General features: G+C 69.9%; 52 protein-coding genes (1 of these 52 only partly in view). 10 read left to right on the forward strand and 42 right to left on the reverse strand.

Going from position 1 to position 56826, the window contains the following annotated elements:
* From JN22_RS32340 to urtA, 6 genes are all read right to left on the reverse strand, one after another.
* The coding region (locus tag JN22_RS32340) for a transporter substrate-binding protein (RefSeq protein WP_179166336.1) at positions 1-1589 on the reverse strand (1589 nt) is incomplete at its 3' end.
* 49 nt (positions 1590-1638) lie between these two features.
* Positions 1639-2328, reverse strand: coding sequence for an urea ABC transporter ATP-binding subunit UrtE (gene urtE, locus JN22_RS32345; RefSeq protein ID WP_085558028.1), 690 nt, complete (start codon positions 2326-2328; stop codon positions 1639-1641).
* Positions 2329-2345: 17 nt separating this feature from the next.
* A complete protein-coding gene (gene urtD / locus JN22_RS32350; protein WP_085558029.1) occupies positions 2346-3092 on the reverse strand; it encodes an urea ABC transporter ATP-binding protein UrtD in 747 nt (248 codons plus the stop codon).
* Positions 3093-3105: 13 nt separating this feature from the next.
* Entirely contained in the window at positions 3106-4272 is a 1167-nt protein-coding gene (gene urtC / locus JN22_RS32355) for an urea ABC transporter permease subunit UrtC (RefSeq protein ID WP_085558030.1), read from the reverse strand.
* 10 nt (positions 4273-4282) lie between these two features.
* The gene (urtB, locus tag JN22_RS32360) at positions 4283-5209 is read right to left on the reverse strand and encodes an urea ABC transporter permease subunit UrtB (RefSeq protein ID WP_085558031.1); all 927 of its coding nucleotides are present in this window, start codon (positions 5207-5209) and stop codon (positions 4283-4285) included.
* Positions 5210-5489: 280 nt separating this feature from the next.
* Complete coding sequence (gene urtA / locus JN22_RS32365; RefSeq protein ID WP_085558032.1) at positions 5490-6749, reverse strand: urea ABC transporter substrate-binding protein; 1260 nt, start codon at positions 6747-6749, stop codon at positions 5490-5492.
* Positions 6750-7110: 361 nt separating this feature from the next.
* On the opposite strand from urtA, the gene JN22_RS32370 reads away from it, so the two are divergent.
* Complete coding sequence (locus JN22_RS32370) at positions 7111-10551, forward strand: hybrid sensor histidine kinase/response regulator (protein ID WP_085558033.1); 3441 nt, start codon at positions 7111-7113, stop codon at positions 10549-10551.
* Entirely contained in the window at positions 10538-11458 is a 921-nt protein-coding gene (locus JN22_RS32375; RefSeq protein ID WP_143269005.1) for a response regulator transcription factor, read from the forward strand. Before JN22_RS32370 ends, JN22_RS32375 begins: the two co-directional genes overlap by 14 nt.
* A gap of 12 nt (positions 11459-11470) precedes the next feature.
* Here the strand turns inward: JN22_RS32375 and JN22_RS32380 are convergent, their stop codons facing one another.
* From JN22_RS32380 to JN22_RS32440, 13 genes are all read right to left on the reverse strand, one after another.
* Positions 11471-12643: an MFS transporter gene (locus JN22_RS32380; protein ID WP_223678018.1), complete on the reverse strand. Its 1173-nt coding sequence runs from the start codon at positions 12641-12643 to the stop codon at positions 11471-11473.
* Entirely contained in the window at positions 12640-13989 is a 1350-nt protein-coding gene (locus JN22_RS32385) for a protease (protein WP_085558414.1), read from the reverse strand. Before JN22_RS32385 ends, JN22_RS32380 begins: the two co-directional genes overlap by 4 nt.
* Positions 13990-14107: 118 nt before the next feature.
* Positions 14108-15577 carry a mechanosensitive ion channel domain-containing protein gene (locus JN22_RS32390; RefSeq protein ID WP_085558035.1) on the reverse strand — a complete coding sequence of 490 codons (1470 nt, stop codon included), beginning with the start codon at positions 15575-15577 and terminating at the stop codon, positions 14108-14110.
* Between the two features lie 15 nt (positions 15578-15592).
* Positions 15593-17530, reverse strand: a complete 1938-nt coding sequence (locus JN22_RS32395; protein ID WP_085558036.1) for a HAMP domain-containing methyl-accepting chemotaxis protein — start codon at positions 17528-17530, stop codon at positions 15593-15595.
* A gap of 63 nt (positions 17531-17593) precedes the next feature.
* Positions 17594-18856, reverse strand: coding sequence for a CheW domain-containing protein (locus JN22_RS32400; RefSeq protein WP_085558037.1), 1263 nt, complete (start codon positions 18854-18856; stop codon positions 17594-17596).
* Positions 18857-19000: 144 nt separating this feature from the next.
* Positions 19001-19867, reverse strand: a complete 867-nt coding sequence (locus tag JN22_RS32405; RefSeq protein WP_085558038.1) for a sugar phosphate isomerase/epimerase family protein — start codon at positions 19865-19867, stop codon at positions 19001-19003.
* A 2-nt stretch (positions 19868-19869) separates the two neighbouring features.
* Positions 19870-21033: a dihydrodipicolinate synthase family protein gene (locus JN22_RS32410; protein ID WP_085558039.1), complete on the reverse strand. Its 1164-nt coding sequence runs from the start codon at positions 21031-21033 to the stop codon at positions 19870-19872.
* Between the two features lie 179 nt (positions 21034-21212).
* The gene (locus JN22_RS32415) at positions 21213-22364 is read right to left on the reverse strand and encodes a Gfo/Idh/MocA family protein (RefSeq protein WP_085558040.1); all 1152 of its coding nucleotides are present in this window, start codon (positions 22362-22364) and stop codon (positions 21213-21215) included.
* 24 nt (positions 22365-22388) lie between these two features.
* Positions 22389-23753: an enolase-like domain-containing protein gene (locus tag JN22_RS32420; protein WP_085558041.1), complete on the reverse strand. Its 1365-nt coding sequence runs from the start codon at positions 23751-23753 to the stop codon at positions 22389-22391.
* Positions 23754-23919: 166 nt separating this feature from the next.
* The gene (locus tag JN22_RS32425; RefSeq protein ID WP_223678019.1) at positions 23920-24822 is read right to left on the reverse strand and encodes an ABC transporter ATP-binding protein; all 903 of its coding nucleotides are present in this window, start codon (positions 24820-24822) and stop codon (positions 23920-23922) included.
* 4 nt (positions 24823-24826) lie between these two features.
* Complete coding sequence (locus JN22_RS32430) at positions 24827-25846, reverse strand: ABC transporter substrate-binding protein (protein WP_085558042.1); 1020 nt, start codon at positions 25844-25846, stop codon at positions 24827-24829.
* Positions 25847-25928: 82 nt separating this feature from the next.
* Entirely contained in the window at positions 25929-26732 is an 804-nt protein-coding gene (locus tag JN22_RS32435) for an ABC transporter permease (RefSeq protein WP_085558043.1), read from the reverse strand.
* Positions 26733-26873: 141 nt separating this feature from the next.
* A complete protein-coding gene (locus JN22_RS32440) occupies positions 26874-27581 on the reverse strand; it encodes a TetR family transcriptional regulator (protein ID WP_085558044.1) in 708 nt (235 codons plus the stop codon).
* 128 nt (positions 27582-27709) lie between these two features.
* Between JN22_RS32440 and gcvA the strand changes: the two genes are divergently transcribed.
* Together gcvA and JN22_RS32450 are read left to right on the forward strand one after the other, a co-directional pair.
* Positions 27710-28621 (forward strand): transcriptional regulator GcvA, encoded by a 912-nt coding sequence (gcvA, locus tag JN22_RS32445; protein WP_085558045.1) that lies wholly within the window; start codon positions 27710-27712, stop codon positions 28619-28621.
* A gap of 100 nt (positions 28622-28721) precedes the next feature.
* Positions 28722-29513: a crotonase/enoyl-CoA hydratase family protein gene (locus JN22_RS32450; protein ID WP_085558046.1), complete on the forward strand. Its 792-nt coding sequence runs from the start codon at positions 28722-28724 to the stop codon at positions 29511-29513.
* Positions 29514-29533: 20 nt separating this feature from the next.
* On the opposite strand, the gene JN22_RS32455 is transcribed toward JN22_RS32450, so the two are convergent.
* Positions 29534-30223 (reverse strand): alpha/beta fold hydrolase, encoded by a 690-nt coding sequence (locus tag JN22_RS32455; RefSeq protein WP_085558047.1) that lies wholly within the window; start codon positions 30221-30223, stop codon positions 29534-29536.
* A 121-nt stretch (positions 30224-30344) separates the two neighbouring features.
* Positions 30345-31058, reverse strand: coding sequence for an SDR family oxidoreductase (gene bdcA / locus JN22_RS32460; RefSeq protein ID WP_085558048.1), 714 nt, complete (start codon positions 31056-31058; stop codon positions 30345-30347).
* A 73-nt stretch (positions 31059-31131) separates the two neighbouring features.
* Here bdcA and JN22_RS32465 point away from each other — a divergent pair, with 73 nt between their 5' ends.
* Complete coding sequence (locus JN22_RS32465) at positions 31132-31740, forward strand: TetR/AcrR family transcriptional regulator (RefSeq protein ID WP_085558049.1); 609 nt, start codon at positions 31132-31134, stop codon at positions 31738-31740.
* Between the two features lie 54 nt (positions 31741-31794).
* A complete protein-coding gene (locus JN22_RS32470; RefSeq protein ID WP_085558050.1) occupies positions 31795-32580 on the forward strand; it encodes an SDR family oxidoreductase in 786 nt (261 codons plus the stop codon).
* 18 nt (positions 32581-32598) lie between these two features.
* Here the strand turns inward: JN22_RS32470 and JN22_RS32475 are convergent, their stop codons facing one another.
* The 6 genes from JN22_RS32475 to JN22_RS32500 form a co-directional block, all read right to left on the reverse strand.
* Complete coding sequence (locus JN22_RS32475) at positions 32599-32778, reverse strand: hypothetical protein (protein WP_085558051.1); 180 nt, start codon at positions 32776-32778, stop codon at positions 32599-32601.
* A gap of 73 nt (positions 32779-32851) precedes the next feature.
* The gene (locus JN22_RS32480) at positions 32852-34006 is read right to left on the reverse strand and encodes an iron-containing alcohol dehydrogenase (protein WP_085558052.1); all 1155 of its coding nucleotides are present in this window, start codon (positions 34004-34006) and stop codon (positions 32852-32854) included.
* Positions 34007-34033: 27 nt separating this feature from the next.
* Positions 34034-34480, reverse strand: a complete 447-nt coding sequence (locus JN22_RS32485; RefSeq protein ID WP_085558053.1) for an acyl-CoA thioesterase — start codon at positions 34478-34480, stop codon at positions 34034-34036.
* A 37-nt stretch (positions 34481-34517) separates the two neighbouring features.
* Positions 34518-35720: an acetyl-CoA C-acyltransferase gene (locus JN22_RS32490; protein WP_085558054.1), complete on the reverse strand. Its 1203-nt coding sequence runs from the start codon at positions 35718-35720 to the stop codon at positions 34518-34520.
* A gap of 17 nt (positions 35721-35737) precedes the next feature.
* On the reverse strand, positions 35738-36673 hold the full coding sequence (locus JN22_RS32495) for an SDR family NAD(P)-dependent oxidoreductase (protein WP_085558055.1): 936 nt from the start codon (positions 36671-36673) through the stop codon (positions 35738-35740).
* On the reverse strand, positions 36670-37152 hold the full coding sequence (locus tag JN22_RS32500) for a MaoC family dehydratase (RefSeq protein ID WP_085558056.1): 483 nt from the start codon (positions 37150-37152) through the stop codon (positions 36670-36672). Before JN22_RS32500 ends, JN22_RS32495 begins: the two co-directional genes overlap by 4 nt.
* Positions 37153-37384: 232 nt before the next feature.
* Between JN22_RS32500 and JN22_RS32505 the strand changes: the two genes are divergently transcribed.
* Positions 37385-38026: a TetR/AcrR family transcriptional regulator gene (locus JN22_RS32505; RefSeq protein WP_085558057.1), complete on the forward strand. Its 642-nt coding sequence runs from the start codon at positions 37385-37387 to the stop codon at positions 38024-38026.
* Positions 38027-38080: 54 nt separating this feature from the next.
* Here JN22_RS32505 and JN22_RS32510 read toward each other — a convergent pair whose 3' ends face one another.
* A complete protein-coding gene (locus JN22_RS32510) occupies positions 38081-39715 on the reverse strand; it encodes an AMP-binding protein (protein WP_085558058.1) in 1635 nt (544 codons plus the stop codon).
* A gap of 171 nt (positions 39716-39886) precedes the next feature.
* Here JN22_RS32510 and JN22_RS32515 point away from each other — a divergent pair, with 171 nt between their 5' ends.
* Positions 39887-40624, forward strand: a complete 738-nt coding sequence (locus tag JN22_RS32515) for an enoyl-CoA hydratase/isomerase family protein (protein ID WP_085558059.1) — start codon at positions 39887-39889, stop codon at positions 40622-40624.
* Between the two features lie 44 nt (positions 40625-40668).
* The gene (locus JN22_RS32520) at positions 40669-41883 is read left to right on the forward strand and encodes an ABC transporter substrate-binding protein (RefSeq protein ID WP_085558060.1); all 1215 of its coding nucleotides are present in this window, start codon (positions 40669-40671) and stop codon (positions 41881-41883) included.
* An 18-nt stretch (positions 41884-41901) separates the two neighbouring features.
* Here the strand turns inward: JN22_RS32520 and JN22_RS32525 are convergent, their stop codons facing one another.
* The 14 genes from JN22_RS32525 to JN22_RS32590 form a co-directional block, all read right to left on the reverse strand.
* Positions 41902-42780, reverse strand: coding sequence for a DMT family transporter (locus JN22_RS32525; RefSeq protein ID WP_085558061.1), 879 nt, complete (start codon positions 42778-42780; stop codon positions 41902-41904).
* Positions 42777-43235 carry a PaaI family thioesterase gene (locus JN22_RS32530; protein ID WP_085558062.1) on the reverse strand — a complete coding sequence of 153 codons (459 nt, stop codon included), beginning with the start codon at positions 43233-43235 and terminating at the stop codon, positions 42777-42779. The genes JN22_RS32525 and JN22_RS32530 overlap by 4 nt, the downstream gene beginning before the upstream one ends.
* Before the next feature lie 285 nt (positions 43236-43520).
* Positions 43521-44375 carry an alpha/beta hydrolase gene (locus tag JN22_RS32535; RefSeq protein WP_085558063.1) on the reverse strand — a complete coding sequence of 285 codons (855 nt, stop codon included), beginning with the start codon at positions 44373-44375 and terminating at the stop codon, positions 43521-43523.
* A gap of 32 nt (positions 44376-44407) precedes the next feature.
* Positions 44408-44905 carry a MarR family winged helix-turn-helix transcriptional regulator gene (locus tag JN22_RS32540; RefSeq protein ID WP_085558064.1) on the reverse strand — a complete coding sequence of 166 codons (498 nt, stop codon included), beginning with the start codon at positions 44903-44905 and terminating at the stop codon, positions 44408-44410.
* Between the two features lie 97 nt (positions 44906-45002).
* Positions 45003-45854, reverse strand: a complete 852-nt coding sequence (gene kynA / locus JN22_RS32545) for a tryptophan 2,3-dioxygenase (protein WP_085558065.1) — start codon at positions 45852-45854, stop codon at positions 45003-45005.
* On the reverse strand, positions 45851-47059 hold the full coding sequence (gene kynU / locus JN22_RS32550; RefSeq protein WP_085558066.1) for a kynureninase: 1209 nt from the start codon (positions 47057-47059) through the stop codon (positions 45851-45853). Before kynU ends, kynA begins: the two co-directional genes overlap by 4 nt.
* A complete protein-coding gene (locus JN22_RS32555) occupies positions 47056-48681 on the reverse strand; it encodes a benzoate-CoA ligase family protein (protein ID WP_085558067.1) in 1626 nt (541 codons plus the stop codon). The genes kynU and JN22_RS32555 overlap by 4 nt, the downstream gene beginning before the upstream one ends.
* A gap of 154 nt (positions 48682-48835) precedes the next feature.
* Entirely contained in the window at positions 48836-49231 is a 396-nt protein-coding gene (locus tag JN22_RS32560; RefSeq protein WP_085558068.1) for a RidA family protein, read from the reverse strand.
* Positions 49222-49674 (reverse strand): acyl-CoA thioesterase, encoded by a 453-nt coding sequence (locus JN22_RS32565; protein ID WP_085558069.1) that lies wholly within the window; start codon positions 49672-49674, stop codon positions 49222-49224. The genes JN22_RS32560 and JN22_RS32565 overlap by 10 nt, the downstream gene beginning before the upstream one ends.
* Before the next feature lie 2 nt (positions 49675-49676).
* Complete coding sequence (locus tag JN22_RS32570; protein WP_085558070.1) at positions 49677-50870, reverse strand: acyl-CoA dehydrogenase family protein; 1194 nt, start codon at positions 50868-50870, stop codon at positions 49677-49679.
* Positions 50871-50874: 4 nt separating this feature from the next.
* Positions 50875-51699: an enoyl-CoA hydratase family protein gene (locus JN22_RS32575; RefSeq protein ID WP_223678020.1), complete on the reverse strand. Its 825-nt coding sequence runs from the start codon at positions 51697-51699 to the stop codon at positions 50875-50877.
* A gap of 5 nt (positions 51700-51704) precedes the next feature.
* Positions 51705-52508, reverse strand: a complete 804-nt coding sequence (locus JN22_RS32580; protein WP_085558072.1) for an SDR family NAD(P)-dependent oxidoreductase — start codon at positions 52506-52508, stop codon at positions 51705-51707.
* On the reverse strand, positions 52505-54856 hold the full coding sequence (locus tag JN22_RS32585) for a bifunctional salicylyl-CoA 5-hydroxylase/oxidoreductase (RefSeq protein WP_085558073.1): 2352 nt from the start codon (positions 54854-54856) through the stop codon (positions 52505-52507). Before JN22_RS32585 ends, JN22_RS32580 begins: the two co-directional genes overlap by 4 nt.
* 185 nt (positions 54857-55041) lie before the next feature.
* Positions 55042-56250: a nitrate/nitrite transporter gene (locus JN22_RS32590; protein ID WP_085558074.1), complete on the reverse strand. Its 1209-nt coding sequence runs from the start codon at positions 56248-56250 to the stop codon at positions 55042-55044.
* A 426-nt stretch (positions 56251-56676) separates the two neighbouring features.
* Here JN22_RS32590 and JN22_RS32595 point away from each other — a divergent pair, with 426 nt between their 5' ends.
* Positions 56677-56826 carry the start of a bifunctional protein-serine/threonine kinase/phosphatase gene (locus tag JN22_RS32595; protein WP_085558075.1) on the forward strand. The gene runs 1548 nt beyond the window's last position, so the window shows 150 of its 1698 coding nt (coding positions 1-150); the start codon lies at positions 56677-56679; its stop codon lies off the right edge, out of view.

Here is a 56826-nt window from a genome sequence, read left to right on the forward strand (position 1 = left end):
TTGTGCCCCTCCAGCATCGGCAGCACCGCCTTGCGCGAGGCGGATGTCCAGCAACCGAAAATCGCCGCCACCTTGTCCTCGGCCAGCAGTTTGCGCGTCTTCTCGGCGAAAGTCGGCCAGTCGCTGGCGCCGTCCTCCTGACTGATGCGGATCTCGCGACCGAGCACGCCGCCCATCTCGTTGATCTGCTGGATCGCCAGCATCTCCGCCTGGATCGAGCCGCCCTCGCTGAGCGCCATGGTGCCGGTCGCCGAATGCAGGATGCCGATGGTCACGCTGTCGTCGGTGACGGCGAGGCCGGTGGTGTTGACCGTCGCCGTCGCCGGGCCGCTGACGCTGCGCTTCCGGCCGGCAGAGGCACCCGTCCGCCCGGCGGCGGCGGAGCGGCGGCGCAGGGCCGCTTGCAGGCTGACCTCGGCCAGGAAATTGTTGACCTCCTGGCTGAGCTGGTCGGCGCGCTGCGACACCTGACCGGCGGCGTCAAGCACCTGCCCGGCGGCCGTGCCGGTGTCGGACGCCGCCTCGGTCACGCCGGTGATGCTGCGGGCGACCTCCTCGGTGCCGCGCGCGGCCTGCTGGACGTTGCGGGCGATCTCGGCGGTGGCGGCGCCCTGCTGCTCGACCGCGGCGGCGATGGTCGCGGCGATCTCGTTGATGTCGGCGATGGTGCCGGCGATGCCGCGGATGGCGCTCACCGCCTCGGCCGTCGCCGACTGGATGGCGCCGACCTGGGTGGAGATGTCCTCGGTCGCCTTGGCCGTCTGGTTGGCCAGGGTCTTCACCTCGCTCGCCACGACCGCGAAGCCCTTGCCGGCCTCGCCCGCACGGGCTGCCTCGATGGTGGCGTTCAGCGCCAGCAGGTTGGTCTGGCCGGCGATGCCGTGGATCATCGTCACCACCTGCCCGATGCGGTTGGCGCTCTCGGCCAGCCCCTGGACGACAGCGTCGGTGCGCCTCGTGTCATCCACCGCCTTGCCGGCGATGCCGGCCGAGGCGGCGACCTGCCGACCGATCTCCTGGATCGAGACCGACAGCTCCTCGGTCGCCGTCGCCACCGTCTGGACGTTGACCGACGCCTGGCCCGACGCCGCCGCCATCGCCGCCGACAGCCGGTTGCTGCGGTCGGCGGTGCCGGTCATCGTCGTCGCCGTCTCGGTCATCTCGCCGGCCGCCGTGGAGACGGTCTGCACCAGATGCCCGACCTTGTTCTCGAAGGCGCGGGTCAGGGTCTCCAGCCGGACCGCACGCTCCTCCGTCGCCTTACGCTCGGCCTCGCGCTCCGCGTCGCCGGCGGCGCGGGCCGAGGCGTCGGCGGCGAGCTGGTCGAACGCGGCGCGCAGATCGCCGAGATCGTCGCCCGTCCGCTCCCGGCCGGCCAGCGCCGCCGCGTCGGCGGCCAGCCGGTCGAGCGGCCCGCCGACCCGGCGCGCCAGCGCGCCGTGGAGCGTGGCGACCGACAGCAGCGCGGTGGCGGCGATGCCGGCGAGCGCCGCGCCGGTCGAGCCGGTCGTCAGGACGAGGGCGGCCGACAGCGCGGCGAGAGCGGCGACGGCGGCGCCGGAGACGGTGGCGATCTTGGCAGGGTTCATCAGGGTTCCCCGGACTGTGATGACGTTCGGCGGCACGGCGGCGTGGTTCTCACACCGACAGCAGGCGGGCGACCTTGGCCTCGTCCACCTGGTCGCGCGTGTCCTCGTGGACGATCTCGCCGTTCTCGATGACCAGCACCCGGTCGGCGATGTCGAGCGCGAAGCTCAGCACCTGCTCCGACACGACGATGCTGAGCCCCCTCTCGTCGCGGATGCGGCGCAGGGTCCGCCCCATCTCGCGGATGATCGAGGGCTGGATGCCCTCGGTCGGCTCGTCGAGCAGCAGCACCTTCGGCTTGCTGGCCAGAGCCCGCGCGATGGCGAGCTGCTGCTGCTGGCCGCCCGACAAATTGCCGCCGCGCCGGCCCTTCATCTCCAGCAACACCGGAAAGAGTTCATACAGATCGCCCGGCACGCTGCGCCCGCCATGGACGGTCAGGCCGGTCTCGATGTTCTCCTGCACGGTCATCGCCGGGAAGATCATGCGGCCCTGGGGGACGTAGGCGACGCCGTGGGCCACCCGCTCGTAGCTCTTGAGGTTGGTGATCTCGGTGTCGCCGACGCGGACGGCGCCCGAGCGCGTCGGCACGATCCCCATCAGCGACTTCATGAGCGTGGTCTTGCCCATGCCATTGCGCCCCATGATGGCGACGATCTCGTTGGGCGCGACGGTGAAGTCCAGGCCGTGCAGAACCTCGCTCTGGCCGTAGGACACGCGCAGTTGGTTGACGGACAGCATCTTCAATCCCCTTGCTCTCAATGGCCCAGATAGACTTCGACGACCTTCGGGTCGTTCTTCACCCGCTCCATCGAGCCTTCCGACAGGATCTTCCCCTGATGGAGCACGGTGACGCGGTGGGCGATGTCCTCGACGAACTTCATGTCGTGCTCGATCACCAGCACCGAGCGGTTCTGGATGATCCTGTTGAGAAGCTCGGCGGTCTTCTTGCGCTCGTTGACGCTCATGCCGGCGACCGGCTCGTCGAGCATCAGCAGCTCGGGGTCCTGGATCAGCAGCATGCCGATCTCCAGCCACTGCTTCTGCCCGTGGCTGAGATACTCGGCGCGCTGGTCGAGATGGTCGGACAGGAAGATCATCTCGGCGATCTCGGCCACCCGCTCGCGCACCTCCGCGTCGCGCTTGAAGGCGAGCGCTCCGAACACCGTGCGGCCGCGGGGGAAGGAGATTTCCAGATTCTCGAACACCGTCAGGTCGTCGTAGATCGACGGGTTCTGGAACTTGCGCCCGACCCCGGCCTTGACGATCTGGTGCTCCTTCATCGCGGTCAGTTCCTTGTTGCGGAACCTGATCGAGCCGCCGGACGCCCTGGTCCGCCCGCAGATGAGGTCGAGCACCGTCGTCTTGCCGGCGCCGTTCGGGCCGATGATGACGTGGATCTCGTTGGCGTCGACGTAGAAGGACAGGTCGTTGACCGCCTTGAACCCGTCGAAGGACACCGTCAGCCCTTCGACCGCCAGCAGGTAATCCGTCGGATTGGCCATGGGGGTGCGCTCCTCAGTCGGCGGCGGTGTGGGGCGGGATGATGGTGGCGGGAGCGGAAGCGGCGACGCCGTCGGGACGGCCGCGCGACAGCAGGCGCTTCAGATGCGGGGCGAGATGCTGCTGGTAGAGCCCGGCCAGCCCGTTGGGGAAGACCATGACCACGCCGATGAACAGCGCGCCCATGGCGAACAGCCACAGCTCCGGGAAGCTTTCCGACAGCAGCGTCTTGGCCCAGTTGACCAGCAGCGTGCCGTAGACCGCCCCCAGCAGCGACAGCCGGCCGCCGACCGCGCAATAGATGACCATCTCGATCGACGGCACGATGCCGACGAAGGACGGCGACATGAAACCGACCTGGAGCGTGAACATCGCGCCACCCACCGCCGACAGCGCGGCGGCGAAGCAGAAGACGAAGATCTTGAAGTTCGCCACGTCGTAGCCGGAGAAGCGGACCCGGTCCTCCTTGTCGCGCAGCGCCACCAGGATGCGGCCCAGCTTGGAATGGCGGACATAGAGGCAGAGCAGGATGCAGCCGATCAGCAGCGCGGCGTTGACGAAGTAGAGCACCAGCTTCGCCTCGTCGGTGCGGATGTCCCAGCCCTTCAGCGTGCGCAGGTCGGTGATGCCGTTGATGCCGCCGGTGTAGCCCTGCTGGCCGACGATCAGGATCGTCAGGATGGCGGCGAAGGCCTGGGTGATGATGGCGAAATAGACGCCGCCGACCCGCCGCTTGAACATCGCCAGCCCGACGACGAAGGCGAGCAGCGCCGGCACCGCCACCACCGCGACGATCGAGAAGGTCAGGCTGTGGAAGGGCTCCCAGAACCATGGCAGCGCGGTGAGCTGGTTCCAGTCCATGAAGTCGGGGATGCCGGGGGTCGACTGGATCTTGGTCGCTTCCGGGCTCGACGCCTCCAGCTTCAGGAACATCGCCATGCAGTAGCCGCCGAGCCCGAAGAAGATGCCCTGGCCCAGGCTGAGGATGCCGGCGCTGCCCCAGCACAGCACCAGCCCGAGCGCGACGAAGGCGTAGGTCAGGTACTTGCCGACCATGTTCAGCCGGAAGATGTCGAGGCCGAGCGGCAGCACGACGACGATCAGCAGGGCGAGCAGCAGGACCCCGGTCATTTCCCCGGTTACGCGGAACGGGGATCCGCTCTGGATGGCTGTCTTCTTCATGGTTTGCCCCTCACCGGCGGACTTTGAGGACGAACAGGCCCTGCGGGCGCAGCATCAGGATGGCGACGACGGTCAGCAGGGTCAGGACCTTGGCCGTCGAGCCGCTGAGGAAGAACTCCATCGTCGATTGCGCCTGCGAGATGGTGAAGGCCGAGGCGATGGTACCGATCAGGCTCTGGGCACCGCCGAACACGACGACCAGGAAGGTGTCGACGATGTAGAGCTGGCCCGAGGTTGGGCCGGTCGAGCCGACCATGGTGAAGGCGCTGCCCGCCACCCCGGCGATGCCGCAGCCGAGCCCGAAGGTGTAGCGGTCGACCTTCTCGGTGTTGATGCCGACGGCGCCGGCCATCGTGCGGTTCTGCATCACCGCGCGCACGCCCTGGCCCCAGCGCGAGCGGAACATGACGACGTAGATCACCACCGTGATGGCGATGGTCAGCCCCATGACGAACAGGCCGTTGATCGGCACCTCGATGCTGTCGGTGACGGCGACCGAACCCATCAGCCAGTCGGGCAGGACGACGCCGACCTCGCGCGCGCCGAAGACCGAGCGGAAGATCTGCTGGAGGATCAGACTGAGCCCCCAGGTCGCCAGCAGCGTGTCGAGCGGCCGCTTGTAGAGGAAGCGGATCATGCCCCACTCCACCAGCATGCCGAGCAGCCCGCTGGCGACGAAGGCGAGGACCATCGCGACGAAGAAGTAGAAGGGGAACAGGGCCGGCGCGTGCTGCGACACAAGCGTCGAGCACAGGTAGGTCACGTAGGCGCCGAGGATCATGAATTCCCCGTGCGCCATGTTGATGACGCCCATCTGCCCGAAGATGATGGCGAGGCCCAGCGCCATCAGCACGAAGACGGAGAACAGAATGAGCCCGGCGAATCCCTGCATCGCAAAGATGGAGCCGAGTTCGGCCAGGCTGTAGCCCTCGAACATGATGGGAACTCCTGTGCAGTGTTCCTGCGGCGCTCCCCCCCGGCCCTCCCCCGCTCTCGCGGGGGAGGGCCGGGGGGGAGCGCTGAGAAGCCCCTCTCCCCTTGCGGGAGAGGGGTTGGGGTGAGGGGGAGCCGGCTTCAAGCCGGCCGGAAACGCCCTCTTTTTTCCGCCTTTTGGCGGAATCCCCCTCATCCCAACCCTTCTCCCACAAGGGGAGAAGGGCTTCTCAGTGTCTACGGAAAGGTTAGAGTGGGGGGCTAACGCCGCCCCCCCAGCCCCCTTACTGGTAGCCCTTGGGGAACGGATCCGGCTCGATCAGGTCGGCGGTCTCGAACACCACGTCGAACTGGCCGTCCATGCGGGCGCGGCCGACACGGGTCTTGCTCCACAGATGATGGTTGGCGTGGACGCGGACATAGCCCTCCGGCGCGCCGGTGAACTCGATGCCGTCCGAGGCCGCGGCGATCTTGTCGACGTCGAAGCTCTGCGCCTTCTCCGCCGTCAGCTTCCACAGCCACGGCCCCAGGTAGCCGGCCTGGGTCACGTCGCCGATGACGCTCTCGCCGCCCCACATCTTCTTGAAGGCGGCGACGAACTTCTCGTTGTTGAGGTTCTTCAGCGACTGGAAATACTTCATGCAGGCGTAGGCGCCGGCGATGTTCTCGCCGCCGATGCCGAGCATCTCGTCCTCGGTGACCGAGATGGTCATCAGGGTCTGCTTTTCCAGGTTGATGCCCGCCGCCTTGAGCTGCTTGTAGAAGGCGACGTTCGAGCCGCCCACCACCGAGGCGTAGATGACGTCCGGCTTGGTCAGCTTGATCTTGTTGATGACCGAGTTGAACTGGGTGTGGCCGAGCGGGAAGTATTCCTCGCCGACGACCTTCTGCCCGTTCTTCTCGATGTGCTTGCGGGCGATCTTGTTGGAGGTGCGCGGCCAGATATAGTCGGAGCCGATGAGGAAGAAGCTCTTGGCGCCCTTCTCCTTCGACACCCAGTCGAGGCCGGCGAGGATCTGCTGGGTCGCCTCCTGGCCGGTGTAGATGACGTTCTTCGACTGCTCCAGACCCTCGTAGAAGGTCGGGTAGTAGAGCATGCCGTTGTACTGCTCGAACACCGGCAGCACCGCCTTGCGCGAGGCGGACGTCCAGCAGCCGAACACGGCGGCGACCTTGTCCTCGACCAGCAGCTTGCGGGCCTTCTCGGCGAAGGTCGGCCAGTCGCTGGCGCCGTCCTCCTGGATGACCTCGATCTTGCGGCCGAGCACGCCGCCCATCTCGTTGATCTGCGCGATCGCCAGCTTCTCCGCCTGCACCGAGCCGGTCTCGGAGATCGCCATGGTGCCGGTGGTGGAGTGCAGGATGCCGACCTTCACCGTGCTGTCGGTCACCGCCAGCTTGGTGGTGTTGACCGCGTCGGTCGCCAGCGCCTGGGCGGCGGCGTTGCGCGTCAGCAGGGTGACGGCGGGCAGCGCCGCCATGCCGAGGAGGAGTTTGCGCCGGAACGGCGAACGCAGGCCGCCATTGGTCTTATCCGAGGACATGGAACCTCCTGATGTGGGCGATTTGTCTTTTTGAAAGGCGGGGGATCGGCGGAAGCGGCGCCGTATCAACGGGGCCGATGGTCGGGCCAGTGGTGCATCGCAGCAATACGTGGATTTGCGTATAGGGGTACGTCCCCGCAAATCGTTATAGGATGGTCCAAATCACCGCTGCCACCAATCCACGAACCACCAAGAGGCGAGCGGAGACGGCCGGTCATCGCGTGATGAGCATCGGCCTTTTTACTCGATCGTTTTTTGTGGATTTTCGCCCACCACCGCCGCTGTACAGAAAGACGTCCGCCTGACATCCTCAAGAGAGACCCGCTTACAGTTTGTTGATCGAACAAACCGAAGAGGTGCCATGGCGAACCAGCAACGGGTGGTCGCGGTCCGCAGAACCTACAACCGCTGGGTCGCCAACCAGACCCTGGAGGATTACGCCCTGCGCTTCACCGCGCGGAAGGCGCGGCGCTGGTCGCCGTTGCGGGTCGCCAACACGGCGCTGGGCTCGATCTCCTTCCTGGCGCTGGAGGCGATCGGCGGGGCGATCACGCTGAATTACGGCTTCACCAACGCCACGCTGGCCATCCTCGCCACCGCCCTCCTGATCTTCACCACCGCCCTGCCGATCAGCGTCTACGCCAGCCGCTACGGGGTGGACATGGATTTGCTGACGCGCGGCGCCGGCTTCGGCTACATCGGCTCGACCATCACCTCGCTGATCTACGCCTCCTTCACCTTCATCTTCTTCGCCATCGAGGCGGCGATCATGGCGACCGCGCTGGAGATGGTGTTCGGCCTGCCGCTCGCCGCCGGCTACGTCGTCAGCTCGCTGGTCGTCATCCCGCTGGTCGCCTTCGGGTTCACGGTCATCAGCCGCATCCAGCTGTGGACCCAGCCGGTCTGGCTGGCGCTGCACGCCCTGCCCTTCCTGTTCATCGCCGTCCAGGACCGCGCATCCCTCACCCAATGGGCCGATTTCACCGGCATCCAGAGCGGCGACGCCGGCGGCGCCTTCGACGTGGCGCTGTTCGGCGCCGCCGCCTCGGTGGTCTTCTCGCTGACCGCGCAGATCGGCGAGCAGGTCGACTTCATCCGCTTCCTGCCGCAGACGCCGAAGGAGGGCGGCTGGCGCGGCCGGTTCGGCTGGTGGGCGGCGCTGCTGGCCGCCGGGCCGGGCTGGATCGTCATCGGCGCGTTGAAGATGCTGCTGGGATCCTTCCTGGCGGTGCTGGCGCTGAACCACGCGGTCCCGCTGGAGCAGGCGGCCGAGCCGACCCGCATGTATCTCGCCGCCTTCCAGTACGTGACGCCGTCGCCGCAGCTCGCCCTCGGGCTGACCGGGCTGTTCGTCGTGCTGTCGCAGATCAAGATCAACGTCACCAACACCTACGCCGGCTCGATCGCCTGGTCGAACTTCTTCTCCCGGCTGACCCACAGCCATCCGGGCCGGGTGGTCTGGGTGGTGTTCAACGTGGTCATCGGGCTGATGCTGATGGAACTCGGCGTCTACAAGACGCTGGAGCCGGTGCTCGGCCTCTATTCCAGCTTCGCGGCGGCCTGGATCGGCGCGCTGGTCGCCGACCTCGTGGTCAACAAGCCGCTCAAGCTCAGCCCGCCGCAGGTCGAGTTCAAACGCGCCCATCTCTACGACATCAACCCGGTCGGGGTCGGCGCCATGGGGCTGGCGGCCGTCGCCTCGGTGCCGGCCTTCCTCGGGCTGTTCGGGCCGACCCTGAAGGGCTACGCACCCTTCCTCGCCTTCGCCACGGCCTTCGCCGCCGCCCCGCTGATCGCCTGGGCCACGCGCGGCGAGTACTACATCGCGCGCCGCCCCTTCGAGGGCTGGAACCGCGAGGAGGCGATCCGCTGCCGCATCTGCGAGCACGCCTTCGAACCGGAGGACATGGCCTTCTGCCCGGTCTATGCCGGGGCGATCTGCTCGCTCTGCTGCTCGCTCGACGCCCGCTGCGGCGACGGCTGCAAGAGCGAGGCGCGGCTCGGCGTGCAGCTCCGCCGCGTCCTCGACGCGCTGCTGCCGGTCCGCGCGGCGAGCGCCCTGAAGGCACGGTTCGGCCATTATCTCGGCGTTCTGCTGCTGCTCGCCATCGCCATCGGCGCGGTGCTGGCGCTGGTCTATTTCGAGGTTGCGGCGGTCAACGAGGACTCCCGCGCCGTCATCCGCAGCACGCTGTGGAAGGTCTTCTTCATCCTGATGATCGTCGCCGGCGTCGCCACCTGGCTGTTCGTGCTGGCGCGCGAGAGCCGCCGCGTGGCGCAGGAGGAATCCCACAAGCAGACCGCCCTGCTGATGCAGGAGATCGCCGCCCACGAGCAGACCGATGCCCAGCTCCAAAAGGCCAAGGAGGCGGCGGAGACCGCCAACCTCGCCAAGAGCCGCTATCTGGTCGGCATCGGCCACGAGTTCCGCACGCCGCTGAGCGCCATCTTCGGCTACGCCCAGATGCTGGAGCGCGACCCCGCCATCCCGCCGCACCGGGCCGACGCGGTGAAGGTGATCCGCCGCAGCGCCGAGCATCTGTCGGGCCTGCTCGACGGGCTGATCGACGTGTCGAAGATCGAGGGCGGACGCCTCCAGCTCAACCGCGGCGAGGTGCGCTTCGTCGAGCTGCTCGACCAGTTCGTCAGCATGTTCCGCCTCCAGGCCGAGGCCAAGGGCATCGAATTCCGCTTCGAGCCGGTCGAGGAGCTGCCGCCGGTCGTCGTCACCGACGAGGGGCGCATCCGCCAGATCGTCATCAACCTGCTGTCGAACGCCATCAAATTCACCGAATCCGGCGTGGTGACGCTGCGCGTGCGCCACCGCAGCCAGATCGCCGAGTTCGAGGTCGAGGACACCGGCCCCGGCATCGCGCCGGAGGATCTGGAGCGCATCTTCGAGCCCTTCGAGCGCGGGGCGGCGGCGAACCAGATGGTTCCCGGCATGGGGCTCGGCCTGACCATCACCAAGCTGCTGACCGAAGTGATGGGCGGCGAGATCACCGTGACCAGCGAGGTCGGCCGGGGCAGCCGCTTCAAGGTGCGGCTGATGATGTCGGCGGCGATGCTGTCGGCGGCCCCCGCCCAGCCGGAGCATCTGATCCGCGGCTACAGCGGGCGGCGGCTGACCGTGCTGGTCACCGACGACGACATGGCCCACCGCAACCTGATCGGCGAGATCCTCGGCGAGCTGGACTTCACCGTCGTCAAGGCGGCGGACGGACCGAGTTGCCTGACGCTGGCCGAGCAGCACCGGCCGGACATCATCCTGCTCGACATCTCCATGCCCGGCCTGAACGGCTGGGAGGTCGCCCGGCTGCTGCGGCGGACCGGCCACGAGGCCGCCACCATCGTCATGGTCTCCGCCGACACCCGCGAGGACCGCGCCGCCCTGTCTCCCGCCGCCTTGCCGCCGGAAGCGCCGCACGACGGCTTCGTGGCCAAGCCGGTGTCGATCCCGAAGCTGCTGGCCTGCCTGGGCAAGCTGCGCCCGATCGCCTGGGAGTACGAGCAGCCGGCACCGCCCGGCGATGCCACGGCCGCCCGGCCCGGCTTCGCCGAGTCCGACCTGCCGCCGCAGCACCACATCGCCGAACTGCTGCATCTCGGCCGCATCGGCTATGTGCGCGGCATGCAGGCCAAGCTGGCGGAGATCGCGGCGGCGCACCCCGACCTCGGCGCCTTCGTCGGGCGGATGCGGACGCTGGTCGCCAACTATGACCTGAACCAATACATGGCCACGCTGGAGGCGGTGCACCGTGATGACAGCCCTGACGAAGCCCCCGGACATGAAACCACGTGACGTCGTCCTCGTCGTCGACGATTCGCCCGAGGCGCTGAGCTTCCTGACCGACTCGCTGGAGGAGGCCGGGGTCACGGTGCTGGTGGCGCTCGACGGCCGCCGGGCGCTGACGCTGCTGGAGCAGGTGACCCCCGACGTCATCCTGATGGACGCGATCATGCCCGGCCTGGACGGCTTCGAGACCTGCCGGCGGCTGAAGCGCAACAGCGCGGTCGCCCATGTCCCGGTCATCTTCATGACCGGCCTGACCGAGACCGAGCACATCCTGAAGGGCTTCTCGGCCGGCGGCGTCGATTACGTCACCAAGCCGATCGTCGCCGAGGCGCTGATCGCCCGCATGTACGCCCATCTCGCCAACGCCCGCGTCGCCCAGAGCACGCGCGCCGCGCTCGACGTCACCGGCCGCTATCTGCTGGCCGCCAACCACAAGGGCGAGGTGCTGTGGTGCACGCCGCAGACCAGCCGCATGCTGGAGGCCGCCTTCGGCCACGATTCCCAGCCGGGCTTCACCCTGCCGGAAGAGGCGCGGGTCTGGCTGGAGGAGCGGCGGCGCAACGGACCGGGCCGCAAGCCCGACACGGTGGTGATCACCGCCGAGGCGACCGGCCTGCGGCTGCGCATCAGCCCGGTCGGCCAGACCGGCCCCGACGAGCTGCTGCTGCAACTGACCGACGAGACCGGCGCCGGCGAGGACGCGCGGCTGAAGCAGAAGCTGGCGCTGACCGCCCGCGAGGCCGAGGTGCTGATGTGGGTCGCCAACGGCAAGCCGAATCGCGACATCGCCGAAATCCTCGGCCTCAGCCCGCGCACGGTCGACAAGCATCTGGAGCAGATCTACGCCAAGCTCGGCGTCGAGAACCGCGCCGCGGCGGCGGCGATGGCGGTGCGGACCCTCAACACGCGGTGAGGGGCTCCAGCCTCACGCCGTCCGCCGCCCCGCCATCACCGAGGCCACGAAGACGAAGCAGACCGCCGCGGCGAAGAAGGCCAGCCCATGCGGCACCAGATCCATGGCGAGCCCCGCCAGGACCGGCCCGAGCAGCGCGCCCACCCCCCACATCAACCCCATGACGGCGTAGATGCCGACCAGCTCGGACCCCTGGAAACGGCTGCCGACCACCGCCAGCATGATGGTGTAGATGCCGACGAAGGCGCCGCCCCAGACGAACAGCAGGGCGTAGGTGGCGGCCTCGCTGGCCAGGGCGAAGGGCCAGAGCAGGGCTCCGAGGGTGGCGGCGGCCGCCAGCAGGACGACCAGCCTCATGCGGTCCATCTTGTCGCCCAGCCAGCCGATCGGCAGTTGCAGCAGGATGGCGCCGACCATCATGCAGGTCATCAGCCGGGTGGCGCCGCTCTCCGGCCAGCCGAGCTGCGTGGCGTAGATCGCCAGGAAGGACAGGCCGGCGGTCTCGATCGCCGCGTTCAGCATGATCGCCCCCATCGCCACCGGCGCCAGCCGGATGAAATGGAGCGGGCTTTCCCGGGACGGCCGGTCGAAGGCCGGCGCCCGCACCTTCGGCGAGGCGACGAGCAGGGCCGCCAGCAGGGCGACGCCGGCACCGGCGAGATAGGCCGCCGCCCCACCCGCGCCGATGACCGACAGCATCAGCGGCCCCAGCGCGAAGCCGACCGACAGGGCGGCGGTGTAGACCGCCATGGCGCGGGCGCGCGTCGCCTCCGTGCTCAGGCTGTTGGTCCAGGTCTCCGACAGCACGAACAGCGCCTCCGATGCCGCCCCCAGCAGGATGCGCAGCGGGAACCACAGCCAGATCGGGGTGGCCGGGAAGGCGGCCAGCACCAGCGCCGCCAGGACCAGCGCGCCGACGACCAGGCGGCGGATGCCCAGCGCCGCGACGATTCGCGGCAGCAGCACCGCCATGGCCAGCACGCCCAGCGCGTGCATCGCGGCGTTGGCGCCGATGAAGGTCTCGCTCAGGTTCCGGGCCGCGAGATCGAGGGCGATCAATCCGGCACTCAGGCTGTAGGTCAGGCCGAACATCATCGCGATGGCGATGACGGCGGCGCGCGACAGCAGGGCGGCCCCGCCCCCTCCGGCGCCGGGGTTTTCGGAAAGGGTGTCGGTTCCGGTCACGATGCCACAGCTCCCACGCTGGTGTCGGCGGCGCGCAGCCGCGCCAGGAAGTCTCGGAAGCGTCCAGCCCAGGAGAGGTCGCGCCGCTCCACGATGCGGGCCAGGGTCCGCGCGTAATCGAGCACGAGGCCGGGCGTCCAGGTCATCGACGACGCCCGGCTGCGGATCAGCGCCGCCACCCACAGATCCGGATCCGCCAGCAGGCGGGCCAGACGCAGCCAGGGGGCGCGGTCGGCGAGCACCCCCTCCAGCGCGGCGTCGAGCGCGGCGGCCACGACCACCGAACAGTTGCGGTTGGTCAGGTTGTAGCGGTTGTCCTGGCGGTAGCCGGCCCAGAACACGCGCAGGCGGCGCGGGCTGAATCGGCGGAACTCGACGCTGGCGTCGGCCTCGCACCAGGAGGCGACCTCCTCGGCGTAGGAGGCGAGGAAGCGGCCCTCGACGTCGTTCTCCGGCTTGGAGCTCAGCGTCTTGAGCAGGCTCTGGCCAGTGTGGTCGATCTCGACGGCCGGGTAATGGCTGATGTAGAGGTCGGGCGCCATCTCCAGCGCGCTGTGCCCGGTGGAGATGATCCCGTTCCGGTCGACCGCCGCGATGTAGCGGTCGATCAGCGGACGACGCGCCCGCTCGCCGATCGACCCGGCCGGGGTCCAGACGCGGACCACCAGCGGGGGCTCCTCGTCCAGACGGGGCGGGTCGGCGCCGATCAGGATCGGCGCGTTGTCGTACCAGCCCCGGCCGGAAAAGACCGGCAGCATGAGGATGGCGGCCTCGTCCTCCAGGTCCCGCAGCATCACGCCCAGCCGCAGCAGGAGCCAGCCGGACAACCCGATGAACAGCCCGACGCACAGCGGGATGTTGCGGTCCTGGGGAAGCGGCCAACCCATGAGGATCATCAGCGCCAGGACCAGCTCGACCACGCCGCAGGCGACGATCGGACGCCAGCCGGGATAGCGGTAGAGCAGCGTCGAGACCACGCGCGCCGCCCCGTCCAGGGCCAGCGCCACGGCGAACAGCAGGGCGAGCGCCCAGCCGCTCTGGAACGGGGTGAGGAGGATCAGGCCGCCGGCGATGGTGGAGGCGGCGGCCTTCGCCGTGCCGAGACGGCGCTCGACACGTTCCGTCGCGAAGACGCCGGCGAGCAGCGCGAGAAGGCCATTGGCGACGAACACCAGGCCCAGCGCCGCGTAGGTCATCCATTCGACCCAATCCCACGCGCTGCCGGCCCAGGCGCTGGCGGCGAGGAGCAGGGCCAACCCCATCAGCGCGGCACCGGCAAGGGCGAGGACGGACCATTGCGACCGGAAGGCTCCGGGGCCGATCAGCAGAAAGGCCAATTTCAGCACGCCACCACCTTGCATTGCCGGCCAGGGTTCCACTTTAGCCACCGCCGGCCCAAGGGTGAAGACGCAATCCTCCCAAACGAATCCCGGCCCGACCGCCCGGCCGGTCCATTCCGCCAGGCTAACGGGCGGCCACCAGCCGGCCCAGCCCGGTGGCCCGCCGCAGGTTGGACAGGATGTCGGCGGCCAGATCGGCCTCCCCGGCACGGCCCCCGGCGCCCTCGCCGGCCAGAAGCGCCGCAGCGGCCCGGCTCAGCGCCTCCGCCGCCTCCGGTCGCCGTTCCAGCACGAGGCGCAGCGTGTCCATCGTGATCTCGCCGACCAGCGTCTCGGTCCGGCAGCGCACCGTCTCGCCATGGGCGCCGCCAAGCAGCAAGGCTCCGGCCCCCACCAGCCGCCCCGGACCGAGCGGCACCGGCGCGGCACCGGCACCGCGCCCGCGCGCCGGTTCGGCGGCCAGCAGCCCTTCGAGCACGAGATGGACGGCGACGGCGGTCTCCCCCGCCTGGACCAGCGTCAGCCCGGCCGGCAGCCGGCGCAGGCGGATCGCTCCGGCGAGAACCGCGCGATCGTCGGTGTCCAGCGCGTTCAGCGGCGCGGTAGCGGCGAGCAGCCGGGTGAGGCCGTCCGCCTCGACCGACCGCCAAGCGGCGGTTTCCGGATCGCCGGACGCCCGTTCGCCCTTCGGCCAGGCCGGACGCAGGCCGGCGCGGTCGAGGTGGCGCAGCACATGCTCCAGCACGATCGAGCGCGCGCGGAAGCGCTTCTCCACCGGCGGGTTGAAATAGACGCCGTACTCGACCCCGTTCAGGGTGATGGCGCGGACCCGGATGTAGGGCGGCGGGGCGGTGGGCGTGGCGAAGGCCAGCGACGCCTCGATCACCGCCGCCTCCAGGATGCGCAGGGCGCGCTCGGTCGGCACCCCGGCGTCGAGCACCAGCGGCACCATGAACTCCAGCCAGGGCTCCGGCATCGAATGGTTGGTGATGGTCGAGGCGGCGATGCGGCTGTTCGGCACGATCACCAGGTTGCCCATGTCGTCCTTCAGCCGGGTGCTGCGCCAGCTGATCTCGACGATGCGGCCCTGCAACGTCTCGTCCCCGGCCTTGTGCAGCCGCACGTGGTCGCCGATCCTCACCGGCCGGTCGAGGTTCAGCGCCAGCCCGGTGAAGATGTCGAGCAGCAGCTCCCGCAGCGCCATGCCGAGCACGACGCCGGCGACGCCCGACGCCGCCCACAGCACCGTCAGATCCTGCTTGAAGACGAAGCCGGCGATGGCCCCGAAGGCGAGCAGGAAGATCAGCAACCCCGACAGCTGGCTGAGCAGGCGCGGCACCGGCCCGCCCATGGCGCTGGCCACCAGCCCGTCGAGCACCACATACTGCACCAGCCGTTGCACGAGCGTCGCCAGCGACAGGATCAGCCCGATGCTGAGCGCATAGCCGAGCACCCGCCAGCCGCTCTCCAGCGCCTCGGCCCCGGCGGTCTGGTAGGCGCTGCCCTCCAGATACAGGGCACCGCCCAGCAGAAGGCAGCCGGCGAGCGGCAGCAGCAGCTTGTTCAGGCGGGTGACGATCCCGGGATTGGCCATGTCCCCTCCGACCCGTCAGGCCAACCGGAAGCGGCCGACTTGGTCGCGCGCCCGGTGGACCATGCGGGCCAGCTCCTCCATCGTCGCGCTGATCTCCTCGGCGGCGGCGGCGTTGCCCTCGCTGCCGGCGCGCAGCTCGCCCAGCTGGCGGACCAACTCCTGCACGGCGACGCTCTGCTGCGCCATGGCCGCGGAGATCGCCTGCACGGCGCCGCCGCTGTCGCGCGCCGCCTCGGCGATGCGCTCGATCGAGCCGCGCGCCTCCCCGGCGGTCGCCACGCCTTCGCGCACCGTCTGCGCCGATTCGGCGACGATCGATTCGATGTCGCGCACCGCCAGCGCCGCGTCCTCCGCCAGCCGGCCGATCTGCTGGGCGACGATGCCGAAGCCCAGCCCCTGCTCACCCGCGCGGGCGGCCTCGATGCCGGCGTTCAGCGACAGGATGTGCGTCTTGTCGGCGATGCGGGTAATGGTGCCGGCGATGCGCTCGATCTTGTCATGGGCGGCGGCGATCCGCTCCACGGCGCCGGACAGGTGGGCCAGCTTGATCCGCCCCTCCTCCGCCAGTCCGGCGGTCGCGGTGGCGAGGTCGCGGCCCCGGCCGGCGTTGGCGGCGATCTCCTCGACCGACTGGGCGGTCTGGCCGACGGCGCCGGCCACGGCGGTCAGGCTCATCAGCTGGCGGTCGGACAGCTCGGCGACCTGCCGGGCGGCGGCCGAGGTCTCGGTCGCGGCGGCGGCGATCTGCACGGTGTCGTCGGCGATGTGGCCGATCAGGCCGCGCATCTGCTCCAGCGCGCGGTTGACGTTGCCCTTCAGCACGGCGAAGTCGCCCTGGTAGGAACCGGCGACGGCGCCGGTCAGGTCGCCGCCGGCCATCCGCCCGGCGAGGTCCGCCAGTTCGCCCAGCAGGCTGACCAGCCCGTCCAGGCTGCGGTTCATGTTGGCCTTCAGCGCCCGCAGGTCGCCCTCGTAGCTGCCGGTCATGCGGCCCTGGAGGTCGCCGGCCGACAGGAGCTGCATGACCGACACCACCTCGAACAGCGGCTTGGTCAGGGTTTCGATCAGTTCGTTGAGGCCGCCGACCAGCACGGCGTACTCGCCCTGGTGCTGCCCGCGCTCGGCGCGCACCGACAGGGCGCCGGACTGGGCGGCGTCGACCAGCGTGCCGACGTCGCCGGCCAGCCCCTTGACCGCGACGATGGTCGCCTCGGTGGCGCGGGCCATCTGGCCGATGTCGTCGGCGCGGTCGGTCTGCCCGACCTCGACCGACAGGTCGCCGCTGCCGACCTGCCGCAGGGTTCCGGTCAGCCCGGCGACCGGCCGCGCGATCATCGTCTCGACCAGCCACATGCAGAACAGCGCGAAGCCGATGCCGACGGTCAGCCCGACGATGATGACGGTCCGCCCGCGCGACACCACCCGGGCGGCGTCCTGGCTGGTCCGCTCGCTGTCGGCCTGGGCCAGGCGCACCAGCTCGACCAGATCGTCGCTGAAGGCGCCGAACAGGCGGTTGGCCTCCTTGACCATGCCGAGCGCCTCGCCACCCGCGCCCTTCGCCGAGGCCTCCAGCAGGCGGGCGCTGCCGGCGAGGTAGGTGGCGTAGTCGCGCGAGAAGTTGGCGTAGCGCGCCTTTTCCTCCGGCGTGTCGACCAGCGGCTCGTAGCGCGACCGCCACAGCGCGATGTCGTCCTTGAGCTTGGCGAGCTGGGTTTCGTACTCCCTCCGCTCGGCCGGGTCGGTGCTGAGGATGTGCAGCAGCTCGTAGTCTCGGTAGTCGCTGGTCGCGGTGTTGATGGCGTTGCTCGCCACCACGCTGGGCAGGACGTCTCCGGCGATGTGCTCGATGTCGTGGCCGACCAGCGACAGCGCCTTCAGGGCCACCGCCCCGAACAGCCCGAACAGCACGATCATCAGCAGGAAGGCAAGGCGCAGCTTGGTCTTGACGGTCATGATCAGGCGGTCACCGGCAGGTTCGATTCGATCGACGGGAGGGAGGACGCACCGGACCGGAACCTAGGAGCCGCCGCCCCAGACCCGCCGGGCCGCCGCCAGCGCCCGTTTCGCCGGCCATGCTACACGGTTTCCCGGAATTCGCGTCAAACTGTCGGCGTTCACCCGGAACCGCCAGCGCATGGCCGTCGCGTCCCAGCGCGCGGCGTCGAACAGCGGGGCAACGGACGGTGGCAGCGCGGTCAGGCTCCGCCAACCGGCGGTACCGTCCGCCGCCAGCGGCCGCAGGCGATCGACCGGCAGCGCCCGCCGCATCCCGGCCAGCCGCAGACGGGCGGAGCCGCCGGCAAAGGGCGCCTCATCGACCCCGGCGACCAGCGCCAAGGGGAAAGCCACGGCATGCCCGGCGATCTCCACCTCCAGAACATCCGGACGGGCGGGGCGGGGCGGTGTCCAACACGCCGCCTTGCCGACGCGGCCTTCGCCGCCCGCCGTGGCGGCCCAGCCGAACAGCGGGCCGGGGTCGATGACGCGCAGGGGCTCCCCATCCTCCCGGCGCCACCACAGCGACTCGACGCCATCCGAATGCCGCAGGGCGGTCAGGCGGTCGAGCGGGCAGCGCTCGACGCCCAGCGCCCGCTCGACCAGCAACGCCGCCTGCTCGCCGGGCGCGTCGCCGCGCAGGACCAGAGCGCAAGGAGCACCGCCGGCCCCCTCCCCCGTCAGGGGCCGGGCCGTCAGCAGCGCATCGCCAAAACGGAGAAGCACATCCCGCGATCCGGGCACCGGAGTCAGCGAATCGGGGCGCTCGACCCGGTCCAAACGGTCGATCCGCAGCGCGACCCTCTCGCCGGCGTGGTGGACCGGCAGCAGGGGAAGCATCGCGTCGGCCCCGCGGCACGGCTGGGCTTCCAGCTGGGGGACAGGAACGGCCTCGCCGACCCACGGCAGCCGGTCACCGAACTCCAGGCGCGGCGCTGCGGCTCCCCCGCCCCAGCGGGCATCCTCCACCCGCAGCGCGAGGGGCCCCGCTTCCGTGGCGACGGTCACGAGAATCCGGCCGGTGCCGGGCGGAGCGTCCAGGCCGCCGGCCAGCGCGCGGGCCAGATCGATCTGGAGAACCGGGCGCCCCCCGACGGCGGCCACCCCCTCGACCGGCGGTTCGGCCAGGGGCAGCGGCGTCAGCGGGGCGCTCTCCCCGCCGGCTTCGGCGATGGCGTGGACCGCCTCCATCGGCAGCGACCAGGCCGTGCCGGCCACCGTCAGCCGCAGCGCGGCGGAGGTTGCGCGCACCGCCGGACGGACGGGAGGGTCGAGAAGCGCCATGTCGGGATGCACCGTTTCCCCCCTGGTTCGATGGCCCCCGATTCGACGGCCGTCACCTGGGGCGGACTATGGCACCGCTCGCGTTAGCCAACCGTAAAGACCGCGCCTCCCGGCGGTCAGACCCGGCGATCAAGGCATGGGCGGTCAGACGACGCTGCGGTGGCGCTCGATGCAGGTGGACAGCACCTCGTCCATCGGGCGCTCCCACCAGTTGTTCGTCGAGAAGATCTCGACCTCCGAGTAGCCGGCGAAGCCGCACGCCTCGACCCAGCCGCGCATCTGCGGCAGGTCGATAACGCCGTCGCCCATCATGCCGCGGTCGAGCAGCAGGTCGGTCGTCGGCACCAACCAGTCGCAAACGTGGAAGGCCAGGAGCCGTTCCTTGCCGGCACGCCGGATCTGCGCCTGGAGATCCGGATCCCACCAGACATGGTAGGCGTCCACCGCCACCCCCAGCGCCCCGCTGCGTGCCGGGTCGAGCCGGTCGCAGATGTCCAGCGCCTGCCCCATCGTGTTCACGCAGGCACGGTCGGCGGCGTACATCGGGTGCAGCGGCTCGATGGCGAGCGGCATGCCGACGCCGCGGGCATAGTCCAGCAGCTCGGCGATGCCGTCCTCCACCTGGGTGCGGGCACCGGCAAGGTCCTTGCTGGGCGCCGAGCCCGGGCGGGAGTATTGCGGCAGGCCGCCGACGACCAGCACGAGGCAGACGGCGCCGAGCGCCGCCGCCTCGTCCACCGCGCGGCGGTTGTCGTCGCGCATCTCGGCGCGGTGGGACGCGTCGGCCGGGAACATGCCGCCCCGGCAATAGCCGGAAAGCTGGAGGTTGGCGCCGCGCACCGCGCGGACGGCGGCGTCGAGCCCGACCGCCGCCACCTGATCGCGCCAGGGCGAGATGGCGCGGATGCCGTGGCGGTGGCAGGCCTCGATGATCTGGAGGAGATCACCCTGCTTGCGCACGGTGGCGGTGTTGATCGATAGCCAGCGGTGGTCGCCCGAGAAGTCGCGCATCGTCACAGCCCCCGCACGGCGAGAACGGCGGCCATGCGGCTGGCGGCGCGTTCCGGATCGGTCAGCAGCCCGGCCTTGTCGGCGAGCCGGAACAGTTCGGCGAGGTGCTGGGTGGAGCGCGTGCTCTCCTGCCCGCCGACCATGGTGAAATGGTCCTGATGGCCGTTCAGGTAGGCCATGAAGACAACGCCGGTCTTGTAGAAGCGGGTCGGCGCCTTGAAGATGTGGCGCGACAGCGGCACGGTCGGCGCCAGGATGTCGTGGAAGCCGGCCTCGTTGCCGTCGGCCAGTTCGGCCAGCGCGGCGGCGGCGGCCGGGGCGATGGCGTCGAAGATGCCGAGCAGCGCGTCGGAGTGCAGTTCCCCGTCGCCGGCGATCAGTTCGGCGTAGTTGAAGTCGTCGCCGGTGTACATGCGCACGCCGGCCGGCAGGCGGCGGCGCATGACGATCTCCTTCTCCTTGTCGAGCAGCGAGATCTTGATGCCGTCCACCTTCGGCACGAAATCGCCGATGATGCCGAGTGCGGTGTCCATCGCGGCGTCGAGGTCGGCGGTGCCCCAATAGCCGGCCAGCGCCGGGTCGAACATGTCGCCCAGCCAATGCAGGATGACGGGCTGCCTCACCTGGGAGAGGATGCGGCCGTAGACGCGGGCGTAGTCGTCCGGCCCCTTGGCGACGCGGGCCAGCGCGCGCGACGCCATCAGGATGATGCGGCCGTCCAGCGCCTCGATCGCCTCGATCTGCTCCTCGTAGGCGCGGATCACGTCGTCGATGGTTCCGGCGTTCTCCGGCGGCAGATGGTCGGTGCCGGCGCCGCAGGCGACGACAGCGTTCCCCCGCGCCTTGGCGGCGCTGAGCGAGCGACGGATCAGTTCCAGCGAGGTCGGCCAGTCGAGCCCCATGCCGCGCTGGGCGGTGTCCATCGCCTCGGCGACGCCGAGCCCGAGGTCCCACAGATGCTCGCGGAAGGCAATGGTGCGGTCCCAGTCGATCGCCGGGGCCAGCCAGGGATCGCCCTCGGCCAGCGGGTCGGCGACCATGTGGGCGGCGGCGTAGGCGACGCGGGTCAGGGGCCGGTCGGTGCGGGCCGGAAATCCGCGCGCGGGGGCCAGTTCGTAGGTTTCGAGCGTGCGGTCGGCACGCGGCAGGCGGATGGTCAGGGCCATGGCGGGACTCCGGAACTGTAGGGCCGTCGACTCTTGCCCTTCTCCCCTTGCGGGAGAAGGGTTGGGATGAGGGGTATTCCGCCGCAGGCGGAAAGATTCGCTCCCCCTCACCCCAACCCCTCTCCCACAAGGGGAGAGGGGCTTATGTGCGCGCCGGGGGACAAGTGCCCCGGATCGGATCAGGCGGTCAGCGACGGAACGTCGACCCAGCGGCGCTCCTTCCAGCTCTGCAACGCGCATTCCACGAGCTGCACGCCCTTGGCGCCCTCGATCAGGCCGTGCTTGTAGGGCGCGTCCTCGACGACGTGGCGGATGAAGGACTCCCACTGGATCTTGAAGCCGTTGTCGTTCGGCTGGTTGTCCGGCACCGGCTGCCAGGTGTCGTAGAAGTCCATGGTCTGCTTCTGGTCCGGGTTCCACACCGGGCGCGGCGTGCCCTGGCGCGGCTGGATCACGCAGTCGGTCAGGCCGGCGACCGCCGAACCGTTGGTGCCGTCGACCTGGAAGGTCACCAGATCGTCGCGGTAGACGCGCGTGCACCAGGAGGAGTTGATGGTGGCGATCACCCCGCCCTCCAGCTCGAACATCGCGTAGGCGGCGTCGTCGGCGGTGGCGTCGTAGCGCTTGCCCTGCTCGTCCCAGCGGTCGGGGATGTGGGTGGCGCCGAGGCAGGAGATGCTCTTGACCGGCCCGAACAGGTTGTCGAGCACGTAGCGCCAGTGGCAGATCATGTCGAGGATGATGCCGCCGCCGTCCTCCTCGCGGTAGTTCCAGGACGGGCGCTGCGCCGGTTGCCAGTCGCCCTCGAACACCCAATAGCCGAACTCGCCACGCACCGACAGCATGCGGCCGAAGAAGCCGCTGTCGCGCAGCATGCGTAGCTTCTGCAGGCCGGGCAGGAACAGCTTGTCCTGCACGGTGCCGTTCTTCACCCCAGCCTGCTCGGCGAGGCGGACGATGCCGAGCGCCGCTTCCAGGTTGGTGGCGATCGGCTTCTCGCAATAGACGTGCTTGCCGGCGCGGATCGCCTTCTCCAGCAGGATGGGCCGCATCTGGGTGGTGCCGGCGTCGAAGAAGATGCTGTCCTCGCGGTTTTCCAGCGCCGCCTCGACGTTGTCGCTCCAGCGCTCGATGCCGTGGCGCTGGGCCAGTTCGCGCATCTTCTCGGCGTTGCGGCCGACGATGATCGGGTCGGGCATGACGCGCGAGCCGTCGGACAGGGTGACGCCGCCCTGCGCCCGGATGGCGAGGATCGAGCGGATGAGGTGCTGGTTCATCCCCATCCGGCCGGTCACGCCGTGCATGATGATCCCGAGGCGTTGCGTGCTCATGGGTAGGACTCCCTAGGAAGGCTCTTAAGCGGGTTGGACGGGGGTGGAGTGGATGGGATTGGACTGGATCGGGGTCAGGCTGTCCCAGGCGGGCTCGGCCGCGCGGGCGAAACCGGGGGCGGAGAGCGGCGCCGTGGACAGGCGCCCGCTGTCCGTCGCAAGCCGGACCGAACCGTCCGGGTCGCGGGTGTAGAAGCCGGGGTGGGCGGCGAGGAAGGCTTCTCCCTCGGCGGCGGTGCCGAAGCCCCCGCCATACTGGTGGCCGTTGCGCTCGGCGTGGCTGAGGCCGAGCAGCGCCACCAGCGCCGTGTCCTGCTGCACCGACGGTCCGGCCTGGCAGGTCAGATCCTCGGCGGACAGGATATGCGGCGCCCCCCAGACCGTGCAGCGGGCACGGTTGAGGATGGCCTTGTAGAGGCCCTTGCAGGCCTTCGACGACACCCCGCGATAGCCCATGGCGCGGGCGCGCGGGAAGGCGTCGTAGTCGTCGTCGGACTCGTCGATGATGAAGGGGACGCGGTCGGCCAAGGCCCCCAGCGGCCGGGCCAGCGCCGCGTCGCGGGCGATCGGCTGCTCGACGTGGACCAGCGCGCGGCGCAGCCCGGCCAGCGCCGGTTCCCGCTCCAGCCGCTCCAGCAGTTCGGCGACATGGTCGGCGCCGGCGTACTGCTCGTTGCCGTCGAGCGTGGCGCGGTAGCCGGGGACGGCCGCGTCGAGCACGGCGGCGATCCCGGTCAGCCGGTCAATGTCGGCGGCGGCGTCGCCGCCCAGCTTGATCTTGAACCAGCGCAGCGACGAACGGGCCCGCAGCGTCCGCAGGCTCTCCGAGCTGTCGAGCAGCCCGACCGTGTGGCGCAGCTCCACCGCGGGCAAAGGCTCCAGCCCAGCCAGGAAGGCGTCGAGGTCGAGCCCGGCGAGGTCCGGAGTCCGCCGCGCGTCGAGCCCGGCGAGGTTGGCGCGCAACCCGTCGAAGACGTTGGCGCCCAGCACCCGCAGCAGCCCGTCGAGCACCGCCTTGTCGATCTGCGCCGGGCCGTAGGCGGCGGCGAGCTTCGGCACCTCCGTCGGGGTGAAGGCGGCGGCATGGCCGAAAGCGGTGTCGAGGCGGCCGTCGGCAAGGTAGCCGTCGCGGGCCGAGCGCAGCGAGCGGCGCAGCCCCTCGACCGTGTCGGCGGGGCCCTGGTCCGGCCGCTTGTCGAACCATTTCGGCATCATCATCTCGGCGGTGGCGCCCCACGCCTCGCCCTTGCCCTCGACCGCGACCAGGGCGCGGACGAAGGATTGCGGGGCCGCCTCGACGGTCACGGCGCCGAAACGGAAGGGCTTCACGAAACGGACGGGCCGCTCGTACAGCTCGATGGCGCGGATGCGGAGACGGGGGGCGGGCATCGTCGGGGTTCCCGTGGTGAAGTGACTGGCCCCCGCCCTTCCCGTGCTGGCGCACGGGTCTCCGCCCTCCCCCGCTGGGCAGGGACGGGCCGGAAAAGTCCCCTCCCCCATGGGATGGGGGAGGGTCAGTGTGGGGGAACGCGTTGGCCGGCGCTTGCCGGTCGCCTCAGTCCAGATGACCCTGCGCCGCGAAATGGGCGCGGATCTTCTGGGTCAATTGCACGAACACCGGGTCGCCCATGACGTCCAGCGTTCGCGGGCGCGGCAGCGGGACGTCGTAGGTGGCGGCGATGGTGCCCGGCCGTTCCGACATCACCATCACCCGGTCGGCGAGGAACACCGCCTCGGGGATCGAGTGGGTGATGAGGATCACCGTCTTGCCGGTCTCGTGCTGGATGCGCTGAAGCTCGACGTTCATGCGCTCCCGCGTCATGGCGTCGAGCGCGCCGAACGGCTCGTCCATCAGCAGGATCTTCGGGTCGTGCACCAGCGCCCGGCACAGGGCCGCGCGCTGCTGCATGCCGCCCGAGAGCTGCCAGGGATACTTGTTCTCGAACCCCTTCAGACCGGTCATCTCGACCAGCTTCAGGGCGCGCTCCAGATACTTTTCGCGCGGCAGGCGGCGCACCTCGACCGGCAGCATGATGTTGCGCAGGACCGACCGCCAGGCCAGCAAGGTCGGGCTCTGGAACACGATGCCGGTGTCGTCGTGCGGCTCCGTCACCGTGTCGCCCTCGATGCGGATGGTGCCGGCGGTGACCGGCAGCAGCCCGGCCAGCATCTTCAGCAGCGTGGACTTGCCGCAGCCCGACGGGCCGACGATCACCAGGAACTCGCCCGGCCGCACGTCGAAGCTGATCGGGCGGAGCGAGGGAACCTCGCCGTCGCGGGTGCGGTAGGTCTTGCTCACGCCGTCGATCCGGATCAACGGCTCGCCGGACAGACGCTGCGTCTCCGCCTCGCCCACCAGCTTCAACTGCGGCTGTGCCATGCCGTGCGTCTCCTCGTCGGTCCTCGGCTGTTCGGTCGCCGGATTTTCGGCCGTCGGCTCGTTGATCGGCGGCGTCATCCGGTCATTGCGTCTTGGCGGCCGCCGGGTCGGCCGGCAGGAAGTCGCGGGTGTAGAACTTCTTCGGGTCCTGCTTGGCCGAGGCGTCCAGGCCGCCGTATTCCACCAACAGGTCGATGCTGTCCTTCATGTTGGCGTCGGTCACCTGGAAGGGCCGCATCGCCTTGGTCTCCGCCGTGCGGTAGAGCGGGATGGTCAGCTCGAAGCCCTCCAGCAGGGTGTCCGGCTTGCCGCCCTTGGGGTTGGCCTTCAGGATGGCGTCGACCGCCTCCTTGGGCGCCTTCTCCGCCCCCTCGATGGCCTTGGTCGTCGCGGCCATGAAGCGCTTCACGAGGTCGGGGTTGTCCTTCAGCGTCGCGGTGTTGGCGATGATGCCCGACGAGACCATGTTGACGCCGTAGTCGGCGAAACGGATCGGCGTCACCGACTTGCCGGTGGCGTCCTTGATCTTCATGCTCTGGTCCATGACGTAGCCCAGCAGCAGGTCGGCCTGGCCGTTGATGACGGCGTTCAGCTTGGTCTGCGCGTCGCCCGACACGACCTCGAAGTCGCGCTCCTTCAGGCCGGTCTTCTTGAGGAACAGCGGCCAGATTTGCGACATGCTGTCGCCCGGCGTCATGGCGACGATCTTGCCCTTGATGTCCTCGGGCTTGCGGATGTTCTTGTCGGTGAAGCCCATCGCCGACATCGGGCTGGTCTGCAACAGCACGCCCGGCGAGGTCACCGGCGCGCCCTTGGCCGCCGCCTTGATCATCGTCGGCACATCCACGTAACCGAAGGTCACGCCCTTGCTGGCGACGAGCTGCGTCGTCACCGCCGAGCCGCGGCCCTCCTGGATCTCCAGGTCGATGCCCTCGGCCTCGTAGAGCCCCTTGTCCTTGCCGTAATAGAAGGGCGCGTGCTCGCCGTACACGTACCAGTTCAGCATCAGCGTCACCTTGTCGGCGGCCTGGGCCGACAGGGTGGAGGCGGCGAAGGCGCAGAGCGCGACGGCGGCCGTTTTCATCAAGGCGGTCTTTTTCATCACGACGGTTTTCCTCCCACGAGTGATCGATGGAGCGCCCGTTGACCGGGGTCTTGTCGGTGATTCAAATGATTGAAAAGGATCAGTGCCCGGCGTTCTGCCGTTGGCTGGCGTGCCAGGGAATGGCGACCCGCTCCAGCACGTCGATGACCCAGAACAGAACCACGCCCATCAGCGCCAGCACGGTCAGCGCCGCGAACATCAGGGGCAGTTCGAAGTTGCCGATCGAGCGTTGCAGGACGAAGCCGATGCCGGAGTTCGAACCGACGAACTCGCCGACCACCGCGCCAACCACGGCCAGCGTGATCGAGACCTTCAGCCCGGCGAAGATCGCCGGCAGCGCGTGCGGCAGCCGCACCATCTGGAAGGTCTGTAGGCGCGACGCCTTCATCGAGCGCGCCAGATCCATCATCTCGCCGTCCACCGACTTGAAGCCCTGCACCGCCGAGACGACGACGGGGAAGAAGCCCAGCAGGAAGGCGGCGATGATCTTCGGCATCAACCCGAAGCCGAACCACACCACGAACAGCGGCGCGATGGCGACCTTCGGGATCGACTGCGAGAAGACCAGCAAGGGATAGACGTAGGCCTCCACCGTGCGCGACCCGGCGATCAGCATCGCGATCGGAATGCCGAACAGCACCGACAGCGCGAAACCGCCGAGCGTCGCGGTCATGGTGGGGACGGATTCGGCCAGCAGCCGGTCCCAATCCTGGATCATCGCCAGAACGACGTCGCCGGGCTTGGGCACCAGATAGGCCGGGACCCCGAAGATGCGGACCGCCAGATCCCACAGGATCAGCATCAGGACGATCAGCAGAATGGGGCGCAACCAGTCGGAATTGAGCAGGCGCAGAGCTGCGCCGGAGCTTGAGCGACGATCCATGCGTCTCCTCCCGCCGGTGGCTAGGGCGGTTCCTTGCGGAGGCGGCCGCCATGTTTTAACCGGCTGGTTAAAAGTACGGCCGGCACACGGATGTCGTCAACAACGAAAATAGTGGTAGCGGATGGTTTGTTGTCCGGACGTTCAGGCGCGCAGCGACTGGAGCACCAGCTCGACCATGTGGGCCAGCCGCGCGGCCTTCTCCGGCTCCGCCATCAGGTCGCGGCGGAAGATCACCGACAGGGTGTGGACGTTCGACAAGTAGAAATAGGAGAGCCCGGCGATGGAGATGTAGAGCTGCACCGGATCGACGCCGGCCCGGAAGATCCCCTGCGCGACGCCGCGCTCCAGCACGTCGGCGATGAGCTGCACGAAGGGCGAATGCATCGACGGCACCTTGTCGGAATCCTTCAGCAGCTCCGCCCGGTGCAGGTTCTCGATGTTCAGCAGCGCCATGAATTCGGGATGGTCGATGAAATACTGCCAGGTGAAGCCGATCAGCCGGGCGATGGCGTCGGGCGGGTTCAGCGTCTCCAGGCTGAGCTGGCGCTCGGTGGCGCGGATGTGCTCGTAGGCGCCCTCCAGCACCGCCAGATAGAGGCTCTCCTTGTTGCCGACATGGTAGTAGAGCATGCGCTTGTTGGTGCCGGCCGCCTCGGCGATGCGGTCGACGCGGGCACCGCCCAGCCCGTAGCGGGCGAACTCCTCGGTGGCGGCGGCGAGGATGCGCGCGCGCGTGCCCTCGGGGTCGCGCGTCACCTTCACCGGAGAGGGCGCCGGGGGCGGAGTCGCGGCCTGGGCCGTGCCGGGCTGCGTGGGGGCGGGGTGCGCGGGGTCGGTCAGGCTGTCCATCAGGAACCGGCTCCTTGATCATCCTTGAGTCCGGCATCGTAGTGCCGGGGGCGGCGCTTTAGGAAGCGTTCCGAAAGGCAGGGGGCTCTTGCGCGTCGGCACCGTTTGATGATCGACTCGCCCCCGCCATGACCTACCGCCTTCCCCCACTCTCCACCTTGCGGGTCTTCGAGGCCGCGGCGCGGCATCTCAGCTTCAAGAGCGCCGCCGACGAGCTGGGCCTCACCCCCAGCGCGGTCAGCCGCAGCGTCCAGGCGCTGGAGGACTGGATCGGCAATCCGCTCTTCGCGCGCGGCAACCGGACCATCGTCCTGACCGACGTCGGAACGGCCTACGCCGCGCAAGTCCGTGCCGCGCTCGACCTGCTGGCGCAGGCGACGCGGGCGCTGCCCGGACGCGGCGCGCGGGGAACGCTGTCGATCAGCGCCGCGCCGACCTTCGGGCTGCGCTGGCTGATGCCGCGCCTCGGGCGCTTCAAGGCCCGCCATCCGGACATCGCCCTCACGCTCGACACCACCCACCGGCCCGTGGAGTTTCCGCGCGACGGAATCGACCTCGCCATCCGCATGGGCGGCGGTCCCTGGCCCGACCTCGACGCGCTGCATCTGGTGACGGAATCGCTGGCGCCGGTCTGCGCGCCGGAGTTGGCCAGCCGCGTCCGGACCATCGCGGATCTGATGAGCGCGCCGCTGCTGCACGTCACCAGCGTGCGCGACGACTGGGCCTGCTGGGCCGCCGCGCGCGGCAGCGGCGACCTGGACCTGCGCGGCGGGCTGCGCTTCGACACCATCCAGTACGCGCTCAACGCCGCGGCGCAGGGATTGGGAATCGCGCTGGGCCGCCGCCCGCTCGTCGACCCCGACCTGGAGGCCGGGACCCTGGTCGAGGTCCTGGGGCCGCCGGTGCCGGCGGCGACCGCCTATTGGCTGGTCTGCGCCCCGGCGTCGCTCGCCCGGCCGGAGGTGCGGATCTTCCGCGACTGGATCCGTGGGGAGTTGGCGGCCGAGCCTGCGGCGGATTCCCTCCTGCCGCCGGTGTGATGCGCCCGGCTCACCCGACGATGAGGGGAAGTCGTTTGCCGGGCCGCCGGCCACGGGCCAGTCTTGCCGCACCGCAAGGCCCAACGCACGGACCCCGATCATGGACGACAAGATTCTCCTCACCATCAACGGAGCGGTCGCGACGCTGACGCTCAACCGCCCCGACACGCTCAACGCCATCGATTTCGCGACCATCGACCGGCTTCACGATCTGCTGGACTTCATCGAGGCCGACGACGCCCTGCGCGCGGTCATCCTGACCGGGGCGGGCGAGCGCGCCTTTTCGGCCGGCGCCGACATCCACGACTTCTCCAGCGCGGTCTTCGCCGGGCCGGAGGTCGCGCTGCGGGAGTTCGTCCGCCGGGGCCAGCGCCTGACCAGCCGGCTGGAGGCCTTCCCCAAGCCGATCATCGCCGCCGTCAACGGGCTGGCCTACGGCGGCGGCTGCGAGGTAACGGAGGCGGTGCCGCTCGCCATCGCCAGCGACCGCGCCACCTTCGCCAAGTCGGAGATCAAGCTCGGCTTCGCGCCGCCCTACGGCGGAACCCAGCGGCTGCCCCGCCTGATCGGCCGCAAGCGCGCGCTCGCCATGCTGCTGACCGGCGACCCGATCGACGCCCGGACCGCGCGGGACATCGGCCTCGTCAACGAGGTCGTCCCTCATGAGCAACTGATGGACGCCGCCCGCGCCCTCGCCGCAAAGCTGACCGCCCAATCGCCGCTCGCCGTCGCCGCCTGCCTCGCCAGCGTCACGCGCGGCCTGAACCTGTCGATCGACGAAGGGCTGGCGGTCGAGGCCAGCCAGTTCGCCCGCATGGCGGCGACCGAGGACATCCGCGAGGGCATCACCGCCTTCATCGAGAAACGGCCGGCGGTCTTCACCGGGCGTTGAACTTCCTCACCCAGCACCATTCAACCAGCTTGGGCCGCCTCGACGATCACGGCGGCGACCGCCTCCGGCCGGGACAGGTGCGGCAGATGGCCGGCCTCGATCTCCACCGTCCGGGCGCCGATCCGCGCGGCGGTGTCGCGCAGGAAGGCCGGGGGCAGCATCCGGTCCTCGCTGGCGACGACATACCAGGACGGCTTGGCCTGCCAGGCGGCGGCGGTCACCTTGCTGCGGAAACAGACGGCGGCGACCGGCCCCTGCACCGCCGCCAGAAGCGCCGCCTCGGGCGCCGGCAGATCCTGGGCGAAGGTCTTCGCCAGACTGTCCGGCGTCAGGAACAGGTAACCCGCCCTGTCGGCCGACACGCTCGACAGGCCGGGCGATGGCGGGTAGGGCTTCAGCGTGTCGTTCGGCGACTGCCCGGCGGCGGGCGCGAAGGCCGCGACATAGACCAGCGCCGCCACCTTGTCCTGATCGCCGAGCTGGGTGATGACCGCCCCGCCCCAGGAATGCCCGACCAGCACCACCCGCCCCTTGGTACGGTCGATGGCGCGCTGGACATGGGCGGCGTCCTCCGCCAGCGAGGTCAGCGGATTCTGCACGGCGACCGCGTCGAGCCCCTGGGCCTGGAGCAGCGGGATCACCCGGTTCCAGGAGGAGCCGTCCGCGAAGGCGCCGTGGACGAGGATGACGGAGGTGACGGCCGATGCCATGGGCTGCTCCCGTGGGACGTGACGGACGTCCCGAGACAGCACGGCCCGCGCACGGCCGTCCAGGCGCGACCGCCGGTTTTTCCTCTGGGTGGAAAGCGGCGGCGGCCCTCGGACGGCGACGTCAGGCGCCGAAACCGCCGTCGATGGTCTGGAGCGAACCGGTGATCATGGCGCCGTGCGGCCCAGCGACAAAGGCGGTGAACTCGGCGATCTCGCTGGCGTGGGCATGGCGCTTGATCGCCATGAAGCCGTGCATGGCTTCCGCCATCGGGCCGTCGGCCGGATTCATGTCGCTGTCGGTCGGGCCGGGCTGGATGGCGTTGACGGTGATGCCGCGCGCGCCGAAATCGCGCGCCAGCCCGCGCACCATGCCCTGGACCGCCGATTTGGTCAGCGCGTAGGCTGCCCCGCCGGCGAAGGGCATGCGGTCGCCGTTGACCGAGCCGATGACGACGATGCGGCCGTTGTCGTTCATCCGCCGCGCCGCCTCGACCGCCGCGTGGTAGGGAGCGCGGACGTTGACGTCGATCACGCGGTCGACGGCGTCGGGATCGATGGTCAGCGGGTCGCCCATCACCAGCGTGCCGGCGTTGATGACCAGGATGTCGAGCGCGCCGCGCCCGGCCACCGTCGCGATCAGCGCGTCGCGGTCGGCGCTGTCGGTGCGGATCGCCTCGGCGCCGGTGGCGGCGGCTACCGTCGCGGCCGCGTCCTTCGAGCCGGCGTAGGTGAAGGCGACGCTGCCGCCGCCCGCCGCGAAGCGCCGGACAATGGCCTCGCCGATGCCCCGGCTGCCGCCCAGGACCAGAATGTTCTTACCGGAAAACTCGGCCATGTCGGCCTCCTTGTGTTTATGTAGTGATCGCTATATAAACAGGAGGGAGAGCGACCCGCAAGGAGTTTTTATAGTGACCGCTACAAAAAATGCCGAACCGCGCGGACGGCGGCGGTCCTTCGACGTCGATCGGGCGGTCGAGACGGCGATGCGGCTGTTCCACGCGCGCGGCTACGACGCCGTCGGCGTCGCCGAACTCGGCACCGAGCTTGGCATCAAACCGCCCAGCTTCTACGCCGCTTTCGGCAGCAAGGCCGGGCTGTTCGAGCGCGCGCTGCAACGCTATGTCCAGGGCGAGGCCAACATCTTCGCGCGCGCTCTGGCGGAGAGCGAGGGCGGCGGCGATGTCGCGGCCGTCATCGACCGCACGCTGGCTCTGGCCGCGCGCCTCTATCCCCGGCGCGACGGGGTGGCCGGCTGCCTGGTGCTCGACGCCACGCGCAACAGCGCCGATCCGGACGCCTGCGCCCTCACCGCGGCCCTCAAGCGGGCCGGTCGCACCGCCATCCGCGACTTCATCGCGACCGAGGCGCCGGAGAAGGCCGAGGCGCTCGCCGATCTCGTGACGACCGCGATGGCCGGCATGTCCGCGCAGGCGCGCGACGGCGCGGACGAGGCGACACTCACCGCCTTCGCCAAAACCATCGGCCGCGCCTTCCGCCGGGAGATGGAAGCGGATTGACGCCCGGCCGCCCGGGCGGTCATCGTGGCGGCCCTTCGCCCAACGAGGTCCGGCATGACGACAGCAACGCTCCCCACCCTCTCGATGTTCTCGCTGGCGGGCAAGGTCGCGCTGGTCACCGGGGCCAGCCGCGGCCTGGGGCTGGAGATCGCCCGCGCAATGGCCGGGGCCGGGGCGACCGTGCTGCTGAACGGCCGCGACCCGGCCCGGCTGGAGGCGGCGGCGGCCCGGATCGGCGAGACCGCCGGCCAGGTCATCCCGCTGCCTTTCGACGTCGCCGACGGGGCGGCGCTGCGCGACGCCTTCGCCTGGATCAGGCGGGAGCATGGGCGGCTCGATGTGCTGGTCCACAATGTCGGACAGCGCAACCGCAAGCCTCTGGCCGACTTCGCGGACGACGAGATCCGCAGCCTGCTCGACGTCGACCTGACGGCCGGCCTTGTGCTGGCGCGGGAGGCGGCGCGGCTGATGCTGCCGCGCGGCGAGGGGCGCCTGATCGCCGTGACCTCCATCGCCGGACAGGTCGCCAAGGCCAACGACGCGGTGTACACCGCCGCCAAGGCCGGGCTGACCGGCATGGTGCGGGCGCTCGCCGCCGAGTACGGCCCGCACAACATCACCAGCAACGCCATCGCCCCCGGCTTCTTCGCGACGGAGACCAACGCCGGCATCACCGGCGACCCGGCGGCCTCGGCCTATTTCGAAGGGCGGACCCCGATGCGGCGTTGGGGCCAGCCACCCGAGATCGCCGGGGCGGCGGTCTTCCTCGCCTCCCCGGCGGCCTCCTTCGTCAACGGCCATGTGCTGGTCGTCGACGGCGGCGCAACGATTTTGATGTGATACACCCGCCGGAAGCCGTCAGGCGTCCTTGCCCCTCTCGCCCTCCGGGCGGTCGGGACGCTTGGCCGATTCCGTGTCGGGGGTGATCGGCTTGCCGGTGTCGGAGACGGCCTTGGCCGCCTCCAGCGGGTCGGCGATGGCGCGGTCGGGCTTGCTGGTCAGCGTGTTGCCGTCCGACGGCTTCGTGGTCTCGGCCATGGGAGGAGCCTCCTTGTCTGGGGTTCTCCTCCCTCAACCGGCGGCGGCCGTATCCGTCCCCGTCCGTCCCGGCTCAGAACGCCTGCTCGTAGATCGCCAGGGCGTCCTCATAGGCGACGTCGCGCGGGTTGTTGACCAGCAGCCGCTGCACCTTCATGGCGTCGGCCGCCAGCATCGGCAGGTCGTCGCGCCGAACGCCGACCTGCTCCAGCCGCTGTTCCATCGGCATGGCAGCGACCAGATCGCGCATGGCGCCGATGAAGGCGCCCGCCGCCTCGGCCGGGCTGGCGAAGCTGCGGCCGGGCAGGATCGCCGGGGCGAGTTCGGCGTAGAGCCCCTCGGCGGCCGGCCGGTTGAATTCCAGCACCGGCCCCAGCACCAACGCGTTGCTCAGCCCGTGCGGCACGTGGAAATGACCGCCCAGCGGATAGGCCAGGGCGTGCACCGCACCGACCGGCGCGTTGGCGAAGGCGATGCCGGCCAGCAGCGAGCCCTGGAGCATCGCCGCTCGGGCGGCAACGTCGCGCCCGTCCGCGATCACGGTGCGGATGTTCCCGCCCAGCAGGCTCAACGCCCGCAGCGCGAGGCTGTCGGACAGCGGGTTCTTCTTGTGGCGTGTGGTGTAGGCCTCGATGGCGTGGACCATCGCGTCGATGCCGGTCATCGCGGTGACGCGCGGCGGCAGCCCCAGCGTCAGATGGGCGTCGAGCACCGCCAGATCGGGGTAGAGCAGGCTGGAGACCACTCCTTTCTTCTCGCTGGTCGGCGTGGTGACGATGGCGATCGGCGTCACCTCCGACCCGGTGCCGGCGGTGGTCGGCACCTGGATCAGCGGCAGGCGCGGCCCCTTGGCGAGACCGATGCCGTAGATGTCCGGCAGCTCCTGCGGCGTGCCGGCCAGCAGGGCGACCAGCTTGGCGGTGTCGAGCGAGCTGCCGCCGCCGAAGCCGATCACCCCGTCGGCCCCGGCCTCGCGCGCTGCCTGGACCGCCAGCGCCACCGACTCCTCCGGCGGGTCGGCCAGCACGTCGGAGAACAGGGCGCAGGTCGTGCCGGCGGCCTTGAAGCCGGCCTCGACCGGCTCCAGCAGCCCGGCCGCCACCAAGCCGGCGTCGGTGACGATCAGCGCGCGGCGGATGCCGAGCCCCTTCGCCATTTCGCCCAGCCGGGCCGCCGCCCCCGCCTCGCACACCAGCTTCGGGGTGGTTTCGAACACGAAGTCCGTCATGTCTCGGTCCTCACCGGAAAGGGGGCGTCAGACGGCTTCGGCCGGCACGACCAGCCGTTCGAGCACCGCACGGAGCGTGTCCGGCAGCGCCGCCGGGCGGCGCGTCTCGCGATCGACATAGACATGCACGAAATGGCCGCAGGCCGCCGGGGTCAGGTCGTCGTTGCGGAACAGCCCGACCTCGTAACGGACGCTGCTGGTGCCCAGCCGCGCCACGCGCAGCCCGGCCTCGACCCGGTCGGGAAAACTGACCGGCGCGTAATAGCTGCAACCGGTGTCGACCACCAGCCCGATCACCGGGCTGTTCTCGATGTCCAGCGCGCCGTTCTCGATCAGGTACTGGTTCACCACCGTGTCGAAGTAGCTGTAATAGACCACGTTGTTGACGTGGCCATAGGCGTCGTTGTCCATCCAGCGGGTGGGCACGATCTGGAAATGCGGGTAGGCGGCGCGGGTGTCGTGCTTGCGGTCCATGCGGAATCCTCCCTGGTTCGGGCTTGATGTTGGGATTTCAGGCGACTTCGAACAGGCCGGCGGCGCCCATGCCGCCACCGACGCACATGGTGACGACGACGTGGCGCGCGCCCCGCCGCTTGCCCTCGATCAGGGCGTGGCCGACCAGACGGGCGCCCGACATGCCGTAGGGATGGCCGACGGCGATGGCCCCGCCGTTGACGTTCAGCCGCTCGTCGGGGATGCCGAGCCGGTCGCGGCAATGGATCACCTGCGCGGCGAAGGCCTCGTTCAGTTCCCACAGCCCGATGTCGTCGACGGTCAGGCCGTGCCGCTTCAGCAGCTTCGGCACCGCGAAGACCGGGCCGACCCCCATCTCGTCCGGGTCGCAGCCGGCGACCGCGATGCCGCGGTAGATGCCGAGCGGGCTGAGCCCCCGCCGTTCGGCCTCCGCCGCCTCCATCAGCACGCTGGCCGAGGCGCCGTCCGACAGCTGCGAGGCGTTGCCGGCGGTGACGAAGCGCCCCTCGTGGATTTGCTGGCCGTCGCGGAACACCGGCTTCAGCGCCGACAGACCGGCCAGCGTGGTGTCGGGCCGGTTGCTCTCGTCGCGTTCCAGCGTGACCGCGTGATGGGTGGTCTCGCCGGTCGCCTTGTCGAAGCGGGTCATGGTGGTGGCGACCGGCACGATCTCCGCGTCGAAGCGGCCGGCGGCCTGCGCCTCGGCGGTGCGCGCCTGGGAGCGGGTGGCGTAGGCGTCCTGCGCCTCGCGCGGCACGCCGTAGCGCGCCGACACGATCTCCGCCGTCTCGATCATCGCCATGTAGACGTCGGGACGGTGCTCCACCAGCCAGGGGTCGCGCCAGCGCTCGACGTTCATGCGGTCGGTCTGCACCAGCGACAGCGATTCCAGCCCGCCGCCGACCGCGACAGTCATGCCGTCGGCGACGATCTGCTTGGCGGCGATGGCGATCGCCATCAGGCCCGAGGCGCATTGCCGGTCCACCGACTGCGCCGCCACCGAGGTCGGCAGCCCGGCGCGCAGCGCGCATTGCCGGGCCATGTTCATGTGGGTGGCGCCCTGCTGCAAGGCCGCCCCCATCACCACGTCGTCGATCTCGGCGGGGTCGATCCCGGCGCGGGCAACGGCGTGGGCGATGGCGTGCCCGCCCAGCGCCTGCGCCTGGGTGTCGTTGAAGGCACCCCGGTAGGCCTTGCCGATGGGCGTGCGGGCGGTCGATACGATGACGGCTTCTCTCACCGGTCTTCTCCCCACTATCAGCCGGCGGCGTCCGCCGCGCGCTTCAGGATGCGGTCGACGTGGGTCAGGCCGGCGTCGATCTCGTGCTGGCGGTCGAGCGAGGCGATCTCGGCGAAGCGGGCGGCGACGGCCTCCGGCGTCCGCTCCCCCTCGGGCAGGAAGACGCCGTCCGATTCGACGATGGCGAGCCGGGCGTAGGTGCCGGCGCCGGCGAGGATCACCGTGCGGCTCGGCGCCCGTTCCGACACCAGGAACAGCGCCGCCGGGGTGACGAAGTCCGGGTTCAGCCGGGCCAGCGCCGTCTCATCGAGGATGTCCGACGTCATGCGGGTCGCCGCTGTCGGCGCCACCGCGTTGACGTGGATGCCGTTGCGGACGCCTTCCAGATGCAGGACGTTCATCAACCCGACCAGCCCGGCCTTCGCCGCCCCATAGTTGGACTGGCCGAAATTGCCGTAGACGCCCGAGGTCGAGGTCGTCATCAGGACACGGCCGTAGTTCTGCGCCCTCATGATCGGCCAGACCGCGTGGGTGACGTTGGCCGCCCCCATCAGATGCACGTCGACGACCGAGCGGAAATCCTCCAGCTCCATCTTGGCGAAGCTCTTGTCGCGCAGGATGCCGGCGTTGTTGATCAGCACGTCGATGCGACCCCACAGCCCGTGGGCGCGTTCGACCATCGCCGCGACCTGCGCCGGGTCGGTGACGTTCGCCCCGTCGGCGACGGCCTCGCCGCCGCGGCCGCGGATCTCCGCGACCACGGTCTCGGCCGCGTCCGAGGCGCCGCGGCCGTCGCGGCCGCCGCCCAGATCGTTGACCACCACCTTGGCGCCGCGCGCCGCCAGTTCCAGCGCGTAGCCACGCCCCAGGCCGTTCCCCGCCCCGGTGACGATGGCGACGCGCCCGTCGAAACGGATGCCGTCCGGCCCGATGCCGTCCGATTGAATGCTCATGCTGCGTCCACCTGTTCTTTCAAAAGGGTCAGGATGATCCAGTCGGCCGCCAGCGCCGGCTTGCCGTCGCCCTCGACCTCCACCGTCACGGCGTAGCGCGCGACCAGTTCCCGCTCCGACCGGCGGGTCGCCTCGCTCAGCACGAAGCGGGCGCGGACCCGCGCGCCGGAGCGGACCGGGGCGAGGAAGCGGACACGGTCGAAGCCGTAATTGATGACCATCGCCTCCCCGGCGATCGCCGGAAGCACGCCTTCCCCCATCGCGGTCAACAGCGACAGCGACAGGAAGCCGTGGGCGATGGTTCCGCCGAAGGGGGTGTCGCGCTGCGCGCGCTCGGGATCGACATGGATGAACTGGTGGTCGTCGATGACGTCGGCGAAGGCGTCGATGCGCGTCTGGTCGATCACGAACCAGCGCGACACGCCGATCTCGGTGCCGGCGCGCCGCTCCAGATCCCCGGCGGGAATGGGTTCGGTCATTGGGCGTCTTCCCATGGTCGTTTGGGTGCGTGCCCACGAAGTTTGCTTGCGTCACGCACAAAAAACATACCAAGTAGTATGTGAGCGCGCCCGCACTGTCCAGGCAGAAATGTTGCCTGCCGGATGGATTGGTCCTAGCTTCGCGGAATCGGTCCACGCCGGTCTGTCGCGGCGGGGTCATGCGGGCGGAACAGGTTGATCGCCGACGAACTTATCGAGTTGGAACTGGACGATGAGCAGTGAAAAGAGCCCGCTGTCACCCCGCATCGACAAGACCGGGAACATCGAGATCCTGATTGCCGCCGCCGAATGCTTCATGGAGCAGGGTTATCACGCGGCGAGCATCGACGACGTGGCGCGGCGTCTTGGGTCCACGAAGGGACGCATCTACCATTACTACCGCTCGAAGACGGAGCTGTTCTTCGACGTCCATCGCGAGGGCATGCGCCGCAACTTCGAGGCCGTCACCCCGGCGATGAAGGGGCCGGAGCCGGCGGCGCAGCGCCTCAGCGCCATGTTCCGCCAGCACGCCCTGTCGATGATGGAGAATCTCGCCCTTGAGGCGGTGGTCGTCCAGGGCGTGGAGATGCACCGATTCGGCGCCACGACGCCCGAGCAGCGCCGCACGCTCGCCGAGCTGATGACCGTGCGCAACGACTTCGAGAGCCTGTTCAAGCGGGTCGCCTACGAGGGCGTCGAGGATGGCTCGATCCGCACCAGCGACGTGTCGGTGGCGGTCAAGGTGGCGCTCGGCGCTATCAACTGGCTGTCGATCTGGTACCGCCCCCGCCCGGCGGAGACGCGCGACGACCGCGAGATCCTCGCCGACAAAATCGTCGAGTCGATCATGCAGGGGCTGAACGCCCCGGGGTGAACAAAGCCCCTCTCCTTCAGGGAGAGGGGCTTTGTTCTTTGCCTGCTCCGTCCCTCAGGCGAGGCTTTCGCGCTTGAGGCGGATGCCCGCCGCCTCGCGGTCCCAGCAATCCTCCGTCAGGCCGTCGGCGCGCAGAGCGTGCTTCTGGAGCTTGCCGCTGGCCGTCTTTGGAAGCTCCTCCACCACGCGGACGTAGCGCGGCACCATGTAGTGCGCCACGCGCGCCGCCAGGAAATTGACCAGTTCGGCAGGATCGACCACGGCGCCGGGAACCGGGGCGACCACGGCCAGGACCTCGTCCTCGCCGACCTCGCTGGGAACGGCGACGGTCACCGCCTCGCGCACCGCCGGGTGGGCGCAGATCTCCGCCTCCAGTTCGAAGGAAGAGATGTTCTCGCCCCGGCGGCGGATGACATCCTTCAGGCGGTCGACGAAGAAGAAGCGCCCGTCCGGCTCCATGCGGAAGGCGTCGCCGGTGTGGAACCAGCCGTTGCGCATGGCCGCCACCGTCGCCTCCGGATTGCGGTAATAGCCGGAACCGAGCGCCCAGGGCCGGTGCGAGCGGATGATCAGCTCGCCGACCGTGCCCGGCGGCAGCTCCGCGTCGTTGGCGTCGACCACGCGCAGTTCGAAGCAGGGCCGCGCACGGCCGCACAGGCCTGGCACCATCCCGTCCGGCCCGGCGGTCTGCGGCCCCGCCGTCAGGGGGCTGGCGATCTCGGTCATGTTGTAGACGGTGTGGAGTTCGACACCGAAGCGCTGGCCGAACCGGGGCGCATCCTCTCCAAAGGGAACGATGAAGACCTTCTTGAGGGTATGGTCATGGTCGCGCGGGTTCGGCGGGGCCTTCAGCAGGAAGCTCGCCATGACGCCGAGCAGCAGGACCACCGTGCTCCCGGTGTCGCGGATCGAGTCCCAGAAGTCACCGGTGCGGAACTCCGGCACCATCGCCATGGAGCCGCCCTTGCCCAGCATGCAATAGACGTAAAGCGTGCTGCCGCAATGGAAAATCGGCCCGCAGATCATGCAGCGGTCGTCCGCCGTGATGCTGGTGAAGGCGTCCGGCCCCATCGCGTGGATCTGCACGTAGGAGGTCACGACCCCCTTCGCCGCCCCGGTGGTGCCCGAGGAATACATGATCGCGTGAGGATCCCAGGGCTGGATCGGCCGGTCGAGCTCCAGGCTCAGATCGGAACCGGCCGGCGCGTCGACCAGCGGCGCCATGGTGACGCCGGGCAGGTCGGGCGGCGCCGAGTCCGCCGCGCCGACGGTGAGGATCCTGGCCAGCGGCCCGCGATCGATCTCGGCCAGACGGCCGAGCAGGGCCGCATGCGCGATCATCACCGAGGCGCCGGCGTTGTCCAGCATATGCTCCAGCGGACGGCCCCGGCTCGCCGTGTTGAGCGGCACATAGACCGCGCCGAGATAGTTGATGGCGAACCAGGCGGTCAGCAGATCCGGCCCGTTCCCCATCCAGCACAACACATGGTCGCCCTGGCGCACGCCCTGCGCCCGCAGGGCGGCGGCGCGGCGGCGGACGCGCTCCAGCGTCTCCCGATAGCTCCAGGTATCGCCCCTCCAGAAGGTGACGAACACCGCGTCGGGCTGCCGTTCTGCCTGCCGTTCCAGAAGATTGCGCAGCACGCATTCGTCCGCCGAGGGGATCCTCGCCCATTCATCGCCGTGCATCGCCACCAAGCCTCCCTCTCATCCAACCGTCACACCGTTGAGCCCCCGGCGGGGACCGTTGACCATATGTTTGCATCACGAACCAAAGCATTGCAACATACTCGGTAGAATGTTAGGTGATTGGAACTGGCGGACCCCAGCGCCGGAACCGAAGGGAAAGGAACAGACGGAATGAGGCTTGTGTCGATCGAGCGGCTGGATGGCGTGGCGCTGGTCCGCTACGACCGCGGCGGACGCGCCAACGCCCTGAACGCGGCGGCGATGGAGGAGCTGACGGACGCCGCCCACCGGCTGCGCACCGACGGTTCCCTGCGGGCCGTGGTGCTGACCGGCGCCACGACGGTGTTCTCCGGCGGCCTCGACCTGTCCGACCCACGGCTCTGGCCAGCCGGCGCGGACGCGCTGGAACAGCACGCCGCCGTCGAGCGTGGCCGCGCCCTGTGCGAGGCCTGGGCGGCGCTTCCCCAGTTCACCATCGCCGCCGTCGAAGGGGCGGCGATCGGCGGCGGCGGCGTGCTGGCGATGGCGCTCGACTTGCGCATCTTCGGGCGCGGCGCGCATCTGCGCCTGCCCGAGGCGCGGCTCGGCTTCAACCTCGCCTGGGGCGGGCTGCCGCGTCTGGTGTCGCTGGTCGGCCCGGCACGGGCCAAGCGCCTTCTGTTCACCGACCTGCGGGTCGATTCGCCGCTGGCCCTCGATTGGGGCCTCGCCGACCTCGTCGCCGAGGACGGGACCGTCGTCGCGGAAAGCCTGCGGCTGGCGCAGGACGCCGCGATGGTTCCACCGCTGGCCCTGCGCATGACCAAGCGCGCCATCGACGCCCAGTCCGATCAGACGCGGCTGGCCCATGGCGACAGCGACCAGTTCCTGCTCGGCCGCCTGCTGCGCGACGCCGCTGCCGGCGCCTGAACCCCATCCACGCAAAGCATCACCAGAACCGGGAGGATCAACGCATGAAGACGCTCAAGACGGCTCTGCTCGCGGGCATGGCCGCCGTCACCCTGACCGGCGCGGCGCAGGCGCAGGTTTCCGACAACGTCGTGAAGATCGCCGTGCTCGACGACATGACCGGCATCTACGCCGACCTCGCCGGGCGCGGCTCGGTCATCGCCGCGCAGATGGCGGTCGAGGATTTCGGCGGCAAGGTGAAAGGCGCGCCGGTCCAGGTCGTCTTCGCCGACCACCAGAACAAGGCCGACATCGCCGCCAGCATCTCCCGCCAATGGATCGACCGCGAGCAGGTCGACGTGATCGTCGACGTCGGCAACTCCGCCGCGGCGCTGGCGGTGCAGGAGGTGACGCGCGAGACCGGCCGGGTCCATCTGAACTCCACCGCCGGCAGCACCGAGCTGACCAACGAGAAATGCTCGCCCACCGGCGTGCACTGGACCTACGACACCTACGCGCTCGCCAACGGAGCCGGCCGCGCCCTGACCCAACAGGGCAACAAGAAGTGGTTCTTCATCACCGCCGACTACACCTTCGGCCGCAGCCTGGAGACCAACACGTCGAACGCGGTCAAGAAGGCCGGCGGCGAGGTGCTGGGCACGGTGCGGGCGCCGGTCGCGACACCGGACTTCTCCTCCTTCCTGCTCCAGGCGCAGGCGTCGGGGGCGCAGGTGGTGGCGCTCGCCAACGCCGGCGGCGACTTCGTGAACGCGGTGAAGCAGGCCAACGAGTTCGGCCTGTCCCAGAGCGGCCAGAAGATGGTCGGCATGCTGGTCTTCCTGACCGACATCGACAGCCTCGGCCTCGACGTGACCAAGGGGATGGTCATCACCACCGGCTGGTACTGGGACACCGACGACCGCACGCGGGAATTCGCCAAGCGCTTCGGCCAGCGGCACGAGGGCAAGATGCCGACCATGGTGCAGGCCGGCGTCTATTCGGCGGTTCTGAACTACCTGAAGGCCATCGACGCCACCGGCACCGACAAGGGCCTGACCGTGGTCAACCAGCTCAAGTCCATGCCGATCGAGGACATGTTCGCCCGCAACGGCAAGGTCCGCGCCGACGGCCGCATGGTCCACGACATGCATCTCGTCGAGGTCAAGAGCCCGGCCGAATCCAAGGGGCGCTGGGATTATTACAAGATCCTCAGCACCATTCCGGGCGACGAGGCCTTCCTGCCGCTGGCCGAAAGCAAGTGCCCGCTGGTGAAGGGCTGAGCCCCGCCCTTCCGCCGGTCACGTCAGGTTCGTCACCTTGTCGTTGATCACGCGTGGCCGGCGCAGGACGATCAGGCTGAGGCCGGCCACCGTGACCAGACCGCCCACCACCAGACGCCAGGACAGCGGCTCTCCCAGCAGCAGCACGCCCGACGCCACCCCGACCGCCGGCAGCAGCAGCAGGTAGGGCACCGTCTGGTTGACGTCGTAGAGCCGCAGCAGGCGGTACCACAGACCGTAGGCGACGATCGTCGCCATCACCGCGATGAAGGCCAGGGCTCCCCAGCCCACCAGCGTGGCGTTGCGGATGGCGGCGATCTGGTCCTGCTCGACCAGCAGCGACAGCGTCAGGAGCTGCGGCGCCGCGAACAGCGCCATCCAGGCGTTGAGCGTGAAGCCCTCCACCGATTCCAGCCGCTTGATCTGCACGCTGCCCAGCGCGAAGGCGAGGCTGGCGGTGACGACCAGCAGCAACGGCACCGGATTCTCGATCCGCGCCGGCTCGCCGGCCAGCAGCGCCACCCCGGCGAAGGCGATCACCATGCCGAGCGTGCGCCGCCAGCCCAGCCGGTCCTTGAAGAAGATCGCCGCCATCAGCGAGGAGAACGGCACCTGGAGCTGTGCCGCCACGGAGGCGGTGGCGGCGTCCAACCCTTTGATGCCCATGAACATCAACGGAAAATGCACGGAGCCGAGCACCATCGACAGCAGCAGGATCCCGCGCAGCCGGCCCCACGGCACCCGCACGAAGGGCAGCAGCAGCGCCGCGACCAGCGTGAAGCGCAGCCCCATCAACAGGAGCGGCGAGAATTCGGCGAGCGCCAGCTTGGCGGCGACGAAGTTCACCCCCCACAGCAGCACGACGACCAGCGCCAGCCCGATGTCCTGGACGCTCATGCCCCGAAACCATCCGGCGCTCCGGATTCCGGCGTTCCGGACAGGGCGGCCGGTTGCACCGCCGCCGTGGCGCGGCGCTTGAAACTGCCCTGCGCCGTCGCGATGACCGCCCCATCCTCGTCGATGATCCGGCTCTCCGCGAAATAGACGCTGCGGCCCCCGCCGGTCACCCGCCCGACGGCGCGAATCCGGCCCTCGGCGACGCGGGCGACATAGTTGATGGACAGCGACAGGGTGGCCGCGTGGCGCTCCTCGCCCGGCTCCGCGCTGAAGAGGCCGGAGTAGCCGCAGGCCGCATCCAGCATCGTCGCCATCACCCCCCCTTGCAGGCTGCCCTGCCGGTTGAGGTGGCGGGGCTCGATCAGCAGCTCGAACTCGGCCAGATCGGGCTGCCACCGGCACAGCGTCAGGCCGATCATCGTCAAAAAGGGGTTGTGGTCGAGGTTGAGGTCCATGGCCGTGCCCGTCGGGTGGGGATGCGGGTGAGCGTCGCCGGCAAACGCAGCCCCGAGGATGCGCCCGCCGGACGGGTCGTTACGCCGGCCATCTCCTTGGAATTCCCCGCCTGGAAATTCCGTTGGCCGGAATGTTTTCCCATGATGCGACGCGACGGTAGAGGTTGCCAAAAGCCCCTGTCAAGCGGCCGCTGACCCGGCAGGGCTGCGCTGCGGCAAAGGCAGGGCTGGGCGGGCGCTTCCGGTTCGAACGGGCCGGCCCCCCTTGGACGCTCGGATAATTCCCTACCGAGCGCTCCCGCCGTCTCCGAGAAGCTCGCCGACGAGGGGGGAGTCCGGATCGGCCAGATCCTCGATGACGTTGTAATGATGGCGAGCGGCGGCCTGCCGCTCCCTCATGCGCGCATCCAGGCCGCTCCAGATGTTGGCGAGAAGGGCATTCTGGCGGATGAATTCCGGCCGCTCGTCCGCCCCCACCCAGCAGGTCACCGACACGCCGGGATGCGGCATCGCCAGGGCCGGGCTTTCACGCACGGCCTCCTCACCGTCGAGCCCGAGAGTCTGGTTCATCGCCGTCTTCAGCAGCGGGCGCAGATCGTGCAGCCCGCTGATGGAGACCGTGTGCACGACCCGCTCCCGCACCGCCCGGGACAGGCCGGCATCGGCGCAGAGCAGGCGGGTCACCAGATGGCCGCCGGCCGAATGGCCGGTCAGGCGCAGGGGGCCGGCGGTCCACCCGGCGACCGCCTCCACCGCCCGCTCGATCTGGCGGGTGATGCCGCCGATCCGCGTCGCCGGGCACAGCGTGTAGCTGGGCATGGCGACGCGCCAGCCATGGGCGAGCGCGCCGGCCGCCAGATGCGACCAGCTCGACTTGTCGAACGCCTTCCAGAAACCGCCATGCACGAAGATCACAGTTCCCGCCGCCTCCCCTGCCGGGTGGAAGAGATCGAAGACCTCGCGCGGCAACGGCCCGTAGGGACGGTCAAGCTCGGCCCTCCCCGCCGCCGCCATCGCCGCGCGGAAACCGGCGGCGGCGGCGGCCCATTTCGCCGGATAGGCACTGCCGCCCTCGATGTGGGCGCTGTTGGCGTAGGCGTCGTCCCAATCGATGGGCCCCGGACCGGCCGTCGTGACCATCGGGTCGTCTCCTCCCTTGAGGTTGGGCGCGTTCAGCCGCCCGTCTTTTCCAGATGCTGCTTCAACGCGCCAAGCCCGTCCAGCAGCCCGCGCTTGACCGGCTCGTCGAGCCCGTCCAGCAGCCCGACCACCCACTGCTCATGCTCGCCGGCCATCGCCAGGAAGCGCGCGCGCCCCTCGTCGGTCAGGCGGATGATGTTGGTCCGGCGGTCCCGGGGATGCGGCTCGCGGCGGACGAAGCCGTCCTCGACCAGACGGTCCACCAGGCTGGTGATGGCGCCGTTGGACACCATCATGCGGTGCGACACCTCGGTCATGGTCAGCCCGTCCTCGACCCGCTCCAATTGCGACAGCAGGTCGAAGCGGGCCAGCGAAATGCCGAAATCGCTGGTGATGCGGCTTTGCAGGACGGATTCGATCCGGCTGGCGCAGAACAGCAGGCGCAACCACAGCCGGATGTCGGCGTGGTTGCCGGCGTCCGGGTCCATCCGCTGGTCCCGCTTGCGCGGGCTGGTCACTTTCGCTGCCATGGCCTGTCCTTGAATGTCCCGGCGAATGTCCGGCGATCGCCGGCCGGCACTCTCCCGTGTCCGCCGCCCGATGTCGAGGGGGGAGGAAGCCCCTGCCCTACAGCACGGTGCGGACCCGCCAGAGCTCCGGGAACAGCTCGACCGCCAGCATGTTGCGCAGATAGGGGACGCCGCCGGTGCCGCCGGTCCCCCGCTTGAAGCCGATGATCCGCTCCACCGTGGTGACGTGGTTGAAGCGCCACCGGCGAAAGTAATCCTCAAAGTCGACCAGCTTCTCGGCCAGCTCGTAGAGCGGCCAGTGGCGGTCCGGATCCTGGTAGACGATCCGCCAGCTCTCCGTCACGCCGTCTTGCGGCCGGTGGGTTTGCGACACGTCGCGCTCCAGCACCTCCGCCGGCACGGGAATGCCGTTGCGGGCGAGCAGGCGCAGCGCCTCGTCGTACAGGCTCGGCCGCGTCAGCTCCTCCTCCAGCCGCGCCCGGATCTCCGGCCGGTGCTCGTGGGGCCGCAGCATCGCCCTGTTGCGGTTGCCGAGCAGATACTCGATCTCGCGGTACTGGTGCGACTGGAAGCCCGAGGACTGGCCGAGATCGCCGCGGAACTTGGTGTATTCGCTGGGCGTCATTGTGCGCAACACGTCCCAGGCGGAGTTGAGCTGCTCGAAGACGCGCGAGACGCGGCTCAGCATCTTGAAGGCGGGCGACAGCCGGTCGTCGCGGATGGCGTCGCGCGCGGCGCGGATCTCGTAGACCGCCAGCCGCATCCACAGCTCCGAGGTCTGGTGCTGGATGATGAACAGCATCTCGTCATGGGCCGTCGAGCGCGGGCGTTGGGCGTCGAGAATGCGGTCGAGCTGGAGATAGTCGCCGTAGGACATGCGTCCGTCGAACGCCATCTGCGCGCCCTCGGCCGCGGGATCATAGGGACAGGACTGCTCAGGGTCGCTCATGTCACGGTCGCCTTGCGGTGATAGTCGGGGCGGTCCCACAGCCGGCCGGCCAGGACCGTCTCCAGCACGGCTACGGCGGCGCGCAGTTCGTCGGCGCCGATGTAGAGCGGCGTGATGCCGAAGCGCAGGATGTCGGGCGCGCGGAAGTCGCCGATCACGCCACGGTCGATCAGCGCCCGCATAATGGCGTAGCCCTGCGGGTGGCGGAAGGACACCTGGCTGCCGCGCCGGGCGCCGTCGCGCGGCGAGGCCAGGGCCAGCTCGGGGCAACGCGCCTCCACCTCCGTGATGAAAAGGTCGCACAGCGCGATGGACTGCCGGCGGATGTCGGCCATGTCGACCCCGTCCCAGACGTCGAGCGCCGCGTCGAGCGCCGCCAGCGCGATCACCGGCGGCGTGCCGACCCGCATCCGCTCCACCCCGGCGCCGGGCCGGTAGGAGGGGTCGAAGGCGAAGGGCGCCGCGTGCCCCATCCAGCCGGACAGCGCCGGACGGGCCGCGTCGGCGTGGCGCGGCGCCACGTAGATGAAGGCCGGCGCTCCCGGCCCGCCGTTCAGGTACTTGTAGGTGCAGCCCGCCGCGAAGTCGGCGCCGGCGGCGGCGAGGTCGACCGGCAAGGCGCCGGCCGAATGGGCGAGATCCCAGACGGTCAGGGCTCCGGCGGCGTGGGCGCGGGCGGTCAGCACCGCCATGTCGTGTTTCCGGCCGCTGCGGTAATCCACCTCGGTCAACATCAGCACGGCGACGTGGTCGTCAATGGCGGCCTCCACCGCCTCGGGCTCGACCAGCTCCAGCCGGTGGCCCTGGCCGAGCGTGGCGATCAGCCCCTCGGCCATGTAGAGGTCGGTCGGGAAGTTGCCGGTGTCCGACAGGATCACGCGGCGATCCGGATTCAGCGCCAGCGCCGCCGCCAGCGCCTGGTGGATCTTGATCGACAGGGTGTCGCCCATCACCACGCTGCCCGGCGGGGCGCCGATCAGCCGGGCGACGCGGTCGCCGACGCGGCCCGGCTGCGTCATCCAGCCGGCATCGTTCCAGCCGCGGATCAGCCGCGTGCCCCATTCCTCGGCCAGCGTGCGGGCGACCCGCTGCTCGACGCCGGCCGGCAGCGGCCCCAGCGAGTTGCCATCGAGGTAGATCACCCCCTCGGGAATCCGGAAGAGCGCGCGCGTTCCCTTGAAATCGGTTTGGGTGAAGTCGGTCATGCCTGCTCCTGTTCGCGCAGGCGGAAGCGCTGGAGCTTGCCGGTGGCGGTGCGCGGAAGCGATTCCACGAACCTCACCGAGCGCGGGTATTTGTAGGGGGCGATGGTCTGCTTGACGTGCTCCTGCAAACGCAGGACGGTGGCGCCGTCCGGGGCGACGCCGGCCGCCAGCACGACATACGCCTCGACGATCTGGCCGCGCGCCTCGTCCGGCACGCCGATCACCCCGCATTCCAGCACGTCGGCGTGCGCCAGCAGCGCCGCCTCGACCTCCGGCCCGGCGATGTTGTAGCCCGACGAGATGATCATGTCGTCCGACCGCGCGGCGAAGTGGAAGACTCCGTCCTCGTCCTGCACGAAGCTGTCGCCGGTCAGGTTCCAGCCGCCGCGCACGTAATCGGCTTGCCGGGCGTCGGCGAGATAGCGGCAGCCGGTCGGGCCGCGCACCGCCAGCCGGCCGATGGTGCCGCGCGGAACCTCCGCCATGTCGGCATCGACGATCCTCGCCTCGTAGCCGCCGACCGGCCGGCCGGTCGCCCCCGCCGTGGCGTCGCCGAAGCGGTTGGTGAGGAAGATGTGCAGCATCTCGGTGGAGCCGATGCCGTCGAGGATCGGCTTGCCGGTCTTCTCCATCCAGCGGTGGAACACCGGGGCCGGCAGCGTCTCCCCGGCCGAGACGGCGACACGCAGGCTCGACAGGTCGGCCCCGCCCTCCATCGCCGCCAGCATGGCGAGGTAGGCGGTGGGGGCGGTGAAGCAGACGGTCGCCTTGTAGGTCTGGATGATGGCGATCATGTTGGGCGGCGACGCCGTCTCCAGCAGGGTCGCCGTCGCGCCGAAGCGCAGCGGGAAGATCGCCAGCCCGCCGAGCCCGAAGGTGAAGGCCAGCGGCGGCGAGCCGACGAAGACGTCGTCCGGCGTCACCCCCAGCACCTCGCGCGCGTAGCCGTCGGCGACGATCAGCAGGTCGCGGTGGAAATGCATCGTCGCCTTCGGCTGGCCGGTGGTGCCGGAGGTGAAGGCGAGCAGCGCCACGTCGTCGCGCCCGGTGTCCACCGCCTGGAAGCGCACCGGCTTGTCGAGCGCCGCGCGGTCAAGTTCCGCGTCGTGGTTGGCCGTCCCGTCGAAACCGACCACCCGTTTCAGGAACCGGCTGCCGGCCGCGCAATCCTGCAAGTCCGCCATCAGGCGGGTGTCGCAGAGGGCGAGTCCGATCTCCGCCTTGTCGACGATCTTGGCCAGCTCGCCGCTGCGCAGCATCGGCATGGTGTTGACCACCACCGCCCCGGCCTTGGTCGCCGCCAGCCAGCAGGCGACCAGCGCCGGGTTGTTGGCGGAACGGATCAGCACCCGGTTGCCCGGCCGCACCCCGTAATCCTCGACCAGCGCGTGGGCGAGGCGGTTGGTCCAGTCGGCGAGTTCCTTGTAGGTGCGGCGCCGGCCGTTGCCGATCAACGCGACATGGTCGCCGAAGCCCTTCTCCACCATGCGGTCGGTCAGCTCGACCGCCGCGTTCAGGCGCTCCGGATAGGCGAAGCCGTCGAGGAGGAAATCCGGCAGCAGCCCCGGCGGCGGCAGATTGTCCCGTGTGAAGCTGTCGGTGTGCGCGGTCGGTCCAAGCATGGCGTCACTCCTCTCGCACGGAGTCGCGGGCAGTCGTGGGCAGTCGTGGGCAGGGCCGTAGAACGATGATGATCCCGCCGAAAACTGGTTTCAACTATAGAATTTTTAAGATTGAAATTTCCGTATCGCGGCCGGACCGGGGCGGAAGCGCCGGTCAGTCCGGCACCACCGCCTGGGCCTGGATCTCGATCCTGGCGCGATCCTCGACCAGCGCCGCGACCTGGACGGCGGCGATGGCCGGGTAATGGTTGCCCATCACCGCGCGGTAGACGGCGCCGATCGCCTTGCGGTTGGTGAGATAGTCGGTCCTGTCAGTGAAATACCAGGTCATGCTGGTGACATGCTCCGGCCCGGCGCCGGCCTCGGCCAGCACGGCGACGACGTTCTCCAGGGTCTGGCGGACCTGTCCGACGAAATCGTCGGTCTCGAATTCGCAGGCCGCGTTCCAGCCGATCTGGCCGCCGACGAAGACCAGCCGGCCGCGCGCGGCGATTCCGTTGGCGTAGCCGACCGGCTTGGCCCAGCCCTCGGGCTGAAGGATCATGTGCATGAGGCGTCTCCCGCCGAAGGGTCGAGGTAAGCGGTCATCGCCGCGCGCAGATCGTCCGGCCAGGGTTGCGCCGCGTGGGTTTCCAGCGAGGTGCAGACCACCGACTGCGCGGCGCGGAAGCGCGGGGAATCGCCGACGCCGACCGTGTGGCGCAGTTCCGCCGAGGAGCGGCCGATGCGCGCCACCGACAGCCGGCAGGTCAGCCGCTCCCCGAGGAAGGAGGGGGCGACGAAGGTCGCCGTCAGCGCCGCCGTCGGCAGGCCGACGCGGCGCTCCGTGATGGTCACCCGCCAAGGGAAATCCATCGCCGCCCACCAATCCTCGACCACCCCGTTCAGCAGATCGAAGCAGCGTGGAAAATAGACGATGCCGGCCGGGTCGCAGTCGGCGAAGCGGACGATGCGTTCGGTGACGAAGTCACGCCCGGTGACGAGAGCCGCCATGGTCACGCCTCCTTCAGCAATTCGCGGGCGACGATCAGCGTCTGCACCTCGGTGGCGCCCTCGTAGATGCGCAGGGCGCGAATCTCGCGGTAGAGCCGCTCCACGGTCTCGCCCGAGCGCACGCCGCGCCCGCCGAACATCTGCACGGCGCGGTCGATCACCGCCTGCGCCGTCTCAGTCGCCGTCATCTTGGCCATCGCGGCTTCGCGCGTCGTCGGCAGCTTCTGGACGTCGCGCCGCCACGCCGCGCGGCAGGTCAGCAGCGCGGCGGCGTCGATGCCGGTCGCCATCGTGCCGAGCGCCGCCTGGGTCAGTTGCAGGTCGGCCAGCGTCCCGCCGAACATCCGGCGGCCCCTGGCGTGGGCCAGCGCCTCGTCGAGCGCCCGGCGGGCGAAGCCGAGCGCCGCCGCCGCCACCGAGGCGCGGAAGACGTCGAGCGTGCGCATGGCGATCTTGAAACCCTCGCCGGGGAGCCCAAGACGGCGATCCGCCGGGATGCGGCAGTTCTCGAAGCGGATCGTCGCCAGCGGGTGCGGTGCCATCACCTCGATCCGCTCGACCACCGAGAAGCCCGGATCGTCGGCAAGGACGACGAAGGCCGAGATGCCACGCGTGCCGGGCGCCTCGCCGCTGCGGGCGAAGACGGTGTAGACCCCGGCGATGCCGCCGTTGGAAATCCAGGTCTTCTCGCCGTCCAGGACATAGCCGTCGCCGTCGGCGCGGGCGGTGCAGGCCATGGCGGCGACGTCGGAGCCGGCGTCCGCCTCCGACAGGGCGAAGGCGGCCAGCCACTCGCCGCTGCGCACCTTGGGCAGCACGGCGGCCTTCAGCGCCGGCGAGCCCGCCAACCCGACCGCCCCGGTGCCGAGCCCCTGCATGGCGAAGGCGAAATCGGCGAGCCCGTCATGCCAGGCCAGCGTCTCGCGCGCCAGACAGACGCGGCGGGAATCGATGGGCGGGGCGCCCGGCGCTTCCGAGGCGACGCAGGAATCGAGCAGCCCGGCCTCGCCGAGCCGCCGCGCCAGCGCCGCGCAGGCGGCGTCGGTGTCGGCATGGTCGATGCCCGCCAACCCGCCCGAGCGCACGAAGCCGTTAAGCTGTTCAGCGAAGGCCCGGTGTCCGGGATCGAAGAAGGGCCAGTCGAGGTGGTCGCGGGACGGCCCGTTTCCGGAATCGGGAAAGGGTTGGACGGTCACGGCCTCAATCCCCCTTGAAAACCGGCGTGGTCTTCGCGGCGAAGGCCTCGAAGGCGCGGCGGAAGTCGTTGGTCGCCATGCAGATGGCCTGCGCCTGCGCCTCCGATTCGATCAGCGCGTCGATGCCCATCGCCCATTCCTGGTTCAGCATCGTCTTGGTCATGCCGTGGGCGAAGCAGGGGCCGTCGGCCAGCGAGCGGGCCAGCGCCAGCGCCTCCTCCTCCAGGGACTCCGGCGGGACCAGCCGGTTGTGGAAGCCCCAGGCCGCCCCCTCCTCGGCGCTCATGGCGCGGCCGGTGAACAGCAACTCGGCGGCGCGGCCCTGGCCGATGATTCGGGGCAGGATGCCGCAGGCGCCCATGTCGGCGCCGGCCAGACCGACGCGGGTGAACAGGAAGGCGGTCCTGGCGCGCGGCGTCGCCAGCCGCAGGTCCGACGCCATCGCCAGGATCGCCCCCGCCCCGGCGCACACCCCGTCGATGGCCGCGACGATGGGCTGCGGGCAGGCGCGCATCGCCTTGACGACGTCGCCGGTCATGCGGGTGAAGGCCAGCAGCTCCGGCATCGCCATGCGGGTCAGCGGCTCGATGATCTCGAAGACGTCGCCGCCGGAGGAGAAGTTGCCGCCCGCCCCGGTCAGCACCACCGAGCGCACGTCCGAGGCATAAACGAGATCGCGGAACAGGTCGCGCAGTTCGGCGTAGCTGTCGAAGGTCAGCGGGTTCTTGCGGTCCGGACGGTTGAGCCGGACGGTGGCGACCCGGCCGTCGTCGCTGGTCTCGAACAGGACATGCTCGGCCGTGCGGTCCTTGAAGGGGCGCTTCTGCATGCGGGTCATCCTCCTGCCATTTCGCCGCCGTCGACGGCGACCGCCTGCCCGTTGATCGAGGCCGCCCCCGGCGAGACCAGCCACAGCACGGTCGCGGCGACCTCCTCCGGGCGGATCAGGCGGCCTTGCGGATTGGCGCGGGTCAAGCTGGCGGCGGCCTGCTCCGCCGTGCGGCCGGTCTTGGCGGTGATGGTGCGGATCGCCCCGTCGAGCAGCGGCGTGTCGGTGAAGCCGGGACAGACCGCGTTGAAGGTGACGCCGCTGCGGGCGAACTCCACCGCCAGCGCGCGCATCAGCCCGACGGCGCCGTGCTTGGCCGCGCAATAGGCGGAGACGTAGGGGTAGCCGGCCAGCCCGGCGGTCGAGGCGACGGTGACGACGCGCCCCCCGGCGCCGCGCGCCTTCAGGTCGGGAAGGACCGCCTGCGTCACCTGGAACACCCCCGTCAGATCGACGGCCAGCACATGGGCCCAGAGGGCGGCGTCGGTGGCCTCGAAGGGCGCGCTCGGCGCCTCCCCGGCGTTGTTGACCAGGATGTCGAGCGGGCCGAAGGCGGCGCGCGCGTCGGCCAGCCCGCCGTCGATGGCCGCGCGGTCGGTGACGTCGAAGCCGGGCAGCGCCAGGGCGCGCGCCCCGCCCGTTTGACCCGCGCCGATCTGTTCGGCGACCTCCCGCAGCGGCTCCGGCCGGCGGCCGGCGAGGCTGACCCGCGCCCCGGCCGCCGCCAGCGCCAGGGCGACGGCACGGCCGATGCCGCTGCCGGCGCCGGTCACCAGGGCGTGGCGCCCGTCGAGCATCCCGGCCGTCATGACGAACGCCCCCCCGCCGTGGTCACCGCCGCGCGGGCGAGGTTGGTCTCGAACTGGGTCTTGCCCGAGCGGTATTGCTTCGGCCAGGGCAGGTCGGTCACGCCGATCCTTGCCGCCTCGTGCAGGGTCCAGGCCGGGTCGGCCAGATGCGGCCGGGCGATGGCGCAGAGATCGGCCCGCCCGGCGGCAATGATCGAGTTGACGTGGTCGGCCTCCGAAATCGCGCCGACCGCGACGGTCGGGATGCCGACCTCGTTGCGGATGCGGTCGGAAAAGGGGGTCTGGTACATCCGGCCATAGACCGGCGCATCGTCCGCCATCACCTGTCCCGACGAGCAGTCGATCAGGTCGGCCCCGGCCTCCTTGAACAGCCGGGCGAAGACAACGGCGTCGTCGGGGGTGTTGCCGCCGTCGGTCCAGTCGTGGCAGGACAGGCGCACCGACAGCGGCCGGTCCTCCGGCCAGGCGGCGCGAACGGCATGGAAGACCTCCAGCGGGAAGCGCGCCCGGTTCGCGTGCGGGCCGCCGAAGTCATCGGTGCGCCGGTTGGTCAGCGGCGACAGGAAGCTCGACAGCAGATAGCCATGGGCGCAGTGCAGCTCCAACAAATCAGCGCCGGTCCGTGCCGCCAGCGCCGCCGCGTTGCGGAACTCCGCGATCACCCGCTCCATGTCGCTCCGGTCCATGGCACGCGGCAGCGCCGACTGCGGGAGATAGCGCAGCGCCGAGGCCGAGATCAGCGGCCACGCCTCCGCCGCGTCGAGCGGCTGGTCGATGCCCTCCCAGGCCCGCCGTGTCGCCCCCTTGCGCCCGGCATGGCCGAGCTGGATGGCGAATTTGGCGTCGGAATTGCCGTGGATGAAGGCGGCGATGCGCGCCCAGGCCGCCGCCTGCGCCTCGGTCCACAGGCCGGCGCAGCCGGGGGTGATGCGGGCGTCGGGCGACACGCAGGTCATCTCGCCGAACACCAGCCCGGCGCCGCCCAGGGCGCGCGACCCGAGATGGACCAGATGGAAGTCGCCGGGCACGCCCTCCTCGGCCGAATACATCGCCATCGGCGAGACGACGACGCGGTTGGGCAGCGTCACCCCGCGCAGCCGCAGCGGCGTGAGCATCGGCGGCGGCGCCCGCTCTTCGGTGCCGGCGCCGTTCGTCCCGGCACCGTCCGAAACGGCGCGGCCGGCGAACCAGCGCTCGTACCCTTCCAGCCACGCCTTGTCGCGCAGCCGCAGATTCTCGTGGCTGATCCGCTGCGAGCGGGTCAGCATCGAGTACATGAACTGCTCGGGCTCCAGCCGGTCGGCGTAGCGGCTGCCGGCGACCTCGAACCACTCCATCGCGTTGCGCGCCGCGTTCTGGATGCGCGCCACATCGACCCGCCGCACGTCCTCGTAGGCGGCGAGCACCGCCGGGATGCGGTCGGCGTCATGGCCGAGCGTCTCGAACTGGCGGGCCAATTCGATGGCGTCGTCCACCGCCAGCTTGGTGCCCGACCCGATGGCGAAATGCGCGGTGTGCGCCGCGTCGCCCATCAGCACGACGTGGCTGTTTCCGTTGAAATGGCTCCAGGCGCCGCAGACCAGCCGGTTGAAGTTGAGCCAGGAGGAGCCGCGCGCGTGCCGCGCGTTGGACAGCAGCGGCGCGCCCTCCAGCGTCTCGGCGAAGATGTCCTCGCAGAAGGCGATCGAGGCGGCCTGATCGGCCGTGTCCAGCCCGTGCGCCCGGAAAGTCTCCTCGGTCGTCTCGACGATGAAGGTCGAGGTCCGGTCGTCGAACTTGTAGATGTGCGCCTGGAACCAGCCGTGGCCGGTCCTGCGGAAGTCGAAGGTGAAGGCGTCGAACCGCTTCCCGGTGCCGAGCCAGACGTAGCGGTTGGGCCGCACCACCATGTCGGGCCGGAAGACGTCCGTGTAGCGGTTGCGGATGCGGGAATTGACGCCATCGCAGGCGACGATCAGGTCGGCGTCGGGAAACTCCAGGTCGGACTCGACCTCGCGCTCGAACAGCAGTTCGACGCCGAGATCCTCGCAGCGCCGTTGCAGGATGTTCAGCAGCGTCTTGCGGCCGATGCCGACGAAGCCGTGGCCGGTGGTGCGCATGCGGCGGCCCTTGATGCGGACCTCGATGTCGTCCCAATGGTTGAAGGACCGCTCGATCGCCGCCGCCGTCTCGGCGTCCCACAGCGTCATCCCCTGCATGGTCGCGTCGGAGAAGACCACGCCCCAGCCGAAGGTGTCGTAGGGACGGTTGCGCTCCACCACGGTCACGGCGTGCGCCGGGTGCAGCTTCTTCATCAGCAGCCCGAAATAGAGTCCGGCCGGACCGCCGCCTATGCAGACGATGCGCACGCCTCCCTCCTTCCCGCCGCCCGCCTTGTTTGTCGGCGATACTGATGTTTTAGCATTAAAATATATAGCCGTCAAATTCCTCCGGGCGATCGGACCGTAGGAATGGCGATGCCCCGACCCCGCTTGGCCTTGCGGGATCGGGGGCACCGGCTTGCTTGGAGAAACGGGCGGGAACGCTCAAACGGTCAGATGCGGGCACCCAGCGCCGCCGCGCCCCAGGTCGTCCGCCAGCGACCCTTGATGCCGGTCAGCCCGACCAGGGCCAGCAGCGCCAGCAGGGCGAAGACCAGGAAGCCCGCCTGATAATTGCCGAACATCTGCTTGGCGTAGCCGAGGCTGGAGGCGAGGTAGAAGCCGCCGATCCCGCCGGTCATGCCGACCAGCCCGGTCATCACGCCGATCTCGCGCCGGAAGCGCTGCGGCACCAACTGGAACACCGCGCCGTTGCCCATGCCGAGCGCCAGCATGGCGACCACGAACACGGCCAGAGCCGCCCAGGCGGTCGGCAGGCCGAAGCTGATGACGATCAGCGCGGCGGCGGCGACCATGTACATCATCGTCAGCGTGCGGATCCCGCCGACCCGGTCGGCCATGGCGCCGCCCAGCGGACGGACCAGCGACCCGGCGAAGACGCAGGCCGCGGTGAAATAGCCGGCGGTGACCGCGCTCAACCCGTACTGGTCGTTGAAATAGATGGTCAACGACGAGGCCAGCCCGACGAAGCCGCCGAAAGTGACGCTGTAGAAGAACATGAACCACCAGGCGTCGCCCATCTTCAGCACCTGGAGATAGCTGAGCAGCGGCTTCGGCGCCGGGCAGTCCGGGCTGTTCCTGGCAAGGATCAGGTAGACGACCAGCGTCGCCGCCAGCGGGATGGCGGCGAGGCCGAGCACGTTGTTCCAGCCGAAGATCAGCGCCAGCGACGGCGCGAACAGCGCGGCCAGCGCGGTGCCCGAATTGCCGGCCCCGGCGATGCCGAGCGCGGTTCCCTGATGCTCCGGCGGGTACCAGCGCGAGGCGAGCGGCAGCGCCACCGCGAAGGACGCCCCGGCGACGCCGAGCACGACGCCCAGCAGGATGACCTGGGTGAAGCTGTGGATGCCGAAGTGCCAGGCGGCCAGCAGCCCGGCGATCACCACGAGCTGGCACAGGGTTCCGGTCAGCTTCGGCTTCAGGTGATCGACCAGAACGCCGTTGACCATGCGCAGCAGCGCGCCGGCCAGCACCGGCGTCGCCACCATCAAGCCCTTCTGGGCGGGGGACAGCCCGAGATCCTGGGCGACCTGCACGCCCAGCGGCCCCAGGATCACCCACACCATGAAGCTGAGGTCGAAATAAAGGAACGCAGCGAACAGCGTCGGCAGGTGCCCCGCCTTCAAAAAGCCCGTCTTCATGCGAACTCCCAAATGTTGACGGCTTCCGGAAGCGGGCCGCGCGCGGCGGCGCGCCGTCCGGAAACGATGATCCGACCGACCGACGGACCATCGTTGGCCGCGTGGCTTTGGTCCCGTGGCGGGCCGTCGTCTCCGCCTTTGGAGGGGCCCACGTCATCCGCTCGTCCCTTCGCAAGAGTTGGGCCATCCTTTCGCATCTGCAAAAGCCCTCGGGAGAAGAGACTTTGGATTGGCTCCGGCCGAACCATTCCGTCCTTAAGTGCTTATTTCTTTGGCGCACCCTGCCTTATTGCCCACCGAATGGGCGCGAGCCGCCGGGCTTGGCGGCCCGAGGGGCGCCAACCCTTGGAAACGCCGTGGCACTCCGCGTGCACAAGGGCTCTTCCCACCCGTCCCCTCATCCCAAGGAATGGAGCCGGTCGTCCGATGAACGGTTCGTTGCAGGTTCAGTTCGGCATCGCCTCCGACACCGGGCGGCGTCCGCGCAACGAGGACTACGCCGGGGTCTGCCTCGCCTCGCCGGGCCGGCGGGTCCGCCAGGGCATCGTCGCGGCGCTGGCCGACGGGGTCGGCGGC

The organism is Azospirillum agricola (assembly GCF_020005195.1).
Classification (GTDB): Bacteria; Pseudomonadota; Alphaproteobacteria; order Azospirillales; family Azospirillaceae; genus Azospirillum; species Azospirillum agricola.

Coding starts and splice junctions, on each gene's coding strand:
- JN22_RS32510 (WP_085558058.1), bottom strand. CDS start 39,715: ATGCACGGCGATGAATGGGCGAGGATCCCCTCGGCGGACGAATGCGTG.
- kynU (WP_085558066.1), bottom strand. CDS start 47,059: ATGACCGACTTCACCCAAACCGATTTCAAGGGAACGCGCGCGCTCTTC.
- JN22_RS32565 (WP_085558069.1), bottom strand. CDS start 49,674: ATGGCGGCTCTCGTCACCGGGCGTGACTTCGTCACCGAACGCATCGTC.
- bdcA (WP_085558048.1), bottom strand. CDS start 31,058: ATGGCCGAGTTTTCCGGTAAGAACATTCTGGTCCTGGGCGGCAGCCGG.
- urtD (WP_085558029.1), bottom strand. CDS start 3,092: ATGGCCAATCCGACGGATTACCTGCTGGCGGTCGAAGGGCTGACGGTG.
- kynA (WP_085558065.1), bottom strand. CDS start 45,854: ATGAGCGACCCTGAGCAGTCCTGTCCCTATGATCCCGCGGCCGAGGGC.
- JN22_RS32455 (WP_085558047.1), bottom strand. CDS start 30,223: ATGGCATCGGCCGTCACCTCCGTCATCCTCGTCCACGGCGCCTTCGCG.
- JN22_RS32495 (WP_085558055.1), bottom strand. CDS start 36,673: ATGAGCATTCAATCGGACGGCATCGGGCCGGACGGCATCCGTTTCGAC.
- urtC (WP_085558030.1), bottom strand. CDS start 4,272: ATGAAGAAGACAGCCATCCAGAGCGGATCCCCGTTCCGCGTAACCGGG.
- JN22_RS32560 (WP_085558068.1), bottom strand. CDS start 49,231: ATGCACATGATCCTTCAGCCCGAGGGCTGGGCCAAGCCGGTCGGCTAC.
- JN22_RS32435 (WP_085558043.1), bottom strand. CDS start 26,732: ATGGATCGTCGCTCAAGCTCCGGCGCAGCTCTGCGCCTGCTCAATTCC.
- JN22_RS32470 (WP_085558050.1), top strand. CDS start 31,795: ATGACGACAGCAACGCTCCCCACCCTCTCGATGTTCTCGCTGGCGGGC.
- JN22_RS32500 (WP_085558056.1), bottom strand. CDS start 37,152: ATGACCGAACCCATTCCCGCCGGGGATCTGGAGCGGCGCGCCGGCACC.
- JN22_RS32410 (WP_085558039.1), bottom strand. CDS start 21,033: ATGGCCCTGACCATCCGCCTGCCGCGTGCCGACCGCACGCTCGAAACC.
- JN22_RS32390 (WP_085558035.1), bottom strand. CDS start 15,577: ATGGCCAATCCCGGGATCGTCACCCGCCTGAACAAGCTGCTGCTGCCG.
- JN22_RS32590 (WP_085558074.1), bottom strand. CDS start 56,250: ATGAAGACGGGCTTTTTGAAGGCGGGGCACCTGCCGACGCTGTTCGCT.
- JN22_RS32580 (WP_085558072.1), bottom strand. CDS start 52,508: ATGACGGCCGGGATGCTCGACGGGCGCCACGCCCTGGTGACCGGCGCC.
- JN22_RS32475 (WP_085558051.1), bottom strand. CDS start 32,778: ATGGCCGAGACCACGAAGCCGTCGGACGGCAACACGCTGACCAGCAAG.
- JN22_RS32515 (WP_085558059.1), top strand. CDS start 39,887: ATGAGGCTTGTGTCGATCGAGCGGCTGGATGGCGTGGCGCTGGTCCGC.
- JN22_RS32575 (WP_223678020.1), bottom strand. CDS start 51,699: ATGCAGAAGCGCCCCTTCAAGGACCGCACGGCCGAGCATGTCCTGTTC.
- JN22_RS32425 (WP_223678019.1), bottom strand. CDS start 24,822: ATGACGCCGCCGATCAACGAGCCGACGGCCGAAAATCCGGCGACCGAA.
- JN22_RS32485 (WP_085558053.1), bottom strand. CDS start 34,480: ATGGACCGCAAGCACGACACCCGCGCCGCCTACCCGCATTTCCAGATC.
- JN22_RS32375 (WP_143269005.1), top strand. CDS start 10,538: ATGAAACCACGTGACGTCGTCCTCGTCGTCGACGATTCGCCCGAGGCG.
- JN22_RS32530 (WP_085558062.1), bottom strand. CDS start 43,235: ATGGACCTCAACCTCGACCACAACCCCTTTTTGACGATGATCGGCCTG.
- JN22_RS32450 (WP_085558046.1), top strand. CDS start 28,722: ATGGACGACAAGATTCTCCTCACCATCAACGGAGCGGTCGCGACGCTG.
- JN22_RS32440 (WP_085558044.1), bottom strand. CDS start 27,581: ATGGACAGCCTGACCGACCCCGCGCACCCCGCCCCCACGCAGCCCGGC.
- JN22_RS32555 (WP_085558067.1), bottom strand. CDS start 48,681: ATGCTTGGACCGACCGCGCACACCGACAGCTTCACACGGGACAATCTG.
- JN22_RS32415 (WP_085558040.1), bottom strand. CDS start 22,364: ATGAGCACGCAACGCCTCGGGATCATCATGCACGGCGTGACCGGCCGG.
- JN22_RS32430 (WP_085558042.1), bottom strand. CDS start 25,846: ATGAAAAAGACCGCCTTGATGAAAACGGCCGCCGTCGCGCTCTGCGCC.
- urtE (WP_085558028.1), bottom strand. CDS start 2,328: ATGCTGTCCGTCAACCAACTGCGCGTGTCCTACGGCCAGAGCGAGGTT.
- urtA (WP_085558032.1), bottom strand. CDS start 6,749: ATGTCCTCGGATAAGACCAATGGCGGCCTGCGTTCGCCGTTCCGGCGC.
- urtB (WP_085558031.1), bottom strand. CDS start 5,209: ATGTTCGAGGGCTACAGCCTGGCCGAACTCGGCTCCATCTTTGCGATG.
- JN22_RS32505 (WP_085558057.1), top strand. CDS start 37,385: ATGAGCAGTGAAAAGAGCCCGCTGTCACCCCGCATCGACAAGACCGGG.
- JN22_RS32395 (WP_085558036.1), bottom strand. CDS start 17,530: ATGACCGTCAAGACCAAGCTGCGCCTTGCCTTCCTGCTGATGATCGTG.
- JN22_RS32480 (WP_085558052.1), bottom strand. CDS start 34,006: ATGACGGACTTCGTGTTCGAAACCACCCCGAAGCTGGTGTGCGAGGCG.
- JN22_RS32400 (WP_085558037.1), bottom strand. CDS start 18,856: ATGGCGCTTCTCGACCCTCCCGTCCGTCCGGCGGTGCGCGCAACCTCC.
- JN22_RS32405 (WP_085558038.1), bottom strand. CDS start 19,867: ATGCGCGACTTCTCGGGCGACCACCGCTGGCTATCGATCAACACCGCC.
- JN22_RS32370 (WP_085558033.1), top strand. CDS start 7,111: ATGGCGAACCAGCAACGGGTGGTCGCGGTCCGCAGAACCTACAACCGC.
- JN22_RS32535 (WP_085558063.1), bottom strand. CDS start 44,375: ATGGTCACGACGGCCGGTCCGGGGCCCATCGATTGGGACGACGCCTAC.
- JN22_RS32525 (WP_085558061.1), bottom strand. CDS start 42,780: ATGAGCGTCCAGGACATCGGGCTGGCGCTGGTCGTCGTGCTGCTGTGG.
- JN22_RS32540 (WP_085558064.1), bottom strand. CDS start 44,905: ATGGCAGCGAAAGTGACCAGCCCGCGCAAGCGGGACCAGCGGATGGAC.
- JN22_RS32520 (WP_085558060.1), top strand. CDS start 40,669: ATGAAGACGCTCAAGACGGCTCTGCTCGCGGGCATGGCCGCCGTCACC.
- gcvA (WP_085558045.1), top strand. CDS start 27,710: ATGACCTACCGCCTTCCCCCACTCTCCACCTTGCGGGTCTTCGAGGCC.
- JN22_RS32420 (WP_085558041.1), bottom strand. CDS start 23,753: ATGCCCGCCCCCCGTCTCCGCATCCGCGCCATCGAGCTGTACGAGCGG.